Origin of the sequence: uncultured Methylovirgula sp. (genome assembly GCF_947646745.1) — a bacterium.
GTDB lineage: Bacteria > Pseudomonadota > Alphaproteobacteria > Rhizobiales > Beijerinckiaceae > Methylovirgula.
The window spans coordinates 1-56,841 of the sequence record NZ_CANSHK010000010.1 but is presented as its reverse complement, the minus strand read 5'-3'; the positions used below and the strand labels follow the sequence as shown (position 1 = coordinate 56,841).

50 protein-coding genes and 1 pseudogene (1 of these 51 only partly in view) are annotated in these 56,841 nt (G+C 63.2%); 19 read left to right on the top strand and 32 right to left on the bottom strand.

The genetic code is table 11. The annotated features are described in order from the left end of the window. Nucleotides 1–1,870: the 3' portion of a DNA mismatch repair protein MutS gene (mutS, locus tag Q0025_RS04570; protein ID WP_297296471.1), read on the top strand. It extends 821 nt beyond the left edge of the window; the window shows 1,870 of its 2,691 coding nt (coding positions 822–2,691); its start codon lies off the left edge, out of view; the stop codon is at nt 1,868–1,870. A 4-nt stretch (nt 1,871–1,874) separates the two neighbouring features. Here mutS and hrcA read toward each other — a convergent pair whose 3' ends face one another. Next, nucleotides 1,875–2,975, bottom strand: coding sequence for a heat-inducible transcriptional repressor HrcA (hrcA, locus tag Q0025_RS04565; RefSeq protein ID WP_297296469.1), 1,101 nt, complete (start codon nt 2,973–2,975; stop codon nt 1,875–1,877). Nucleotides 2,976–3,130: 155 nt separating this feature from the next. Here hrcA and Q0025_RS04560 point away from each other — a divergent pair, with 155 nt between their 5' ends. Beyond that, complete coding sequence (locus Q0025_RS04560) at nt 3,131–5,458, top strand: tetratricopeptide repeat protein (RefSeq protein WP_297296468.1); 2,328 nt, start codon at nt 3,131–3,133, stop codon at nt 5,456–5,458. A 3-nt stretch (nt 5,459–5,461) separates the two neighbouring features. On the opposite strand, the gene Q0025_RS04555 is transcribed toward Q0025_RS04560, so the two are convergent. Next, entirely contained in the window at nt 5,462–7,615 is a 2,154-nt protein-coding gene (locus tag Q0025_RS04555) for a hybrid sensor histidine kinase/response regulator (protein ID WP_297296466.1), read from the bottom strand. A 220-nt stretch (nt 7,616–7,835) separates the two neighbouring features. Continuing rightward, nucleotides 7,836–8,819, bottom strand: a complete 984-nt coding sequence (locus Q0025_RS04550) for a beta-ketoacyl-ACP synthase III (RefSeq protein ID WP_297296464.1) — start codon at nt 8,817–8,819, stop codon at nt 7,836–7,838. A gap of 139 nt (nt 8,820–8,958) precedes the next feature. Between Q0025_RS04550 and Q0025_RS04545 the strand changes: the two genes are divergently transcribed. Together Q0025_RS04545 and Q0025_RS04540 are read left to right on the top strand one after the other, a co-directional pair. Next, on the top strand, nt 8,959–9,144 hold the full coding sequence (locus Q0025_RS04545; RefSeq protein WP_297296462.1) for a hypothetical protein: 186 nt from the start codon (nt 8,959–8,961) through the stop codon (nt 9,142–9,144). Nucleotides 9,145–9,255: 111 nt separating this feature from the next. Continuing rightward, nucleotides 9,256–9,948, top strand: a complete 693-nt coding sequence (locus tag Q0025_RS04540; RefSeq protein WP_297296460.1) for an RluA family pseudouridine synthase — start codon at nt 9,256–9,258, stop codon at nt 9,946–9,948. Between the two features lie 5 nt (nt 9,949–9,953). Here Q0025_RS04540 and Q0025_RS04535 read toward each other — a convergent pair whose 3' ends face one another. From Q0025_RS04535 to Q0025_RS04525, 3 genes are read right to left on the bottom strand one after another with little or no spacing between them, the layout of a single operon-like run. After that, nucleotides 9,954–13,052, bottom strand: coding sequence for a multidrug efflux RND transporter permease subunit (locus Q0025_RS04535; RefSeq protein WP_297296458.1), 3,099 nt, complete (start codon nt 13,050–13,052; stop codon nt 9,954–9,956). Between the two features lie 15 nt (nt 13,053–13,067). Then, nucleotides 13,068–14,267 (bottom strand): efflux RND transporter periplasmic adaptor subunit, encoded by a 1,200-nt coding sequence (locus Q0025_RS04530; protein WP_297296456.1) that lies wholly within the window; start codon nt 14,265–14,267, stop codon nt 13,068–13,070. After that, the gene (locus Q0025_RS04525; RefSeq protein ID WP_297296502.1) at nt 14,264–14,980 is read right to left on the bottom strand and encodes a TetR/AcrR family transcriptional regulator; all 717 of its coding nucleotides are present in this window, start codon (nt 14,978–14,980) and stop codon (nt 14,264–14,266) included. The genes Q0025_RS04530 and Q0025_RS04525 overlap by 4 nt, the downstream gene beginning before the upstream one ends. 201 nt (nt 14,981–15,181) lie before the next feature. Here Q0025_RS04525 and lepA point away from each other — a divergent pair, with 201 nt between their 5' ends. After that, on the top strand, nt 15,182–16,981 hold the full coding sequence (gene lepA / locus Q0025_RS04520) for a translation elongation factor 4 (protein ID WP_297296454.1): 1,800 nt from the start codon (nt 15,182–15,184) through the stop codon (nt 16,979–16,981). A gap of 3 nt (nt 16,982–16,984) precedes the next feature. Here the strand turns inward: lepA and Q0025_RS04515 are convergent, their stop codons facing one another. Then, the gene (locus Q0025_RS04515; protein ID WP_297296453.1) at nt 16,985–17,674 is read right to left on the bottom strand and encodes a potassium channel family protein; all 690 of its coding nucleotides are present in this window, start codon (nt 17,672–17,674) and stop codon (nt 16,985–16,987) included. Nucleotides 17,675–17,818: 144 nt separating this feature from the next. Between Q0025_RS04515 and Q0025_RS04510 the strand changes: the two genes are divergently transcribed. Next, nucleotides 17,819–18,046: a hypothetical protein gene (locus Q0025_RS04510; protein ID WP_297296451.1), complete on the top strand. Its 228-nt coding sequence runs from the start codon at nt 17,819–17,821 to the stop codon at nt 18,044–18,046. A gap of 42 nt (nt 18,047–18,088) precedes the next feature. Here the strand turns inward: Q0025_RS04510 and msrB are convergent, their stop codons facing one another. Further along, entirely contained in the window at nt 18,089–18,490 is a 402-nt protein-coding gene (gene msrB / locus Q0025_RS04505) for a peptide-methionine (R)-S-oxide reductase MsrB (RefSeq protein WP_297296449.1), read from the bottom strand. Nucleotides 18,491–18,717: 227 nt separating this feature from the next. Here msrB and Q0025_RS04500 point away from each other — a divergent pair, with 227 nt between their 5' ends. Continuing rightward, a complete protein-coding gene (locus Q0025_RS04500) occupies nt 18,718–19,974 on the top strand; it encodes a diguanylate cyclase (RefSeq protein WP_297296447.1) in 1,257 nt (418 codons plus the stop codon). A 14-nt stretch (nt 19,975–19,988) separates the two neighbouring features. Here the strand turns inward: Q0025_RS04500 and Q0025_RS04495 are convergent, their stop codons facing one another. The 5 genes from Q0025_RS04495 to Q0025_RS04475 all read right to left on the bottom strand — a co-directional run bounded on the left by Q0025_RS04495 (nt 19,989) and on the right by Q0025_RS04475 (nt 22,758). Then, a complete protein-coding gene (locus Q0025_RS04495; RefSeq protein ID WP_297296445.1) occupies nt 19,989–20,498 on the bottom strand; it encodes a DUF1543 domain-containing protein in 510 nt (169 codons plus the stop codon). Between the two features lie 31 nt (nt 20,499–20,529). Beyond that, nucleotides 20,530–20,817, bottom strand: a complete 288-nt coding sequence (locus Q0025_RS04490) for a hypothetical protein (protein ID WP_297296443.1) — start codon at nt 20,815–20,817, stop codon at nt 20,530–20,532. A gap of 134 nt (nt 20,818–20,951) precedes the next feature. Continuing rightward, a complete protein-coding gene (locus Q0025_RS04485) occupies nt 20,952–21,257 on the bottom strand; it encodes a hypothetical protein (RefSeq protein WP_297296441.1) in 306 nt (101 codons plus the stop codon). Nucleotides 21,258–21,524: 267 nt separating this feature from the next. After that, a complete protein-coding gene (locus tag Q0025_RS04480; protein WP_297296439.1) occupies nt 21,525–21,830 on the bottom strand; it encodes a cysteine rich repeat-containing protein in 306 nt (101 codons plus the stop codon). Between the two features lie 4 nt (nt 21,831–21,834). Next, on the bottom strand, nt 21,835–22,758 hold the full coding sequence (locus Q0025_RS04475) for a sterol desaturase family protein (protein ID WP_297296437.1): 924 nt from the start codon (nt 22,756–22,758) through the stop codon (nt 21,835–21,837). Nucleotides 22,759–22,936: 178 nt separating this feature from the next. Here Q0025_RS04475 and Q0025_RS04470 point away from each other — a divergent pair, with 178 nt between their 5' ends. The 4 genes from Q0025_RS04470 (at nt 22,937) to Q0025_RS04455 (ending at nt 25,783) form a co-directional block, all read left to right on the top strand. Continuing rightward, nucleotides 22,937–23,656, top strand: a complete 720-nt coding sequence (locus tag Q0025_RS04470) for a response regulator (protein WP_297296435.1) — start codon at nt 22,937–22,939, stop codon at nt 23,654–23,656. Then, the gene (locus Q0025_RS04465) at nt 23,656–24,996 is read left to right on the top strand and encodes an ATP-binding protein (RefSeq protein ID WP_297296434.1); all 1,341 of its coding nucleotides are present in this window, start codon (nt 23,656–23,658) and stop codon (nt 24,994–24,996) included. Before Q0025_RS04470 ends, Q0025_RS04465 begins: the two co-directional genes overlap by 1 nt. Nucleotides 24,997–25,132: 136 nt before the next feature. Beyond that, the gene (locus Q0025_RS04460; RefSeq protein WP_297296432.1) at nt 25,133–25,579 is read left to right on the top strand and encodes a hypothetical protein; all 447 of its coding nucleotides are present in this window, start codon (nt 25,133–25,135) and stop codon (nt 25,577–25,579) included. A 12-nt stretch (nt 25,580–25,591) separates the two neighbouring features. Further along, nucleotides 25,592–25,783 (top strand): helix-turn-helix transcriptional regulator, encoded by a 192-nt coding sequence (locus tag Q0025_RS04455; RefSeq protein WP_297296430.1) that lies wholly within the window; start codon nt 25,592–25,594, stop codon nt 25,781–25,783. 60 nt (nt 25,784–25,843) lie between these two features. Here the strand turns inward: Q0025_RS04455 and Q0025_RS04450 are convergent, their stop codons facing one another. Together Q0025_RS04450 and Q0025_RS04445 are read right to left on the bottom strand one after the other, a co-directional pair. Then, complete coding sequence (locus Q0025_RS04450; RefSeq protein ID WP_297296429.1) at nt 25,844–26,809, bottom strand: SCO family protein; 966 nt, start codon at nt 26,807–26,809, stop codon at nt 25,844–25,846. A 32-nt stretch (nt 26,810–26,841) separates the two neighbouring features. Further along, complete coding sequence (locus tag Q0025_RS04445) at nt 26,842–27,504, bottom strand: cytochrome c oxidase assembly protein (RefSeq protein ID WP_297296427.1); 663 nt, start codon at nt 27,502–27,504, stop codon at nt 26,842–26,844. Between the two features lie 860 nt (nt 27,505–28,364). Between Q0025_RS04445 and Q0025_RS04440 the strand changes: the two are divergent. Then, nucleotides 28,365–28,691 (top strand): annotated as a pseudogene (locus Q0025_RS04440) (DMT family transporter); the annotation flags it as partial. A 521-nt stretch (nt 28,692–29,212) separates the two neighbouring features. Here Q0025_RS04440 and gyrB read toward each other — a convergent pair. From gyrB to htpG, 5 genes are all read right to left on the bottom strand, one after another. Beyond that, on the bottom strand, nt 29,213–31,699 hold the full coding sequence (gene gyrB, locus Q0025_RS04435; protein WP_297296425.1) for a DNA topoisomerase (ATP-hydrolyzing) subunit B: 2,487 nt from the start codon (nt 31,697–31,699) through the stop codon (nt 29,213–29,215). Nucleotides 31,700–31,969: 270 nt separating this feature from the next. Then, nucleotides 31,970–34,588: an ATP-dependent chaperone ClpB gene (gene clpB, locus Q0025_RS04430; protein ID WP_297296423.1), complete on the bottom strand. Its 2,619-nt coding sequence runs from the start codon at nt 34,586–34,588 to the stop codon at nt 31,970–31,972. Nucleotides 34,589–34,837: 249 nt separating this feature from the next. Further along, nucleotides 34,838–35,764 (bottom strand): DUF4167 domain-containing protein, encoded by a 927-nt coding sequence (locus Q0025_RS04425; protein ID WP_297296421.1) that lies wholly within the window; start codon nt 35,762–35,764, stop codon nt 34,838–34,840. 439 nt (nt 35,765–36,203) lie between these two features. Beyond that, entirely contained in the window at nt 36,204–37,085 is an 882-nt protein-coding gene (gene prmC, locus Q0025_RS04420) for a peptide chain release factor N(5)-glutamine methyltransferase (RefSeq protein WP_297296419.1), read from the bottom strand. A gap of 13 nt (nt 37,086–37,098) precedes the next feature. Then, nucleotides 37,099–39,024, bottom strand: coding sequence for a molecular chaperone HtpG (gene htpG / locus Q0025_RS04415; protein ID WP_297296417.1), 1,926 nt, complete (start codon nt 39,022–39,024; stop codon nt 37,099–37,101). A 538-nt stretch (nt 39,025–39,562) separates the two neighbouring features. Here htpG and Q0025_RS04410 point away from each other — a divergent pair. Beyond that, nucleotides 39,563–39,964 carry a DUF2794 domain-containing protein gene (locus Q0025_RS04410; RefSeq protein WP_297296415.1) on the top strand — a complete coding sequence of 134 codons (402 nt, stop codon included), beginning with the start codon at nt 39,563–39,565 and terminating at the stop codon, nt 39,962–39,964. 50 nt (nt 39,965–40,014) lie between these two features. Here Q0025_RS04410 and Q0025_RS04405 read toward each other — a convergent pair whose 3' ends face one another. From Q0025_RS04405 to Q0025_RS04390, 4 genes are all read right to left on the bottom strand, one after another. Continuing rightward, the gene (locus Q0025_RS04405) at nt 40,015–40,797 is read right to left on the bottom strand and encodes a Bax inhibitor-1/YccA family protein (protein ID WP_297296414.1); all 783 of its coding nucleotides are present in this window, start codon (nt 40,795–40,797) and stop codon (nt 40,015–40,017) included. A gap of 135 nt (nt 40,798–40,932) precedes the next feature. Continuing rightward, nucleotides 40,933–43,473, bottom strand: a complete 2,541-nt coding sequence (locus Q0025_RS04400; protein ID WP_297296412.1) for an FtsX-like permease family protein — start codon at nt 43,471–43,473, stop codon at nt 40,933–40,935. A gap of 36 nt (nt 43,474–43,509) precedes the next feature. After that, nucleotides 43,510–44,136 carry a hypothetical protein gene (locus Q0025_RS04395; RefSeq protein WP_297296410.1) on the bottom strand — a complete coding sequence of 209 codons (627 nt, stop codon included), beginning with the start codon at nt 44,134–44,136 and terminating at the stop codon, nt 43,510–43,512. A gap of 254 nt (nt 44,137–44,390) precedes the next feature. Further along, a complete protein-coding gene (locus Q0025_RS04390) occupies nt 44,391–45,104 on the bottom strand; it encodes an ABC transporter ATP-binding protein (protein WP_297296408.1) in 714 nt (237 codons plus the stop codon). 19 nt (nt 45,105–45,123) lie between these two features. Between Q0025_RS04390 and Q0025_RS04385 the strand changes: the two genes are divergently transcribed. The 3 genes from Q0025_RS04385 (at nt 45,124) to Q0025_RS04375 (ending at nt 46,749) form a co-directional block, all read left to right on the top strand. Beyond that, nucleotides 45,124–45,762 carry an arylesterase gene (locus Q0025_RS04385; protein WP_297296406.1) on the top strand — a complete coding sequence of 213 codons (639 nt, stop codon included), beginning with the start codon at nt 45,124–45,126 and terminating at the stop codon, nt 45,760–45,762. A 162-nt stretch (nt 45,763–45,924) separates the two neighbouring features. Further along, nucleotides 45,925–46,455, top strand: coding sequence for an RNA 2',3'-cyclic phosphodiesterase (gene thpR, locus Q0025_RS04380; RefSeq protein WP_297296404.1), 531 nt, complete (start codon nt 45,925–45,927; stop codon nt 46,453–46,455). A gap of 48 nt (nt 46,456–46,503) precedes the next feature. Continuing rightward, nucleotides 46,504–46,749, top strand: a complete 246-nt coding sequence (locus Q0025_RS04375) for a hypothetical protein (protein ID WP_297296402.1) — start codon at nt 46,504–46,506, stop codon at nt 46,747–46,749. A gap of 90 nt (nt 46,750–46,839) precedes the next feature. On the opposite strand, the gene Q0025_RS04370 is transcribed toward Q0025_RS04375, so the two are convergent. Beyond that, entirely contained in the window at nt 46,840–47,598 is a 759-nt protein-coding gene (locus Q0025_RS04370; protein WP_366939397.1) for an SDR family oxidoreductase, read from the bottom strand. Nucleotides 47,599–47,923: 325 nt separating this feature from the next. On the opposite strand from Q0025_RS04370, the gene Q0025_RS04365 reads away from it, so the two are divergent. Continuing rightward, nucleotides 47,924–48,592, top strand: coding sequence for an outer membrane protein (locus tag Q0025_RS04365; RefSeq protein ID WP_297296399.1), 669 nt, complete (start codon nt 47,924–47,926; stop codon nt 48,590–48,592). Between the two features lie 62 nt (nt 48,593–48,654). Here the strand turns inward: Q0025_RS04365 and Q0025_RS04360 are convergent, their stop codons facing one another. The 4 genes from Q0025_RS04360 to Q0025_RS04345 all read right to left on the bottom strand — a co-directional run bounded on the left by Q0025_RS04360 (nt 48,655) and on the right by Q0025_RS04345 (nt 51,113). Next, a complete protein-coding gene (locus tag Q0025_RS04360; protein WP_297296397.1) occupies nt 48,655–48,867 on the bottom strand; it encodes a cold-shock protein in 213 nt (70 codons plus the stop codon). 104 nt (nt 48,868–48,971) lie between these two features. Next, nucleotides 48,972–49,832, bottom strand: a complete 861-nt coding sequence (rlmJ, locus tag Q0025_RS04355; RefSeq protein ID WP_297296396.1) for a 23S rRNA (adenine(2030)-N(6))-methyltransferase RlmJ — start codon at nt 49,830–49,832, stop codon at nt 48,972–48,974. Between the two features lie 4 nt (nt 49,833–49,836). Beyond that, nucleotides 49,837–50,661, bottom strand: a complete 825-nt coding sequence (locus Q0025_RS04350; RefSeq protein WP_297296394.1) for a ribonuclease T2 — start codon at nt 50,659–50,661, stop codon at nt 49,837–49,839. After that, nucleotides 50,640–51,113, bottom strand: a complete 474-nt coding sequence (locus tag Q0025_RS04345; protein ID WP_297296392.1) for a hypothetical protein — start codon at nt 51,111–51,113, stop codon at nt 50,640–50,642. The genes Q0025_RS04350 and Q0025_RS04345 overlap by 22 nt, the downstream gene beginning before the upstream one ends. 287 nt (nt 51,114–51,400) lie before the next feature. Here Q0025_RS04345 and Q0025_RS04340 point away from each other — a divergent pair, with 287 nt between their 5' ends. Beyond that, complete coding sequence (locus Q0025_RS04340; protein WP_297296390.1) at nt 51,401–52,843, top strand: exopolysaccharide biosynthesis polyprenyl glycosylphosphotransferase; 1,443 nt, start codon at nt 51,401–51,403, stop codon at nt 52,841–52,843. Here Q0025_RS04340 and Q0025_RS04335 read toward each other — a convergent pair. Genes Q0025_RS04335 through ftsE form a run of 3 tightly spaced genes read right to left on the bottom strand, consistent with a single transcriptional unit; the run spans nt 52,825 to nt 56,116 of the window. After that, on the bottom strand, nt 52,825–54,432 hold the full coding sequence (locus Q0025_RS04335; RefSeq protein ID WP_297296500.1) for a peptide chain release factor 3: 1,608 nt from the start codon (nt 54,430–54,432) through the stop codon (nt 52,825–52,827). The two genes, Q0025_RS04340 and Q0025_RS04335, sit on opposite strands and share 19 nt — an antisense overlap. Nucleotides 54,433–54,466: 34 nt before the next feature. Next, on the bottom strand, nt 54,467–55,432 hold the full coding sequence (locus Q0025_RS04330; RefSeq protein WP_297296388.1) for an ABC transporter permease: 966 nt from the start codon (nt 55,430–55,432) through the stop codon (nt 54,467–54,469). A 21-nt stretch (nt 55,433–55,453) separates the two neighbouring features. Continuing rightward, nucleotides 55,454–56,116 carry a cell division ATP-binding protein FtsE gene (gene ftsE, locus Q0025_RS04325; protein ID WP_297296386.1) on the bottom strand — a complete coding sequence of 221 codons (663 nt, stop codon included), beginning with the start codon at nt 56,114–56,116 and terminating at the stop codon, nt 55,454–55,456. A gap of 135 nt (nt 56,117–56,251) precedes the next feature. On the opposite strand from ftsE, the gene Q0025_RS04320 reads away from it, so the two are divergent. Beyond that, nucleotides 56,252–56,841: zinc-ribbon domain-containing protein (locus Q0025_RS04320; protein ID WP_297296384.1), on the top strand; the 590-nt coding region annotated here is incomplete at its 3' end.

The window sequence follows — 56,841 nt, the reverse complement described above, 5'->3', positions numbered from 1 at the left end:
CCCGCCGATGCGGATGCGCTTTGACGCACATATGGAGATCGATGCCGCGACGCGCGCCAATCTCGAACTGACGCGCACGCTCTCGGGACATCGCGACGGCGCCCTGCTTGCCAGCATTGACCGCACCGTCACACCAGGCGGCGGCCGGCTCCTCGCCGAGCGCCTGGCCGGGCCGCTGACCGAAGAAGCGGCCATCGAGCGCCGGCTCGATGGCGTCGCCTTCCTTCGCGACGGCCGCGCTTTGCGCGAGGATTTGCGCCTCTGCCTGAAGGCAGCGCCCGATCTCGCCCGGCCGTTATCGCGGCTTGCGCTGCAAAGAGGCGGCCCGCGCGATGTGGCGGCGATCCGTGACGCTTTACGCGCCGCCGAAGCCATAGCCGCACGGCTCGCCGCAGAGCCAGCTTTGCCCGACGATCTCAGAGGGGCGGCCGAAGGCGCCGCGCGAGCCGATCCGGCCATCGCCGCGCGGCTTGCCGATGCGCTCGGCGACGACCTTCCGCTCAAGGCGCGCGACGGCAATTTTATTCGCCGGACCTATGACGCGGAGCTCGATGAGTTGCGCACATTGCGCGACGAGAGCCGGCAGGTCATCGCCGCTTTGCAGGCGCGCTACGCGAATTTGGCCGAGACCAAGCAACTCAGGCTCAAACACAATAATTTTCTCGGCTTTTTCATCGAAGTGCCGCAGGCGCACGGCGAAAGGCTGCTGAAGCCGCCGTTCAACGCGACCTTCGTGCATCGCCAGACGATGACCGACGCGATGCGCTTTTCGACCGCCGAACTCGCCGAACTCGAAGCCAAAATGTCGTCGGCCGCCGATCAGGCCTTAGCGCGCGAACTTGGCATTCTGGACACGCTCATCGCCCGGATTCTCGCCGCCGAGGCGCAGATCAAAGCCGTCGCCGAGGCGCTCGCGGCGCTCGATGTCGCCGCCGCACTGGCTGACCTCGCCGAGGCGCGCGGCTGGACGCGGCCCGAGATCGACAACTCGCTGAATTTCGTCATCACGGCAGGCCGCCATCCGGTGGTCGAAGCCGCGCTCGCGCGCGACGGCAAGCCCTTCGTCGCCAACGACTGCAATCTCTCCGGCAAGGACAGCGGGGCGGGCCTCATCGCCGTCGTCACGGGTCCGAACATGGCCGGCAAATCGACCTATCTCCGGCAGAACGCCCTGATCGCGGTGCTGGCGCAGATGGGCTCGTTCGTCCCGGCCGCGCATTGCAAGATCGGCATTGTGGACCGGCTGTTTTCGCGCGTCGGGGCGGCCGACGATCTCGCCCGCGGCCGCTCGACCTTCATGGTCGAAATGGTCGAGACCGCGGCGATCCTCAACCAGGCGACGGAGCGTTCGCTTGTCATCCTCGATGAGATCGGCCGCGGCACGGCGACGTTCGACGGTCTCGCCATTGCCTGGGCGGTGGTCGAGCAATTGCACGCCAAGAACCGGTCGCGCGCCCTGTTCGCGACGCATTTCCACGAGCTGACGCAACTCGCCAAACATCTTTCGCGGATCGTCAATCTGACGATGCGCGTCGCCGATTGGAAAGGCGATGTCGTGTTCCTGCACGAGATCATTCCCGGTGCGGCGGATCGCTCCTACGGCATCCAAGTGGCAAAGCTCGCCGGCCTGCCGCCGGCTGTCGTCAAGCGCGCCCGGGCGCTGCTTGCCGAATTCGAAGCCGGCGACCGCCGCAAACCGGTGAAGCAGATCGCCGATCTGCCGCTCTTTGCCGCTGCGCCGCCGGCGTCCCCGTCACCGGAACCCAGCGAAGTCGAAGCGGCGCTCGATGCTGTCGATATAGACGGCCTTTCACCACGCGAGGCGCACACCGTGCTCTATCAGTTGAAGGCGTTGCTGAAGAAGGATTGATCCATCAAGGCCCGCGCATCAGGCGGCCGATGATCTTCGATGTATAATCGACCATCGGCACGATGCGCGCATAATTGAGCCGCGTCGGCCCGATGACGCCGAGCACGCCGACGACGCGTTGCTGATCGTCGCGGAACGGCGCCGCGATCATCGACGAGCCGGACAGCGAAAACAGTTTGTTCTCCGAGCCGATGAAAATGCGCACGCCTTCGCCGCCTTCGGCGCGATTCAAAAGATCGATCACATCCTTCTGGGTTTCAAGATCGGCAAAGAGCAGGCGAATTCGCTCGAGGTCTTCGAGCGCGGTGAGATTTTCGAGCAGATTGGCCTGGCCGCGGACAATGAGCTGTTGTCCCTGCGTGCTGGTCTCGACCCAGCTCGCATAGCCCGCGGCAATGAGGCGGGCCGTCAATTCGCCGAGTTCGGCCTCCGCCGCCACAAGGGCCGCCTCGATCTCGGCCTTCGCCTCCGCCAACGTGCGTCCGGCAATCCGGACGTTGAGATAATTGCTGGCCTCGACCAGCGCCGAGGCCGGCAGATCGCGCGGTGTCTGCACGACACGGTTTTCGATCGAACCATCGGCGGCGACGAGCACGGCGAGCGCCCGATCCGGATCGAGGCGGACGAATTCGATATGTTTGAGCCGCGCATTCTCCTTGGTCGTGGCGACCACGCCGGCGCTGCGCGTCAGGCCCGACAGCATGCTCATCGCGTCGCTGAGCACCGCTTCGAGCGCATGCTCCTTGGACGAGGCGCGCACTTGCGCTTCGATCTGCGCCCGCTCCTCGCGGCCGAGGTCGCCGATCTCGAGCATCGCATCGACGAAAAAGCGTAAGCCCCGCTCGGTCGGCAGCCGGCCGGCGCTGATGTGCGGGGCATAGATGAGGCCGAGCTCCTCAAGATCCTGCATGACATTGCGGACCGAGGCCGGCGACAGCGACATCGGCAGAAGCCTCGAGAGCTGGCGCGAGCCGACCGGGTCTCCGAAGGTCAGATAGGATTCGACAATATGGCGAAAAATCTCGCGCGAGCGCTCGTTGAGCTGGCCAAACCCGCCGCCGTCGGCGGCAAGGCTGTTGCGCGAAGGATCAAACCGTTCGGTCATCGTGCCTCTCGTGCGCCCGCGCCGGTCCTCGAAGTCGCCATCCCCCTAAAATGGCCGCACGGCGGCGCCGATGCAAGCCGCACCGAGGCCGCGTCAGCCCCAGGAAAGATTGTTAAGATTCACTGCACCCGCTTCACCAGGGAAGGTATCTCATCGTGGAGGCATGGGCCGAAGCGGACACCGAGACGCGTGCGGGCGACGACCGCCATGCCATGGCGTCGTTACAGGCGGCGGTGACCGAAGCCCTTGCCTGCTTTGCCGCCGGCGCGACCGCCAAAGCCTGCGCCCATCTCGACGAAGTCCAGCATCTGGCGGCAACCCGCGATGCCGCAAGCTACGTTTTCGGCCTGTTCTATTTCAACACGGGCGACCCGACGGCGGCGCTCGAATGGTTCGATCGGTCGCTGCGGCTCAACCCGGATCATCTCGATGCCCGCAAAGGCCGCGCGGTCGCGTTGCAAAGGCTCGGGCGCGCAAACGAAGCACTGGCGATCTTCGAGACGGTCGCACGCGACAATCCCGCCGACGCCGAAGCCGCGCATATGAGCGGCGTCGTTCTTCAGGATCTCGGCAAGACGGAAGCCGCGCTTGCCGCTTACGATCGGGCTTTGCGTATCAGGCCGGATTATTGCGAGGCGCTGTGCAACCGCGGCGCCCTGCTCGAAAAAGCGGGACGCCTCGAAGAGGCGCTGCAATGCTTCGACGCCTTGATCGCACTACGGCCCGAAGATGCCGTCAATCTCTTCAACCGCGGCTGCGTGCTGCAGAAATTGAACCGCTTCGAGGCGGCGCTCGCCGATCACGAGGCGGCGGCGCGCTATGACGCCGCGCATCCCGAGAACGAGGTCAATCGCGGCAACGTTCTGCAAAAACTCGGCCGACGCGCCGACGCCCTGGCCTGCTACGACAGTGCGATCCGGCTGCGCCCGCATTATCCACAAGCTTATTACAACCGCGGCATTGCCCGGCAACGGCTCGGCCATTTCGCGGAGGCGCTGGCCGATTTCGACGCGGCGCTGGCGCAAAAGCCGAATTATCCCGAAGCCCTGTGCAATCGCGGCAATGTGCTGAGCGAACTCGGGCGTTTGAACGAAGCGCTGACCTCTTATGACCGCGCGCTGGCGCTGCGGCCAGATTTCCGCCAGGCGCAAATCAATCGCGCCAATGTTCTGTTCGCTCTGGGGCGGCCGGAATTTGCCGGCGCCGCCGCCGCCGAGGTTCTGGCGCAAGAACCGAACCACGCGCAGGCGCTCTGCATTGCCGGCGCGGCAAACCATCGGCTCGGCGAACTCGAGGCAGCTTTGGCCTTTCTCGACCGTGCGGTCGCGGCGCGGCCGGATTATGCCGAAGCCTGGCTCAATCGCGGCAATGTGTTGCAAGAACAAGACCGCCTTGATGAGGCGCTGGCGAGCTACGATCGGGCGCTCGCGTTGCGCCCGGCCTATCCCGAAGTCCTGTCCAGTCGCGGCGTCGCGCTCAAGGAACTCGGCCAGCTTGATGAAGCCCTGGACGCTTTCGATGCCGCCCTGCGGCTCAAGCCGAGTTATGCCGATGCGCGCAACAACCGCGCCGGCGCCTTGCTATTGAAGGGCGATTTGACTGAAGGATTTGCCGCCTTCGAAAGCCGCTGGGAGCGGAGCAATGCGCCGGCGAAGACGCTGATCTCGCCGCTGCCGCATTGGCGCGGCGAGCCGCTTGCAGGGCGGCGCATTCTCGTCTGGGACGAACAAGGCCTCGGCGACCTCATCCAATTTTGCCGCTATCTGCCTTTGCTTAAAGATCTCGGCGCCGACGTCACTTTGCTCGGCCGCAGGTCGATGTTCCGCCTGCTCTCGACTTTGTCGAAGCCGCCGCATTTCGTCGAGGCCACGCCGCCGCAAGAGAGTTTCGATTATCAAAGCGCCTTGATGAGCCTGCCCTTCGCCTGTGGCACGTCGCTCGCGACGGTTCCGGCGCATGTGCCCTATCTCCATGCCGAGCCGGCGCGCGTCGCCGCCTGGTCGCAGCGTCTCGGACGTGACGGGCTTCGCATCGGCATTTGCTGGCATGGCAATCTCAAGATCAATTTGAAGCGCAACATGCCGCTGGCTTGTTTTGCGGTGGTGGCGGCTATACCGGGCGTCCGGCTCATCAGTCTGATGAAGGACGCCATACCGGATTCTGCCCTCGGCTTCGCCGTCGAATCGTTCGGCACCGATTTCGATGCGGGGGCCGATGCCTTTCTGGATACTGCGGCGGTGATGGCAAATTGCAATCTGATCGTCACCTCGGACACGTCGATCGCGCATCTTGCCGGCGCGCTTGGTCGACCGGTCTTTCTTGCGCTTCGCCATGCGCCGGATTGGCGCTGGCTTGCCGCCGGGACGCAATCACCCTGGTATCCGACGATGCGGCTGTTTCGTCAGGAGCGGCGCGGCGATTGGACGCCGGTCTTCGCTGCGATCGCAGAGGCCGTTCGAGCCCTGCCGGCCTCTGCGGCCTGATTTTTAAGAGAACGCGTAGCGCCGCGTCGGCGAGAGCACGATGCTGATCTTCTCTGCAAGTTCGGCGCGGGTAAACGGCTTCGGCAGGACCTGGATGCCGTAAACGAAACGACAGCGCTCGATCATCGAGTCCTGGGCATAGCCGGTCGTCAGCAGGACTTTCAGCTTCGGCCGCAACTTGAGTGCCTCCTCGGCAAGTTCGGCGCCGGTGACGCCCGGCAGGCCGACATCGCTGAAAAGCAGGACAAGATCGACGCCGCTATGCAAAATCGCCAGCGCTTCGCTGGCGTTTTTGGCCTCGCGCACGTCGAAACCGAGGTCGCGCAAAATCTCCGCCGAATAAACGCGGACCTCGGCATCGTCCTCGACCACGAGCACAGTCCCGGCCGGCCCCTGCAGCGCGGCCTCGCTCACGGGCGCAACATCGATCGCTTGCTCTTCGCTTTGCGCGCGCGGCAGATAAAGCTTCACCGTCGTGCCTTGCGCCGGTGTGCTTTCGATACGGACATGGCCGCCGATCTGTTTGACGAACCCATAGACCTGGCTCAGCCCAAGGCCGGTGCCCTGGCCCACCGGCTTGGTCGAAAAGAAAGGCTCGAAAACGCGATCGAGGACGTCCTTTTCGATCCCCTTGCCGGTGTCGGCAATCGACAGCAGCACATAATCGCCGGGCGCAATCTCCGGATCTTCCACCTGCGCTTCGACGAACTGACAATTGCTGGCGGCAATCGTCAACCGGCCCCGCCCTTCCATCGCATCGCGGGCATTGATCGCGATGTTGAGGATCGCGTTGTCGAGCTGGTTGAGATCGGCGAATGCGGGCCAAAGCCCCGGCGCGATCGACGTGATAATCTCGATGTTCTCGCCGAGCGTGCGGCGCAGCAGATCGGACATCGAGCCAAGGACAGTCTCGATTTTCGCACCGCGCGGCTCGAGCGGTTGGCGGCGCGAGAAGACAAGCAGCCTTTGCGTCAGCACTGCGCCGCGCCGCGCCGCGTCGAAGGCATTCGTTGCCCAGCGATGCAGACGCGCCTCGCCTTTCTCGGTGTGGCGCTTCAGCATCTCCAGATTGCCGAGCACGGCCGTCAGCAGATTGTTGAAGTCATGCGCGATGCCGCCGGTCAGTTGGCCGATCGATTCGAGCTTCTGGGCTTGACGCAATTGCGCCTCGGCCCGCTCACGCTCGGCGATCGCCTTGCTGCGCTCCCGGTCGGCGGCCATCAGTGCATCGTAGGTATTGAAATGCCGGATGAGCAGCCAGAGCACGCAGGCCAAGGAAACGGCAAACAGTATGGTGCCGAGCGTGATGAGAAACCGGGCCTGCCGCCATTCCGCGAGGACGTGATCCTTCAACCGCGAAATATTGACGACGAGCGGGAATTCGTCGACGGCCATCGTCGCGACGATCCGCTCCGGTCCGTCGATCGCCTTTTGGGCATCGTAAGTCACCGGCGTGCCGGGCTGTAGAATGCCGTCAAACGACTTGATCCGGTAAATCTGTCCGACATTGCCGGGACCCGGATAACGCGCAAGCAAGGTGCCGTCGCTGCGCCACAGGCTGACAGCGCCATAGTCGCCGATTTGCAAAGTCTTGTAGAGCTTCTCGAAATAGGCGAGATCGATGGCCGCCGCGACGACGCCGATGAAATGGCCCGAGGCGTCATCGACCCGGCGGGCGAGATAGATCGACCAGCTTTTCGTGTCGGCATTGTAGAGCGGCTGGCTGAGATAGGAGCCGCTGATCGGCGTGTCACGCAAGATGACGAAATAATCGCGATCGGAAAAATCCTGGTTCGGCGCGGGATAGGTCCGCGTCGTGCAAATAAGCTTTCCGTCCTGGCCGATCAGACTCACCTCGTGAATTTGCGGGATGCCGACGACGCGCGATTTCAGCAGCAGATACATTTCGACGCTGGCGCGTTTGCGGACGATGTCCTGCGGTTTCGTGATGCCGCCCAGCGTCAGATCGTCTTGCAGGCTCGACAGGACGAGATCGACGCTCTGCATCGTGCGCTGCGTTTCCTGCGACAGCAGGAGATCGAGCGCCATGAGTTCGCGACGGGCATCGGAGACGTCGCGCAGGCGAAATTCGCGCACCGACAAAGCCGCACTCAGCGTCGCCAACGCGACGAGCAATAGGCCAAACCCGACGATCATTGGTTTTGGCTGGAGCAGCGGACGGCGCGAGCCATCCTGACGCGGGCGACCAGAAGGCAAAGGCTTTTCCCGTTTTGCGGTTGTCCTGAGCCGGATTCGGCGAGGCGCACAGGCGCAATCGGCAGTTCAGGTTAACAGCCCCGCCCGGGAGAAGGAACCCATCTTGCAGCCGCTTCCCCGACAAGGGAAAACAGCCTGATTTTTCAAATATTTGCCGGTCTTACCAGCGGACCAGCGCGCTGCCCCAGGCCATCCCGGCGCCGATCGCCATCATGGCGATGAGATCGCCGGGCCGCAAACGCCCGGCGCGATTCGCTTCATCGAGAGAAATCGGCAGCGAGGCGCTCGATGTGTTGCCGTATCGATCGATATTCAGCCAGCATTTTTCGCGCGGAATGCCGAGCCGATCGACGACCGATTCGACGATCCGCACATTGGCCTGGTGCGAAACGACATGATCGATCGCGCCGGGCTTAAGCCCGTTCGCGGCCAGAGCTTCGAGGATCGCCTCGGGCAGGACGCGGATGGCATATTTATAGACTTCGCGGCCGTTCATCGAAATCTTGTTCAACCGCTTGGCCAAAACTTCCTCGGATTGCGGATATTTGCTGCCGCCGCCGGGGATGGCGAGAATGCCTGCGGCCGCGCCATCGGAATGAAGATGCGTCGAGATCAGGCCGCGCGCCGGATCGGGCGTCGGCCCCATGACGACCGCGCCCGCCGCGTCGCCGAACAGCACGCAACTGCTCCGGTCCTGCCAATCGAGCAGGCGGCTCAGAAGCTCCGCGCCGATGACAAGCACGCGTCGCGCCCGGCCGCTGCGAATGAACTGATCCGCGATCGCCATGCCATAAAGCGAGCCGGCACAGGCGGCCGACAGATCGAAGGCGAAGGCGCGCGAGGCGCCCAGCTTGGCCTGTACGAAGACGGCGCAGGAGGGCATCGGCATATCGGGCGAAATCGTGCCGACGATGATCATATCGAGATCGATCGGATCGGTCCCGGCCATTTCCAGCGCCTTGCGCGCGGCAGCAACCGCCATATCGGACGTCACTTCGCCGTCGGCGGCGATGCGGCGCTCCTTGATGCCGGTCCGCTCGGTGATCCAGGCATCGGATGTATGAACGATTCTTTCAAGATCGTGATTGGTGAGGATGCGCGACGGCGCATAAGACCCCGTCCCCAATATATGGGAATGCGTCACTGTGCTGACCCTTCAACGCCGCCAAGGCGGCTCTCAGCAACGCATAGGCCGAAAAGGGAAGGATCGCAAATCGCGACTAATTTTGCTTGGTTTGTGCGTCCCCCGCTCCGGAATCGCGCAATTGATAGGATCGACGCAGATGATCGATAACATCCCGCGCGCCGCGGAGCGCCGTATTGTCGACACGCGGGCGGAAACCTGCCAGCATCCAATTCGTGCCGCCGCAGGACGCGTCGCGCGGCTGAATAAGGATGTCGTCGATCTTCTCGAAGCCGGCTTTCCGGCGCAAAGCGCGCAGGCAAATTTCTCGCAGCTCGGCCTGTGAACGTAGCTCACGCGGCATAAGCAACCTCACTGACATGAAAATCCAGCGCACAACATTTGCGCGCGCTCGATAACGCCAAAACTTGCTATATGTTCCGCCCCGAGAACCGGCATGAACGCAACGACACCCGACGATTTGCAGGCGCGGATCCTTTATCGCGACGGCCTTATACTTGTGCTCGACAAGCCGGCAGGCATTGCCGTGCATCGCGGGCCGAAAGGCGGTGCGTCGCTCGAAGCGGGCTTTTCGGCATTGCGTTTCGGCCTGCCGCGCGACCCGGCGCTGGCCCACCGGCTCGATCGCGACACGGCCGGTTGCCTGGTGCTTGGGCGCCATCACAAGGCGCTGGAAAAGCTTGGGCTTCTCTTCAAACAGGGCAAAATCGGCAAGACCTATTGGGCGGTGGTCGAAGGTGCTCCGCAGGCCGATGAAGGCATCGTCGATCTGCCGCTCGGACGGCTCGATGCGACACGCGGATGGTGGATGAAGGTCGATCCGCAAGGCCTGCCTGCCGAGACGCATTGGCGGGTCCTCGTGCGCGGCGACGGGCGGTCGCTGCTAGCACTGACACCGCGCACCGGCCGCACGCACCAATTGCGCGTCCATTGCGCGGCGAGCGGCTTTCCCATTCTCGGCGATCCGATCTACGGTACGGGCGATCGCGACGCGCGCCTGCATCTGCTCGCGCGGCGGATCGAAATTCCGCTCTATAAAAACAAACCGCCAGTCGAAGCCGAAGCGCCGGTGCCGGAGCACATGCAGGCCGAGGTCGCCGCCCTGCTCGGCGGCCTCGGTGCTGAGTGACGCCATCACTCCGCTGGCGCGGCGCTGTGGCCGAGATCGAGCGCCGCGATCTCCTTGCGGCGGGTCGAATTGGCTTCTGCGCGATGATCCTTCGCCAGCACCGTATAGACGGCCGGCAGAACGAAGAGCGTGAACAGCGTGCCGATCGACATGCCGGAAACGACGACGAGACCGATCGAGAAACGGCTCGCCGCGCCGGCCCCCGTCGCGGTTACGAGCGGGATGAGGCCGGTTACCATCGCTGCCGTCGTCATGAGGATCGGCCGCAGGCGGACGCGCGCGGCTTTCTTGATCGCCTCCATGCGATCGAGATTCTCATGGACCTGCAACTCGCGGGCAAATTCCACCATCAGAATGCCGTGCTTGCTGATGAGGCCGATGAGCGTGACAAGCCCGACCTGCGTGTAAATGTTGATCGTCGCGACGCCGAAGAAGAGCGGCACGAGCGCACCGCTGATCGCCATTGGCACGCTGACCATGATGACGAGCGGATCGCGCAGGCTCTCGAACTGCGCCGCAAGCACCAGGAAGATGATGATCAGCGCGAAGAAGAAGGTGACGGCGAGTTGGTTGCCTTCCTGCACGAATTGCCGCGAATCGGCGAGATAATCATGGCTGAATCCGGTCGGTAGATTCTGCGCCTGCTTTTCGAGGAAACCGACCGCCGTACCCATGGTCACGCCGGGCATTGCGACGGCCTGGAAGGTCGCTGAATTCAGCTGGTTGTAATGGGTCAGCGCATTCGGGTCCGTATCGGTCGTGATCGAGACGACCGTCGAGAGCGGAATCTGCTGGCCGGTCAGCGACGGCACATAATAGGTCGATAACAGCTTCGGCGTCAGCCGGAACGTGCGCGGTACCTCCGGGATCACTTCGTAGGACCGCCCCTGGAGATTGAACCAGTTGACGTAATTGCCACCCAGCATCAAAGCCAGCGTATTGCCGATCTGTTCCATGGTGAGGCCGAGATCGCTCGCTTTGCTGCGGTCGATCTTGATGCGCACCACCGGCTGATTGAATTGCAAATCGCTGTCGGAGACGATGAAGAGGCCGCTCTTGCGCGCCGCCGCCTTGATCTTCTCCATCTCGGTATAGATGTTGGCGAAACTGCTGGTCGAATTGATGACCATCTGAATCGGCAGGCCGCCGGGCCCGCCCGGCAGCGCCGGCAGATTGAAGGCAAAGGCGTTGACGCCCGGGATCTGCGAGATTTTCGCCTGGACCAGGGGCTTGAGATCCATCGCCGTGCGCTTGCGCTCGTTCCAAGGCTTCAGCAACATGCCGGAAATGCCCTGGTTCGGCGATGGCGTGCCGTTCAGAACGAAGCGCAGATCCGTCTCGGGAAACGAGGCAAAGGCCTTGTCGAGTTGCGCGCCGTAATAATCGGCGTAATCGATATTGCCATATTGCGGCGTCTTGGTCAGCGCGAAGACGATGCCTTGATCTTCCTCCGGCGCCAGCTCCGAATTCGAGTGCATATAGAGGAAGCCGACGAGGCCGAGGATCGTTATGGCGAAGAGCCCGGTCGCGGCGCGATAATGGAGCGAGCGGTCGAGGCGGCGCCCATACCAGCCCGTCACTGCGCTGAACGTCTTGTCGACGATCTGCGCGAAGCGGCCCGGCTGGCCGCCTCTCTTGAGCAGCACCGAGCACATCATCGGCGACAGCGTCAGTGCGATGAGGCCCGAGACGACGACAGAGCCGGCGAGCGTGAAGGCGAATTCGCGGAATAGAATACCGGTCAGGCCGCCGAGAAAGCCGATCGGCGCATAGACGGCGGCGAGCGTGATCGTCATGGCGATGACCGGCCCGACGATTTCGCGGGCGCCGATCAGCGCCGCCTGCACCGGCGTCTTGCCCTCTTCGACGTGACGGTAGATGTTTTCCACCACAACGATCGCGTCGTCGACGACGAGGCCGATCGCGAGCACCATGGCGAGCAGCGTCAAAAGATTGAGGCTGAAGCCCATGATCAGCATCATCGCGCAAGCGCCGACGAGCGACAGCGGGATGGTCACGACCGGGATCAGCACCGAGCGGAACGAGCCGAGGAACAGGAAGATGACGACGACGACGATCAGCACCGCCTCGATCAGCGTATGTTCGACCTCGTCGATCGACGACTGAATGAATTTCGTCGAATCGTAGGCGACCTTCATCTGCAGCGATGGCGGCAGATTGCGTTCGATGGCCGGGAACAGCGCTCGCACGCCCTTGACGATCGACAGCGGATTGCCTTCCGGCGTCGCCTGCACGCCGATGAAGATCGCATGTTCGCCGTTGAAGGCGACGCTCGAATCCTGGCTTTGCGCGCCGAGATCGACCTTGGCGATGTCCTCGATGCGGACGAGGCCGCCGTCCTTCGCCTTGACGATCATCCGCTTGAACTGATCGATGTCGGTCAGATCGGCATTCGTCGTGACGTTCGAGACGGTGTAATAGCCCTTGGCCTGGCCGGCCGCGGCCTGAAAATTATTCGCCTGGATCGCGGCGATGACGTCGGCGGCGGAGACGCCGCGCCCGGCCATGCGGACGGGATCGAGCCAGAGCCGCATCGCAAAGGTCTGGCCGCCGAGAATATCGGCGGAGGCGACGCCGTCGACGGTCGACATCAGCGGCTGGACGACGCGGGTGAGATAATCCGAGATCGCCGAGCCCGAAAGCTCGTTGCTCGAAAAGCCGATGTACATGACCGCGGTCGTCTGGCCGGTCGATTTGACGATGATCGGATCGTTGGCGGCCTTCGGAATTTCGTACTTGACCTGATTGACCTTGGCCATGACGTCGGTCAACGCCTGGTTCGGATCGGCGTTGAGCTTCATATAGACGGAGATCGTGCTCGTCCCCTGCACCGATTGCGAGGTCATGTAATCGATGCCCTCGGCCGAGGCGACCGCCTGCTCGATCGGCGTCGTGATGAAGCCCTGCATCAATTCGGGCGAGGCGCCCGGATAGGTCGTCGTCACGGTGATCACCGTGTTCGACAATTTCGGATATTGGCGCACCGGAAGGTGCAGCGCGGCATTGAGGCCGATCAGCAGGATGAGCAGACTGACGACGAGCGACAGGATCGGCCGCTTGATGAAAATGTCGGTGAAGGCCATCGCAGAATCCGCCGCTCAATAGGGGCTGGTTGCGGCCGGAATGGCCGGCGGCGGATCGTGCGAAACCGCGACCTCCATGCCCGATTGCAACTTGATTTGGCCGACGGCGACGACCTGGTCGCCCGGCTTGATGTCTTTGCCTTCGATGACGACGCGGCCGTCGATGCGCTGACCCGTCCGCACGAAGGTGCGCACCGCCGTCGTCGTCTCCTTGCCGTCGCTGCCCGTCGTTTTCTTGATGAGGAAGACTGAATCGCCGTAGAGCGAATAATCCGCGGCCGTCTCCGGCACGGTCATGACCGGCGGTTTCGGCGGCAGCAGGACGGTCGCGGTCGCGAACATGCCCGGCTTCAAAGCATGATCGGCATTGTCGAAGGTCGCCTGCACCGAGACGTTGCGGGTGTCGGTGGCGATCTGCGGCTCGATCGTGGTGATCTTGCCGGTGAAGACGCGGCCCGGATAGGGATCGACGCTGATGTTGACGGTTTCGCCGAGCTTGACTTGCGAACTGTCCTTCTCCGTCAAGGTGAAATTCACCCAGACGACCGAGAGATCGGTGAGCGTGACGATCTGATTGCCGGCGTTGAGAAACTGGCCGACCTCGATGTGGCGCAAGCCAAGCTCGCCGTCGAAAGGCGCGCGGATCAGCTTTTGCGAGATGATCGCTTGGGTCTTGGCGATATTGGCCATCGCCTGGTCATAGGTTGCCTGCGTATCGTCGACCGTCGCCTGCGGGCCGAACTGGCGCAGTGCCAGCGCCTTGGCGCGATCGAGCGACAGTTTCGCGCCGCGCGCCTGCGCCTCGAAGCTCGCGAGGTCGCCCTGCTCGGGGGCGTCGAACAATTGCACCAGCGGCTGGCCCTTGACGACATGCGCACCCGGCTCGAACATGATCTTCACCACGCGGCCGGAGACATCGGTCGTGACATTCACCTGATGGACTGCGACGACATCGCCGATCCCGGTCAAGAGATTGGGCAGAACCTCGGTTTTGACCGGCGCGACGCTGACCACCGCGGGCGGCATTTTCATATGCGCGAAGAATTGCGCGATCATATGGTTGCGGAACTCGTTGAAGCCCCAGAACGCACCGACGAGCAGCGCCAGCAGCAGCGCCACGATCGAGAACCAAAGCTTGGTGCGCACCGGCCGATCGGTCTTGGGCTTACGATAGGCCGTCCTGGTTGCGACTTCGGTTTCGGCTGAGAGCGTCATCTGGCAAATTCCAAAACAGAGGATTCGAAACTTTCAAAGGGGATGTCGAGCGCGGCATGCGCCGCAATCGCGGCATCGGTGAGGCCGACACCGCGCAGGATGTAGCTGCAGACCTCGCGCTCGAGACGCACCGATGGCGGGTAATCGAGCGACGGCAACGACGGCAGTTGTGTCGCCGCCAAGGTGCAAACCGTGTGATGGGCAAACCAGAAGAGATCGCGCGGGCTCGCGAGCCCGGGCCGCGCATCGCCGACCTCGATCGCGTGCTTCAAGGAATCGATGAAGATCGGCGCGATGACCTGCTCGACTTTATCGAACAGCACTTTGGCGAATTCACCGTCCTCAATGAAGCTTCCGAGCGTCAGCCGCAGCTTCTGATTGCCTTCGGCCACGGACCCGTCCGCGGCGGTCATGAAATAATGCGTCATGCCGCGGACGATCAGCGCCAGCGTCCGCGTCGATGGCGGCTCGGCCCGCAGCCGCTCGAGGCCCGGATCGGCGGAGCAGATGTCGGCGAGGATCGCCGCGTAAATGGCGGACTTGTTCGGAAAATGCTTAAACAGCAGCGCTTCGGAAATGCCCGCCGCGTCGGCAATCCGGCGGGTCGTCGTGCCGGCAAAGCCATGCCGGGCGAAGAGCGGCAGCGCGCATTCGAGAATCTGCTGGCGACGATGGTCGCGCGAAAGTCGGATGGGTTGCCGGAGGGGTTGCATGGTGCGTAAGTGACCACTCACTTACCAGCCTGTCAAGCTGGGCTGTTGATTTTTCTCCGGCGGGGCCTGCCCGGCCGCCGCCCGCGGCGGCGAAAACCCAAACCAGCCAAAGAGATGGCTCCGGCTCTCGGATCAATAACGGCGGTGCATAGTGCGACGCACATCTTTCTTTCATAAGGGGCGCCTGCTATCCCGCCGCGCATGACCAAGCTTGAAAATATCCGCAATTTCTCGATCGTCGCACATATCGACCATGGCAAATCCACCCTTGCCGATCGCCTGATTCAGACGACGGGCGGGCTTTCGGCCCGCGAGATGGTGGATCAAGTGCTCGATTCGATGGACATCGAGCGCGAGCGCGGGATCACCATCAAAGCGCAGACCGTCCGGCTCGAATATAAAGCCAAGGACGGCGAGACCTATGTCCTCAACCTGATGGACACCCCCGGCCATGTCGACTTCGCCTATGAGGTCTCGCGTTCGCTGGCCGCCTGCGAAGGCTCGCTGCTCGTCGTCGATGCGAGCCAAGGCGTCGAAGCCCAGACGCTGGCCAATGTCTATCACGCGCTCGACGCCGGCCACGAGATCGTGCCGGTGCTCAACAAGATCGATCTGCCGGCGGCCGAGCCCGAGCGCATCAAGCAGCAGATCGAGGATGTGATCGGGCTTGATGCCTCCGATGCGGTTCTCATCTCGGCCAAGACCGGCCTTGGCATCGAAGACGTTCTGGAAGCCATCGTCCATCGCCTGCCGGCCCCGAAGGGCGATCGAAGCGCGCCCTTGAAGGCGCTGCTCGTCGATTCCTGGTATGACGCCTATCTTGGCGTCGTCGTCCTGGTGCGCATCTTCGACGGGGTGATGAAGAAGCACCAGAAGATCACCATGATGGGCACCAACGCGCATTATGTGATCGACCGTATCGGCGTCTTCCGGCCCAAGATGCAGGATGTCGAGGAACTCGGCCCCGGCGAAATTGGCTTCATCACCGCGCAGATCAAACAGGTCGCCGATACCCGCGTCGGCGACACGATCACCGACGAGCGCCATCCGGTGGCCGAGGCCCTGCCCGGCTTCAAGCCGGCGCAGCCGGTGGTTTTCTGTGGCCTCTTCCCGGTCGACGCCGCCGATTTCGACGATCTGCGCGCGGCGATGGGCAAGCTGCGCCTCAACGATGCGAGCTTTTCCTACGAGATGGAGACCTCGGCGGCGCTCGGCTTCGGCTTCCGCTGCGGCTTCCTCGGCCTACTGCATCTCGAAATCATCCAGGAGCGGCTGGAGCGCGAATTCAATCTCGATTTGATCGCGACCGCGCCCTCCGTCGTCTATCAGATCGTGCTGCGCTCCGGCGAGACGATTTCGCTGCACAACCCCGCCGACATGCCCGACCCGACGCGGATCGAGCGGATCGAGGAGCCGTGGATTCGCGCGACGATCCTGACGCCGGACGATTACCTCGGCGCAGTGCTGAAACTCTGCCAGGAGCGGCGCGGCGTGCAGGTCGATCTGAATTATGTCGGCGCGCGCGCCATGGCGGTCTATGACCTGCCGCTCAACGAAGTCGTCTTCGATTTCTACGACCGGCTGAAATCGCTGTCGAAAGGCTATGCCAGCTTCGACTATAATATCACCGATTATCGCGAAGGCGATCTCGTCAAAATGTCGATCCTGGTCAATGCCGAGCCGGTCGATGCGCTCTCCATGCTTGTGCATCGCGACCGCGCCGAACTACGCGGCCGCGTCATGGTCGAGAAGCTGAAGGAGCTGATCCCGCCGCATATGTTCCAGATTCCGATTCAGGCGGCGATCGGCGGCAAGATCATCGCCCGCGAGACGGTGCGCGCCTTGCGCAAAGACGTGACGGCCAAATGCTATGGCGGCGACGCCACGCGCAAGCGCAAGCTCCTCGAAAAGCAGAAGGCCGGCAAGAAGAAGATGCGCCAATTCGGCAAGGTGGAAATCCCGCAGGAAGCGTTCATCGCCGCGCTGAAAATGGATTCGTGAGGCTCATCCGTTGTTGCGGTGGGCGAGTTCCAGCGTCACGAGGCGCGCAAGCAAGGTCGCCGGATAGAGTTGGCCGATGATCGCCTCGATATTGGCGAGCGCACGGGCAATCGGATGCACGGGCGCGATGTCGCCATAGCCGACCGACGTCAGCGTGACGAAGCTGAAATAAATGACGTTCGAGCCGACGGACGGATCATCGTTCAGCGGCGGCAAGCCGGAAAATGCGCCGTGATGGGCCGTCAGCGCGACCAAGCCGTAGAGGGCCGCGAAGATCAGCCCGACGTCGAGATAAAGCAGGATCGACCCGACGATCCGGTGAAACGTGATCCGTCCCGGCGCAAAGACCGCGCGGGCAACGACGACGAACAGTGTCATGCCGGCAACCAGCCAGCCCGACGCCTCGAGATAGACATCGACGATCGACGGATGGTGCGCCCGCAGCGAGCTCGTGACGATCGAAAGAACGAGCGCGATCCCGGTCCCTGCCAGGGCCAACGGGCTGCCGGACACGAAGAAGACGGCGGCAACGAGCACACAGGCAAAGAGGATGCCGAAGAAATGCGCGGCAGTGACGCCGCTGGCTTCCAAGGGGCCGGTGACAAACAGAAGCAACATCATCATGACCGTCAAAGCGGTCAGGAGCGGGTCGCCAAGCCGCTCTTGCAGACGGCGAAAGCTTTCTCTGCTCATGGGGGTCCGCGCTAGAAACATCCGAGCCGATTTTAATCGACTGCCGAGCATCCGCCAGCCCAGCGCAAGACGGCAAAATCGCGCCGTGACAAACGCCTCGGGCGCGCTAAACTAGCCTATCGGATGCGCTGCGGATCGAGGCCCATGTATATCATCGCCCGCAACATCAAAGGCCCCGCCAAGAGCCGCAATCTGCGCTGCGAGGCGCTGATGGTCGATAAGGCAAGCTTTACGCCCTGGCCGCCATCGACCGAGGACGGCTGGCGCCGGGCCTATAAATTCCGCGACAAGCTGATGGCCGAGGTCGTCCGGCTCGAACTCGACCCGATGGGCGAGAAGCTGAAAGTCATCGAGGCGGTCTATATCCCCTGACCGGCGTCATGGCCGGGGGAGCCCCGGCCATGACGCGTGGCCTTATTCCGGCTTAAAATTCATCGCGACGCCATTGATGCAATAGCGCTGATGCGTCGGCGGCGGGCCGTCGGGGAAGACGTGGCCCAGATGGCTGCCGCAGCGGCTGCAATGCACCTCGACCCGGCGCATGCCATAACTATTGTCTTCCGAGGTCTCGACCGCGCCGGGTACCGGATCGTTGAAGCTCGGCCAGCCCGTGCCGCTTTCGAATTTTGTGTTCGAGACGAACAGCGTCTGGCCGCAGCCGGCGCAGGCAAAGCTGCCGGCGCGCTTCTCATAATTCAGCGCACAGGACCCCGGCCGCTCGGTGCCATGCCCGCGCATGATCTGATATTGCTCGGGCGTCAGCAGCTTGCGCCATTCGGCGTCGGTATGGGTCACGGGGAATTGCTTGGCATCCATGGTTCTCACTCCCTTGCGCGGCTTGCGGGCTTCACGCTTCCGGCATTATTACGCCGATTGCGCGGATTTTGTTACCGTTGCGCACGGCCCGCCTTGGCAGAAAAGTTATGGGTCGCGCGCGACGGTTGCAAAGACGCGATCGATGCGGAGACGGTCGATGCGGAGACCGCGCGCTGAAATCTTCGCCCTCGTCCTCGGATTGGCCTTATAGGATGCGCTTCGCAGGCATGGTGGGGAACGCCGAAGATATTTCGCCGTCAATGCAGATCGACCTCGACGCCATTGACGAAGCCATCGGTTCGAGAAGCTGGCTGTTGCGCTTCCCCGACGCACTCGAGGCGACGTTCGAGCGCGACACGGGCCGCCAAAGGTGCCGCGAGCTTATCGTTCGCGCCTATATCGGGATCGTCATCTACGATCTTTTTGCAATCGCCGATTGGTGGGCGACGCCAAGCCTGTTCTGGACCGCGCTCTGGGTGCGCGTCGCTTTCTTCACGCCCGTTGCGCTCACTCTGGTCGCGGTGCTTTACACGACGCCGCGCGCCGTCATCCGCGAAAGCATCATCTGCCTTGGCGGCGGCGCCGTCGCCGTCGGAACGGTCATCTATCTGATGGCCGTCAGCGGGCCGGCCCTGCAAGGCACGCTGCATGAATCGATGACCCTCCTCGTCCTCTTCATGACCGTGGTGCAGCGGACGCGGTTCTTCTATCTCGTACCGACCTGCCTCGGCTTCCTCGCGGCGCATATTTGGGCCGTCGCGCATTTCTACCACTACACCCCGGGGCAACAGGTCGCGATCAATATGGTCTTCGGCGCCACGGTGATCTTCGCGCTCGTCGCCTCCTATACGATGGAGCGCGATCTGCGGCTGCACTATCTGTTCTCGCTTCGCGGCCGTGCGCAAAATCGCGAACTCGACAGGATGAGCCGCCGCGATGCGCTGACCGGGCTTGGCAACCGCCGCTCGCTCGAGGAGACGCTTGCCGCCTGCGAGCAGGCGATCGCCGCCGCCGGCGAGCTCGCGATCGTGCTGCTCGACATCGACCATTTCAAACTGTTCAACGACAATTCCGGGCATCAGGCAGGCGATCTCTGCCTCAAGCGCGTCGCCGGCATCCTTCAAGCCGAGTTGCGCGGCCAAGCCGACCATGCCTTCCGTTTCGGCGGCGAAGAATTCATCATCGTGCTGCAGAAGACACCGCTGACAAAGGCGGTCCGGATCGCCGAGCGGATGCGCCAAGCGATCGAACATGCCGCCATCCCCCATCCGGCGCTTGGCGCGGACGCGGTGGTGACGGCAAGCTTCGGCGCCGCGTGTTCGCAGCCCGGCCATGTGCTCAATATCGCCGAAATCATCGCCAGCGCCGATGCGGCGCTCTATGCGGCCAAGCGCAACGGCCGCAACCAAGTCTGGCCGCGCCCTCTCTCCGCCAACAGCGCGGAGATCATCCCGATGGCCGACAGGACGTCACAGAAAGGGTGAACGGTGCCGTCTGTTCAGCCGATCGGAACGTAATTGCAGGTAAACAGGAACGCCCGCGCATCGGCCGCCTTTGTGAGCTCGAGCGAATAGCCTGTTGCCGCCACGGAAGCCGTGACGTCGATGGCTTTCTCGACCTCGAAAATCTTGTCCTTATGCGGCAGGAACCAGCCCTCGATTTGCGCCAGCGCTTTGGCTTTCGCGGCACTGGCATCGGCGGCGACCAGCAGCAGGTTCTTGTGAAGCTCGCCGAATTCGGCGCGATCATAACCGCCAAGATTCACGAAGAACAATTTTTCGTCCGTTGTCGTGCCCGGCATCCCCGCGACGATCGCAATGTCGTATCCGTCGGCCTGCTCGACGGCGCCCCAGGCATCGAGGTGCAGACTTTCCGGATCCCCCCACCATTGCCGGCGCAGGTCCGCATAGCAATCTTCGGGCGCCTCTCCCACCGAGAAGCGGACATCGTGCAATTCGACGTTCGACGTGCCGCAGTTGCCGCCGACATAGAACATGTAGAGCTTCATGAAGTGAAGATTCTGAAATACAAAATGCGCGTCAATAGCACGTTCGAACACGCGCCTCGACGAAGCCATAGCCGTCCCATGCCTGCGTCGGCTCGATCCAACAGCGCGTCCCATAGGGGCCACGACCCGCATAGCCGAAATAACCCGATGTGTAAGGCGCGGGCGGCGCCGGCGGCCCGGCATCCTGCGTCCGCGTCGCGGCGGCGATGCCCGCAGTCGTACCGATGATGACTCCGCCCGGAAAAACGAAACTGTCGGCGCGGCTGGCAGAGGCCGCGCCGACCGAGGCCAGGACCGCAAGCGCAACGGTAAACTTCATCGAAATCCTCGCGAAAACATCGTTTACCCGAGGAGTTTAGCGAAGTTCGCCGGCGATTGCGCCCATAAATATCGTTTTAGTGAGGCGGCTCCGATCAAAGCGGAGCCGCACGGACCAACCGAACCGCCACGCGATCAGGGAACGTAATAATAGGCGCGCGGCGCATAGACGACCGGCGGTGCGGCATAGACCGGGTGCGCGCGCACCGCGGCGGCGCCGACGGCTGTCCCAACCGCCAATCCTGCGACCGCACCGGCGGCGGCGCCGGCCCCGTAGCAACATCCGTGGTAGCCGCCATAATAATGGTAGCCCCAAGCGTGATAGCCGCCGTGATAATATCCGCTGTGATAGACCCAGCCACCCGCCTCGGCCGGCGAGGACATCGTGACGGCGCCGAATCCGGCGGCCAGCGTGGAAACCAAGATCAGCTTGCGTATCATTGCAGTGCTCCGTGTGTTGTTCGATAGCTCTTGCCGGCGCGACTTCGGCGTTTAGCGAGAGACCTCGATAGCCATCGCGATGGCTATGGCGCGAGCTTGCCGGTGCGGTTTCATCCGCGCTTGACGCCGGCACAACGTTTTGTGTCTTTTGGTCAAAGCTTTGTAACGACGTGTCAGGCGTCGATCGTCCGTCGGCTCGGATTCGGCCGATCGACGCGACGCGTGGCGGCCGCAATCCGCAGCAATTGCAGCCGCTTTCTCAAGGCGCTAAATGCCGGTCGTTTGATCATCCGACCGAGGCGGGTAGGGATTATCCTGCCCGTCGTCGCCAGTCTTCGGTGCAGCGCCCGCGCCCGGTTCAAGAGCCTGCCGGCACTCTGCTGACAATTGATCCGCGTGGCTCTTGAGACAAGCCTTGATACGCCCGCCGCCAGGCTGCACGCCGGCACAGAATTGTTGGTAATCGCCGCGACAGGCTTGCCGTATGCTCTGCGCACTTGCACCGGTCAAAAGAGCCTCGGCGGCGAGGATCGCAGCGCCGACAACGACGGTTTTCGCTTTCATCAGAGTCATGGGTTCATTCTCCTGGGTAGATGAGGGTGACTGCGGCATTTTCGATCACGGCGCGCACGGCGCCTTTTGCGCTTGGCGCTTTCGAAACTTGCGGCGCCGCGACCAAGCAGTGCAGCTTGGCCGAGAGGGAGGGCGCCGCCGCGATATCGCGTGCGATCGCCACCCACTCGCCAAAAACGATGCCGAGAGGATTGCGCGCGCGGGCGCCGCCGGCGAGCCCATAGCGCAGCACTTCGTCCATCGGCGCTTCGGCGAAGCTACCAAACAGGCGATCGAATATGATGAGAATGCCGCCGAAATTTTTGTTCAAGCACGGCCCGTTCGATGCGTGATGAACGCGGTGATGCGCCGGCGTATTCAGGACCCATTCGAGCGGCCCGAGGCTGCGCACGAGTTCGGTGTGAATGAAAAATTGATAGAACAGGTTCAAGCCCAGCATGCCGATGACGGCAAACGGGTGGAACCCGATCAAAACCAGCGGCAGAAAAAACAGAAAACTGCCCGAGATATTTGCCGTCCAGCTGAGTCGCACGGCGGCGGTCAGGTTCATCTTCGTCGGCGAATGGTGAACGGCATGGCTCGCCCACATCCAACGGATCCGATGCGCGAGCCGATGCTGCCAGTAATAGGCGAATTCCGTCGCGAAGAACAAAGCAACGAGCGCCGGCGCCGAGGTTGACGAAAATTGAAGGAGGCGATGCTCATAGGCGAAGGCGTATGGCAATGCGACGATGCCGGCCTCGAACGCATGAACAAAGTGGCGACCGATGGCGATCGACAGCGACGACGCGCTTTCGGCAAGATCGTGCGTGTCCGCGCGATGCGCGAGACGGCTCAGAAAATATTCCAGCCCCATGAAGCCGAGAGCGGCGAAAATCACGATCGACTGCGCGGTGTGGTGACCATAGAGGCCGCGAAGACCCTGCACGGTGTTTCCTCCTCGATTAGGATCGCCCGTGACGATGCGCGCCGTCGGTCAGCGGCGTATGTCCTCGCAGCATCGATTTGTTGTATCTGGTCAACCGCGCGTAACAGCTTGTAAAATTGGCTCTTGGGCCCTTGCTTTCGGCAGCCGTGCCGCGCAGACACAGTGCATGGCAGATTTCATGGATCGACATGGCGCCACGATCTTGATCGTCGAAGACGACGCCGATATCCGCCGGCTCGTCCGCGACCTGCTGCGCGGCGAAGGATTTAGCTTCGAGGAAGCCGATGGCGCAGCGGCAATGGATGCCGTTTTGAGCCGCGTGCGGCCCGATTTGATCGTTCTCGATCTCATGCTGCCGGGCGAAGACGGGCTCTCGATCTGCCGCAGGCTTCGCTTGCGCGACACGATTCCGATTTTGATGCTGACCGCAAAGAGCGATGAGATCGATCGCGTCGTCGGTCTCGAATTGGGCGCCGACGACTATCTCGTCAAGCCTTTTGGCCCGCGCGAATTGTTGGCGCGCATCCGCGCCGTCCTGCGCCGGGTGAACGACAGAACGCACGGGTCGCCGGCAGCGCGGCGTTTTGCCTTCGATCGTTTCGTGATTGATTTGGACGCGCGCCAGATTGCCGACGAGGCCGGCGCGCCCGTCACGTTGACGACTGCCGAATTCGATCTTCTCGCCTGCTTCGTGCAGAGGCCGCGGCGCGTTCTCACGCGCGATCAAATCCTCGACTGGATGCGCGGACGCTCGGCCGATCCCTACGATCGCACGGTCGACATGCTCGTTTCGCGGGTTCGCAAGAAACTCGACACGGCGAGCCCCGGCTCGAATCTGATCAACACCGTCCGCAACGGCGGTTATTTGTTCACCGCCTCCGTCGCCTTGGTGGCCTGATGATCCGATTAAGCCTTGCGACGCGCTTCACTCTCATCGTCCTCGTGGCGCTGCTGATAGCCTGGCTCTTGGCGCTCGCCATTTATTACCGCTCGCATGAATGGGACTTGGGCACCATCCGGCCGGCGCCCGCACAACTCGCCGCGCTCGCGAGCTTGATCGAGCAAACGCCAAACGGGCAGCGCCAGCTCATCCTCGATGCGATCGGCAAGACAAGCAATCTTTCCGCGCATCTTGGAGCCGATGCCAAGATCGCCGATGCCAACGCCCTTGCGGCCAGGGCGGCGCTGCGGGCGCGTTATGCAGCGGCCTTGGCGCCGCGTCCGTTCAGCATGACCGTGGCGCGGCAGCGGCATTTCTTTTGGCCGGCAATCCTCGGTGCAAAACTCTTCGAATTTCGGATTGCCTTGAAGACCGGCGATCTCCTGGTCGTCGATGCGGCCGAGACGCTGCCGACAACGCGGTTTGGATTGCCCGTCGGGTTTGGCGCCGGCCTGCTCGGCACGCTTGTCGCGCTGATCGCGCTCGTTCTGTTGAATCGGGAAATGCGACCATTGTCGCGCTTTGCCGCGGCCGTCGATCGGATCGACCCGACAAGCACGCCGGCGCCCTTGCCGCCGCTCAAAACCCGTGCGCCGGAGATCGAGGCCGTCGTCCTCGCTTTCAATCGGCTTCAGCAACGGCTGAAAACGCTGCTCAACGCGCGGATGGCGCTGATCGGCGGGATCTCGCATGACGTGCGGACCTTCGCCACGCGTCTGCGCCTGCGAGTTGATCAAATTCCGGACGAATCCGAGCGCGCCAAAGCGATTGGCGACATTTCCGACATGATCCGTCTCTTGGACGATGCCGTCCTTGCGAGCCGGGCCGGCGCCGGGGAATTGAGCGAGGAACTCATCGAACTCGACAAGCTCGTCAGCCGTGAGATCGAGGACCGGCAGGACGCCGGAAGTTTCATCACGCTTCACATCGATTTCGGGGCGCGCGGGACGAGCGTTCTCGGCGACCGGCTTGCGCTTCGCCGTGTCGTCGGCAATCTCCTCGACAATGCCCTGCACTATGGGCATGTCGCGCATGTCGTTTTGAAAAGCGAGCGCACGGCGCTCATCTTGAGCGTCGAGGATGAGGGGCCCGGCATTCCGCCGGATCAGCGCGAGGCCCTGCTCGAGCCGTTCGTGCGCCTCGAAACCTCGCGGAGCCGCAGCACAGGCGGCGCGGGTCTTGGCCTCGCCATCGTCCGCAATCTCGTCGAAGCCCATCGCGGCACGATCGCGATCGAAGACGGCGCTGCGGCCGGCGCCCGGCTTGTCGTCAAGCTGCCTTTGTTCGTTCCGAACTGATTCCGCCGCGTGCGCCGCTGATTGCCGCGCTCGCCTTGCGCATCGAAGCTCAGCGGTCAGCGTCAAAGCATGACAAGCAGGCTTGACACGCGTCATCGCTTATGACAAGTTTGCTTGACACCTCGGAGTTTCTGCCATGCCCAGCCGCCGGCAAGTCGCCATCTTCGGATCCATTGCGGTCGCCGTTTTCGGCGCAGTCTTGATCTGGTTCGGCGCGGCCGCCCTCATCTTGGCCGTCTACGGTCATGATCGGCAGAGCGCGGCGCCTTGGCTGGCGCTGGCCAAGTTCGCCAGCCTCGCCTGGGCGGCGGCGGTCGGTTGGATGATCACCTGGCGCCGGCTCGACGAAAGGGAAAAGGACGCGCGAAAGCTTGCCTGGTTCATCGGCTCCACGACAGCCATCCTGCTGACCGCGCCGATCATGCTGTTGTGGCTCGAGAACGGCGGCACGGTCCTCGCCCGGCTTGTCGGTCACCGCGGTACGCCCGGCGTCTACTTTGCACTGGGATGGGTGGGCCTCGTCTTCGCCCAGTTGCTCTCCACCTTGGTGGCCAGGGCCGGCTGGTGGGCGGCAAAGTGCTAGAGGCGCCGGTCCATGAAGAATCGACTCAAAGAGCTGCGGGCCGAACGCGGCTGGAGCCAGGCGGAACTCGCCGAGCGTCTCGACGTCTCGCGCCAGAGCGTGAATGCCATCGAGACCGGCAAATACGACCCGAGCCTGCCGCTTGCGTTCAAGATCGCGCGCCTCTTCGGCCGGCCGATCGAGGCGATCTTCGAGGACCAATGAAAGGCGGCCGGCTATCGCAACACATAAGCCCGGCGGCGCTGTCAGCGCGTCTCCTAAGAGTCAGCTCGCTGCTCGCACGAGGCGTTGAAGCTTGGCGAGTGAGGTGCGGTCGTCTTCCTCGGTGCTAAGAGTGCCGACGAAGCCGCCTTTCGCGTTCATCAGATAAACGGTCGCGGTGTGGTCCATCGAGTAATTGCCGCCCTCTCCGGCCACGCGGGCATAGTAGACGTGATAGGCCTTGGCGATCGTTGCGATCTGCGCGTCAGTACCAGTGAGGCCGCGGATGCGTGGATCGAAGGAAGAAAGGTATGTCGCAAGCTCGGCAGCCGTATCGCGCGCCGGGTCGATGGTAACGAAGACGACGTTCAGCCTATTCGCGTCCGGCCCCAATTCTTTCATCAACCGCGTTAACTCCGCCAGCGTCGTGGGGCAGACGTCCGGGCAATTTGTGTAGCCGAAAAACAGCGCGCTCGGCTTGCCCAGGAGGTCGTTCTGCGTGACTTTGCGCCCCTTCGTATCGATGAGTTCAAACGGGCCGCCAATGGCGAGCGTCGACGGTGACAGAATCGTGGCGGCCGCGCTGGCGTTCGGCGCGGCGCTCGCCGCCTTGATGAATGAGATTAACGCAGCGATATCCCCCTTGGGGAGGCCGCCGAAAATCATCCGCGTTCCGGGCACGACCGCCTGCGGATCCGCGATGAAGCGGGCGAGGGTTGCGTCGTTCCAAGTGAGGCCGCTGCTGCGCAAGGCCTGGCTATAGGGATAGCCCGGGTAGGAGCCTGCCTTTCGGCCGATGATCCCGGTCAGCGGCGGCCCGGCCATAGGGCGAGCGCCGGCGCCAATCTCGTGACAGTGGGCGCAGGGCGTGAAGATTGCGGCGAAGGTCTCGGGTGGCGGCATGGTCGGCGGGGCGATCGGGGCGTCCGTTTTGGGTCTATAGGTCCCAGACAGGTCGTTCCCCGCAAACCGCACGACACCAATCGCCGCCGCAGCGGCCACGGTCGCAACGAGGGCAATCCAATTCATCGGCCGCATGCGAGAACCCGTGCTGAGATGCGCTAGCGCCGCGGCGCGTCATTGTCGAAGGCCTGCTTGCCGTTCTGGTGAATGGCAGCGTCCTCCAGTTTCGATCCCGTCGCAAGATCGCGCGCCTGCCTTATGGCCTCGGGCGTCAGATCGTTTTTCGGATAGAATGTGTAAGAGAGAGTGAGTTCGTCGAACAGCCTCGCGGTTGGATCCGTCGCATAGGCCTTATCGATGAAGAACAGCACCGGCATTACAGCCGTTTCCCCCGGTCCGAGCTTCTCGTTGGTGAAGCAGAAACACTGAATTTTGTAGAAAAACGGTCCCGCCTGATATGGGGTGACGTTGTAGACGGCGCGGCCGACCAAGGTCTTGTTCGAACGGTTATGGGCGACGAAAGTGACTCGGGTCGCAACACCGAGCTTCACCTTCACTGAGCCCTGGCTCGGGCGGAAATCCCAGTCAAGACCGTTGCCGACGTTGGCGTCGAATTGGACCGTGATTTCCCTTGAATCGGTCGCGGCGCCGCTGGGCGCCGGGGCCACAGTCGCTCGCTGCGTCGTTCCGGCAAGGCCAGTGGCAGCGCAAAACATGCGATAGAGAGTCGGCGAGTAGGAAACCAGAACGGTCATCGCCGCGATGACCACAAAGAGTGGCGCGATAGTTCCAAAATACCACGAGGACCGCCACTTCGGCATCCGAAGACTCATTCTCTACTTGTAGTCTTGCCGATTCCGGCCTCGCAAGTGACGCATCGCCGCACACCGGCCGGGAGACGCTTCGGCGCCCTTAAACTCAGCTGCTTTTGGTGAGCCCGATACACCGCTCGCGGAGATTTGAATGACTGCTTACGCGCGTGGACAGACCAGCAAAGGCTGAGAAACAAAGTCATGAAAAACTATAACTTTGCGAGACGCGCTCCAGACGGAGGCGATGGAAGTGGCCGCACCGCTGCCCAATAAGCCGCAGGAACCGCGAGCGAACGAGGAGGGGCAAGCTGCAACGAGCAAGGCGCGAGGCACCGCTCATAGGCGAGATTTTCCGCGTGATCCTGCTGCCGTCTTAAGTCTGTGCCGCGCCTTTAATACCCAGCTCGGGAAGATCCAAGCGAAGTGACAATACAGGGTCCAGCCTATCAGGCCATATCGGGATCAATGGCAAGATTGATGAAATGGCCGAATGGCTCACAGGCGAAGCAGGATATTTCAGCCGAGCTATGCGAGCAGCACGGCGCGTCCCGAAGTGCTCGAAAAATGGGAGCGATGGGCGAGGATAGAGAAAGGCGAGGAGCCGTGGCCGAAAGATGGAAGACCGTTGCTCTAATCGGATTCATCGAGAAGGGCGGCGACGCAGACAGGTTCCTCTTCGGAACAAGACCTCCGTTTTGCGCATTTAATCGCACATTCCACAAAGCAATTTGGAGCATGCCATGCGCGAAGCGAGCGCCGTTTGGATCTACGTTATCATCGTTGTGTCTCGCGCATTGCAGGCTTGGGGTCCGCCTATGAACGGAGCACTTCGTGGCGCTCTGATCAATCCTTGACTAGCGAGTGTCGTTTCATTTCTGCCGATCATCGCCTTTCTGTTTTGCATTTTGGTCTGCCAGCCTTATCCATTCCCAAACGCTGAAGGACTTAAGGACATGCCTTGGTGGGCGCCGCTCGGTGGGGTAGTTGGCGCATTCGCGGTCGTCGCAGGACTTATGTTTGTTGATAGGGTCGGAGCGGGTGCCTTTGCCGGTCTAACCATTACCGCAAACATTGTAATGTCGCTGACTATCGATGCACTGGGCCTATTTAGAATGCCAGTGCATACTTTGAATACGCCGCGCCTTATCGGCGCGGCTTTGATGATCGGGGGCATAACCCTAATTACGCGGTGGTAAATCTATTTCTTAATTGCAGACTCAATACGGTCAAGTTGCGCCTTTAAATCTGCGATCTGTTGCGAGACATGGGCAAGCCCCTCGTAGGTCGCCTCGTGCGGTGGACGATGAGGTTTCGGCGGTGGCTCGTGTTTTTTCTCAGGCTCTCTCGGCGGTTGCCACGTGGACATTCTTTGAGTTCTCCTTTCACTGCGTGGGGGTGCCTATAACCTCACCGGATCGGCCAGAGTTCCTGCTGACGGCGACCATGAGTGATAAAAAAGCGCGCCGAGTTAGGGCGCGCTGAAAAACGGCTCTCCAGTTTGTGACGCGTGGAGAGCCGAAGGTGTGCAACCTCCACGCCAGCGGATGCGAGGCGTGAAGCGGCGAGTAGATTTTAAATCTAAGTGCTGATTTAGTTGGCGCGCCCAAGGGGAATCGAACCCCTGTTTTTGCCGTGAAAGAGCAAAAAAGCGCCTGGAAAGTTCTCAACTTTTGCTGGACGTTTCTCATCTTTAGCGAGACTGTCCAGCGCGCCAACCTCACACGTCGAGATTGGCGACGTTCAGCGCGTTCTCCTGGATGAATTCGCGGCGCGGCTCGACAACGTCACCCATCAGCTTGACGAAAATGTCGTCGGCCTCGTCGCCTTCCTTGATCTTCACCTGCAGCAGCGAGCGGACGTTGCGGTCGAGCGTCGTCTCCCACAATTGCTCGGCATTCATTTCGCCGAGGCCCTTGTAGCGCTGGATGTGCGAAATGCCCTTCTGCCCTGCTGCCATGACAAGTTCGACAAGCTGCGACGGGCCGCCGACGAGTTTCTCCTCGCCGCGGCGGATGAATTTCCCGGGCAGGCCATAGATGTCGTGCAGCGCTTGCGCATGGTCGTTGAGCCGGCGTGCCTCGCCCGAGGCGAGCAGCGCCGGGTCGAGCACCGAGACCTGGCGGACGCCGCGCAATTCGCGCGCGAACTGATAGCCGCCGTCCGCGACCGTGCCGGACCAGCCGCGCTCCATCTCGTCGGCAAAGCGGTCGAGCCGCTCGGCGATCTCTTGCGCATGCGCAATCGCCGTTGCATCATCGTCCGCGTGGATCGGCTGCAAGGCGCAAGCGATCGCCGCCTGTTCGACAATGCTGCGGTCGTAGCGCGAATGCAGGCCGGCCAGCACCTGCCTGATGACCCGCGCTTCTTCGACGACGGCGCGCAAATCCTGGCCAGCGCGCTCTTCGCCGCTCGCCAGCCGCAGCACGGCGCCGTCGAGGCCGCTGTCGATGAGATAATCTTCTCGCGCCCGCTCATCCTTCAGATATTGCTCGGAATTGCCGCGCTTGACCTTATAGAGCGGCGGCTGGGCGATGAAGACATGGCCGCGCTCAATCAATTCGCGCATCTGGCGGAAGAAGAAAGTCAGCAGCAGCGTGCGGATATGCGAACCGTCGACATCCGCATCGGTCATGATGATGATCTTGTGGTAGCGCAGCTTGTCGGGATTGAAATCCTCGCGACCGATGCCGGTGCCGAGCGCCGTGATCAGCGTGCCGATCTCCTGCGAGGACAGCATCTTGTCGAAACGCGCCCGCTCGACGTTGAGGATTTTGCCGCGCAGCGGCAGCACCGCCTGGAACTCGCGATCACGGCCCTGCTTGGCGGAGCCGCCCGCCGAATCGCCCTCGACGAGAAACAGTTCCGATTTCGACGGATCGCGTTCCTGACAATCGGCGAGCTTGCCCGGCAGATTGGCGACATCGAGCGCGCCTTTGCGGCGCGTGAGTTCGCGCGCCTTGCGCGCCGCTTCGCGCGCCTGCGCTGCCTCGACCACCTTGCCGACGATGGTCTTGGCCTCTTGCGGATGTTCCTCGAACCAGATGCCGAGCATCTCATTGACGAGGCCTTCGACCGCCGGGCGCACCTCGGAGGAGACGAGCTTATCCTTCGTCTGCGACGAGAATTTCGGATCGGGCACCTTGACCGACAGAACGCAAGTCAGGCCCTCGCGGCAATCATCGCCGGTGAGATCGACCTTTTCGCGTTTGGTGAGGCCGGAGCTCTCGGCATAGCCCGTCACCTGACGCGTCAGCGCCGCGCGCAGGCCGGCGAGATGAGTACCGCCGTCGCGCTGCGGAATGTTGTTGGTGAAAGCCAGCACATTCTCGTGGTAGGAATCGTTCCACCACAAGGCGACTTCGGCAGTGATGCGATCGCGCTCGCCCCTGATCAGAATCGGCGCGCCGATCAGCGGCGTCTTGGTACGGTCGAGATAGCGCACGAAGGCTTCGAGCCCGCCTTCGTAGAAGAGCTCTTCCTGCTTGATTTCGGCCGAGCGCAAATCGGTCAATTCGATGCGCACGCCGGAATTGAGAAACGCCAATTCGCGCAGCCGGTGCTCGATCGTTGCAAAATCGAACTCGATCATGCTGAAGGTTTTCGGCGACGGCAGAAAGGTCACCTCCGTGCCGCGCTTGGCCCGGCCGTCAATGACCGGCGCCGGACCGACGATCGCGAGCGGGGCCACCGTCTCGCCGTCGGCAAACTCGACGAGATGTTCCTGCCCGTCGCGCCAGATGCGCAGCTTAAGGAACACCGAAAGCGCATTGACGACGGATACGCCGACGCCATGCAGGCCGCCTGACACCTTGTAGGAATTCTGGTCGAACTTTCCGCCGGCATGGAGCTGGGTCATGATGACCTCGGCGGCGGAAACGCCCTCCTCCGGATGGATGTCGGTCGGAATGCCGCGGCCGTCGTCCGTCACGGTGACGGAGCCGTCGGCGTTGAGCGTCACGCTGATCTTGGCGGCATAGCCCGCCAGCGCCTCGTCGATGGCATTATCGACGACCTCATAGACCATGTGATGAAGACCCGAACCGTCGTCGGTGTCGCCGATATACATGCCCGGCCGCTTGCGCACGGCATCGAGCCCGCGCAGGATTTTGATCGAATCGGCACCATAGCCGTCGCGCTCCGCAGCGGGCGAATCATGCGCATTTTCGGGCACAGGATTCGGGCTCGCCGACGCAGATTGAGACATGTGTTCGGGCACTTTCTGACTTTAAAAATTGGCAGGGGAATCGGGTTTCAAACCCACTTCAAATATATAGTCCAAAATGGCGCCAAATGCATGTCCCGAAATGCCGTTTTCCCGTTTTTGGAGGACTTATTTCGGCCCCCCGCGACGCTCTGGCGCGGGCGCTGATTGTCAGCCCGGAAGAGCGTTGAAAAAGATCGCCTGAAGGCCGTGCGCCGGGGCCGTTTCGGACCCCGGCGCGACGCCATTGGCGGTAAATTTTCGAAACGCCGTTCAGGCGACCTTGGCCTTGCCTTTGCCGCCCGAGTCCGGCGGCGTCGCCGCACCGATAACGAGGCCTTGCGGGCCGCCGCCGATCTTCACCACGGCAGCGTCGTGGATCTCGCCGGCGAGGATTTTTTCCGCCAAGGGATCCTGCAAGGCCTTCTGGATCACCCGCTTCAGCGGCCGCGCGCCATAGGCCGAATCATAGCCCTTTTCGGCCAGCCATTCGCGCGCCGTTTCGGCCATTTCGAGGACGATCTTGCGGTCCTCGAGGAGACGCGAGAGCCGGTTGATCTGAATATCGACGATCGCCGCCATGTCCTGCCGGCGTAGCCGGTGGAACATGATGATCTCGTCGATGCGGTTTAGGAACTCCGGGCGGAAATGCGCGCGGACGATCTGCATCACCTCGTCGCGGACCGCAGCCGTATCCTGCCCCTCGGGCTGCATGACAAGAAGCTCGGCGCCGAGGTTCGAAGTCATGATGATCAGCACGTTGCGGAAATCGACCGTGCGGCCCTGCCCGTCGGTCAGGCGACCATCGTCAAGGACCTGCAGCAGGACGTTGAACACGTCCGGATGCGCCTTTTCGATCTCGTCGAACAGCACGACCTGATAAGGGCGCCGGCGCACCGCCTCGGTCAACGCGCCGCCTTCCTCATAGCCGACATAGCCGGGCGGCGCGCCGATCAGCCGGGCGACCGAGTGCTTTTCCATATATTCCGACATGTCGATGCGGATCAGCGCCGTCTCGTCGTCGAACAGGAACTCTGCCAGTGCCTTGGTCAATTCGGTCTTGCCGACGCCGGTCGGCCCGAGGAACATGAACGAGCCGATCGGCCGGTTCGGGTCCTGCAAGCCTGCCCGGGCGCGGCGCACGGCGGTGGCGACCGCGGCGACCGCCTCGGCCTGGCCGACGACGCGCTTGGCAAGGTCGTCTTCCATGCGCAGCAGCTTGCCGCGCTCGCCTTCGAGCATTTTGTCGACCGGGATGCCGGTCCAGCGCGAGACGACCTGGGCGACGTGATCGGCGCTAACCGCCTCATCGACCAGGGCCGCGCCGCTCTTCGATTCAACCTCGGCAAGCTTCTTCTCAAGCTCGGGGATGAGACTGTAGGTCAGTTCGCCGGCGCGCTGATATTCGCCGCGGCGCTGTGCCTGCAACAGCTCCGTGCGCGCCGCCTCGAGCTGCTCCTTGAGTTTCTGTGCCGAGCCGAGCTTGTCCTTCTCGGCCCGCCAGCGCGCGGTCAGAGCGGCGGATTTTTCCTCCGCCTCGGCCAGTTCGTGCTCGAGCTTTTGCAGCCGCTCTCTGGAGGCCGCGTCGGTTTCCTTTTTCAGCGCCTCTTGCTCGATCTTCAACTGCACGACGCGCCGGTCGATCTCGTCCAATTCCTCGGGCTTGGAATCGACCTGCATCCGCAGCCGCGACGCCGCCTCATCGACGAGGTCGATCGCCTTGTCCGGCAGAAACCGGTCGGCGATATAGCGGTTCGACAACGTCGCCGCTGCGACGATGGCGGAATCGGTGATCCGCACGCCGTGATGCAGCTCGTACTTTTCCTTCAGGCCGCGCAGGATCGAGATCGTATCCTCGACCGTCGGCTCGCTGACGAAGACGGGCTGGAAGCGCCGCGCCAAGGCCGCGTCCTTCTCGACGTGCTTGCGGTATTCGTCGAGCGTGGTGGCGCCGATACAGTGCAATTCGCCGCGCGCCAACGCCGGCTTCAGCAGGTTTGAGGCATCCATCGCCCCGTCCGCCTTGCCGGCGCCGACGAGCGTGTGCATCTCGTCGATGAAGAGGATGATGCCGCCTTGTGCCGTGGTGACTTCGTTGAGAATGGCCTTCAGGCGCTCCTCGAACTCGCCGCGATATTTGGCACCGGCGATCAAGGCGCCGAGGTCGAGCGCGAGCAGGCTCTTGTCGCGCAGGCTTTCCGGCACGTCGCCATTGACGATGCGCAAGGCGAGACCTTCGACGATCGCCGTCTTGCCGACGCCCGGCTCGCCGATGAGCACGGGATTGTTCTTCGTCCGCCGCGACAGAACCTGGATCGTGCGGCGGATTTCCTCGTCGCGGCCGATGACCGGATCGAGCTTGCCCGCGCGCGCCGCCTCGGTGAGGTCGCGGGCATATTTCTTCAAAGCGTCATAAGCGTTTTCAGCCGTCGGATTGTCGGCCGTGCGGCCCTTGCGCAAGTCCTCGATGGCGGCATTGAGCACCTGAGGGGTGACGCCGGCTCGCTGCAGGATTTTGGCCGCCTCGCTGCCCTTTTCGAGCGCCAAGGCAAGGAGCAGCCGCTCGACGGTGACGTAGGAATCGCCCGCCTTCTGCGCGATCTGCTCGGCATTGTCGAAGAGCCGCGCCGTGGCCGGGGCGACATAGAGCTGGCCGGCGCCCGCCCCCTGCACTTTCGGCAGCTTGCCAAGTGCCAGTTCGGTCTGCGTCAACGCCTCACGGGCATTGCCGCCGCCCTTGGTGATGAGGCCGCTTGCCAGGCCTTCCGGATCGTCGAGAAGGACTTTCAGCAGATGTTCGGGGGTGAATTGCTGATGGTTCTCGCGGACCGCCAGCGATTGCGCGCTTTGCACGAAGCCGCGCGCGCGTTCGGTATATTTTTCGAAATTCATTCTTTCCAGACCTCCCAATGGCAAGGCCGTCCATGCGTTCTAAAGCATTTTCGAGCGAAGTGGATACCGGTTCGCGTGAAGAAAATGCGTCAGGATAGACATGACGATTCCGCCTCGGCACGTCCGACAGCGGAGCTTATGAGGAGATTTAGGAAAGCGAGGCGGAATTGGTAGATGGACCGCGCCGCCATTGCGCCGATTGGCGCATCCTTAACGATGCGCCATCGCGCCGCGCGGTCCTGCGATTTGTTATTCTTCGTAAGGCGCCTTGGTTTCGCCTTCGCCGAACTCCGGCTTGCGGCGGCGGCGGCGCGGACGCATCGCGAATCCCTCGGCCCCGCTCTCCGGCCGGGGCAGAACCTCCGTACCGACCGCTTCCGCCTCGGCCGGCAAATCCGGCTCCGGCTGAACCCGAACCGGCACCGGCGCCGTGATAAAGGCCGGCAAGCCCGAGCCATTCGATTCGTCGTTCACATTGCGCGATTCGTGCCGCTCGTAGCGCCCGCCATTGTCGTAACGGGGGCCATTGTCGCCACGCAGCGGCGGCCGGCCGCGGCCCTGCTCGCGACCAGCTTGCCCGTTACGCTCGCCATAGGCGCCGCGCTCCTGGCTGCGCTCCTGGCCGTTGCGGTCCTGCGTGCGGTCTTGATTGCGATCTTGGAAGTTGCGATCCTGGAAATTGCGATTGTTGCGCTCGCCGCGCGGCTCGTATGGCGGCCGCTCCTGATAATTGCCTTGGCCGTTATAGTTCGGCTGGCCGTTCGGCACCGGCTGGCCGGCATAAGGCTGCGCCTGGTTCGGCGCAACGCGCTCGGAGGGCGATGCGAACCGGTCGGACATGCCGGCGAAATCGTCTTCCTCCTCGATCTCATCGGCCTCGGCCTCGCCACCCTGGCGGTTATAGCCGCCGAACTGGGCCTGCTGCGCCTGCTGGGCGGCAGCGATGATGCGGAAATAATGCTCGGCGTGCTGCAGGTAGCTCTCGGCCATCACCGGATCGCCGCTGGACTGCGCATCGCGGGCGAGCTGCAGATATTTTTCGCCAATGTGATGGGCGGTCCCTCTGATCTTCACGTCCGGACCGTTGGACTCATAAGAACGCGACAGCGGATTGGGCCCCTTGCGATTGTTATTGTTCCGGCCCCGCATGCGCTTGTTATTCTGGTTTGGTCTCATCGATCTTCCTTGGATGTTTCCTAAACCCATCCCTCCCGACGCTCGAGGCGGCCCCGAGTCGGCACGACAAATCGTTCGCCCTAAGGCAAGAGGATAGGCTGGCTTCCGTTCTCCAGCTGCTAACGCAAAGCCTCCGGTATTAAAGACCGAAGGAGACTGGTCCCGCAGCTTCCGGGACCTCAGACGTTGGGGACAACCGCCACAATCGCGCCGAGCACTATCAGGCTCGTGAGACGCGGAAATCATTCCTTCCGAGCTTCGGAACGGATGATCTCGACGCTACCTCAATAAACATTCGCGAAAGGCGATCTTTGCGCAGGAACGTAATCGCTTTCCTCCGCGTCGCCAAGAACTTTCGCAAAATTTTTCCGCAGCCTGAGCCTATGTTGCGGATATGCAACGCATTCGCCCTACGGCCAAGCTTCGCATCTCGGCGCCGCTAAGCTTCGCGGCGCGCTAGGAAAACCCGCGCGTGGCCGCCGAGATCGCGCATCACCTCGCCGCGTCCCAAGCCCCCCGTCGCCGCGAACAAGGCCACAACCGATTCGGCTTGGCCGGCGCCGACTTCGAAGGCGACAACCCCGCCAGGGCGCAGAAGTTGCGCCGCCGCCGGCGCCAAAATCCGATAGGCGTCGAGGCCGTCGGCACCGCCATCGAGCGCGCCCGGCGGATCATGCTCGCGCACCTCCGCAGCAAGGCCCTCGATCTCGCCGCTCGCAATATAGGGCGGGTTGGATACGATGGCATCGAAAAGCCCCGTGAGGGGCTTCGTCCAGTCGCCGCAGACGACCGCGCTGCGGCTCGCAAATTCCAGCGCCGCAAGATTGTCGCGTGCGACGCGGCAGGCGGCTTCCGAACGATCGACGCCAAGGCCGAAAGCCGTCGGCAATTGCGACAGGAGCGCGCCGAGGATCGCCCCCGAGCCGACGCCGAGATCGAGCAAAAGGAGCGGCTCGTGGCTACGCGCCGCCAAGGCCGCGAGCGTCGCATCGACCAAGATTTCGGTATCCGGCCGCGGGTCGAGCACGGCCGGGCTGAGCGTAAAATCGAGGCCGTAAAATTCGCGACGGCCCAAGATGCGGGCGATCGGCTCGCCGGCGATCCGTCGCCGCGCCAAAGCGGTGAGAACCGCACCATTGCCGATCGCCCGCGCCGGATCGCGCACCAGATCGAGATGGCCGATCCCGAGCGCGGCACATAACAAAAGCCGCGCATCGAGCGCCGGCGTGGCGATGCCGGCCGCGGCGAAAGCCCGCGTCAGTTCATGCTGCGCCTCAGTGCGGGAGAGCGCCGGCGCCAGCGCGGCGATTTTTGCGATCATGCGCTTCGAGCGATCATGCCTTGGCGGCCGGCTCCGTCACGGCCTTGGTGAGCACGCGCGTCAGCCGCGTCGCGAAATCCGCCGCATTCGCCGGCTTCTCGCCGTCGAGCAGCCGCGCCTCGTCGAAAACGAGCCAGATGATATCGGCGAGCGCCGCTTTGTCGGCATGGCCGACCTTTTCGGCAAGCGCCGCGATCAGCGGATGCGCGGGGTTGATCTCCAGCACCGGTTTTGCGACATCCTTCAACTGTCCATGCTCGGCCAGGATGCGTTCGAGCCGCCGGTCGAACCCGTGTTCCGGCGCGATCAGGCAAGCGGGACTTTCCGACAAGCGATCCGAGGCGCGCACGTCCGAGGCCACGCCCTCGAGTTCCTGCTTCATCAGCGCAAAGAGCGACGCGAGCGCGGCGGACGGCGGCTCGGCTGCCTTGTCCTCGCCTTCGAGCAGCGGAATGGACTTGATGTCCGCCGCTCCTTGCGAGACCGACTTGAACGGCTTGCCATCGTAACCGGCCGCGGTCGAGACCCAGAAGGCATCGACAGGGTCGGACAAAAGAAGCACTTCGATGCCGCGCGCGCGAAAACCTTCGAGCTGCGGGCTGGCGGCGAGCGCCTTGGCATTGTCGCCGTTGAGATAATAGATCGCCGTCTGGTTCGGCCGCAGCGCCGCGACATAAGCGGCGAGCGTGCGCTTGCCCTCGGGATCCGCGGTCGAGGCGAAGCGCGCGAGCTTGAACAGCGCATCGCGCCGCTCCGGGTCTTCATAAAGACCTTCCTTCAAGACGGCGCCGAAATTCTCCCAGACCTTCGCATAGGCTTCGGGATCGTTTTCTTCGAGCTTGGTCAGCTCCTGCATCACGCGGTTGGCGACGGCCTTTTTGATCGCGGCGAAGACCGGGCTTTGCTGGATCAATTCGCGCGACATGTTGAGCGGCAGGTCGGCCGAATCGACGACAAGCCGGACGAAGCGGAGCCAGCCCGGCAGCAGATCGGCATCCGCCGCGATCAGCACATGGCGGACATAGAGCTTGCCACGGCCCTTGCGCGCCGTATCGAAAAGATCGAAGGGCCGCGAGCCGGGCACGAAGGCGAGGACGGTATATTCGTGCCGGCCCTCGGCGCGCCAATGCAGCGTCAGCGCCGGGGCATCGAATTGGCCGGCGAGGTCGCGGTAGAATTCCGTATATTCCTCTTCCGTCACCGCGCTTTTCGGCTTCGTCCAAAGCGCGGAGCCTTCGGTCAAGCGGCGCGGCTCTTGGCCGGGTGCTTCGATCAGCGCGATCGGCACGGTGATTGCGCTCGAATGCTCGCGCAAAATATGCTCAGCCTTGTGCGGCTCGAGGTAGCCCGCCGCGTCTTCCTTCAGATGCAGAATCACGCGGGTGCCCCGCGCCGGCGCCGCGTCGATGGCCAGCGGCGCGATCGAGAACGTCCCCTTGCCGTCCGAGCTCCAGAGAAAGGCCTCGTTCGACCCGGCTTTGCGGGTTTCGACATCGATTCGGTCTGCGACCATGAAGGCGGAATAAAAGCCGATACCGAACTGGCCGATGAGATCCTTGCCGGCCGCGGCATCCTCCTTCGCCTCCGCATTCAGCCTGTCGAGAAAGGCGCGGGTGCCGGAGCGGGCAATCGTGCCGAGCGACTGCGTCAGATCCGCCTCCGACATGCCGATGCCGTTGTCGGCGACGATCAGCGTTTTTGCATCCTTGTCGAGCGTGACCGTGATCAGGAAATGACTATCGTCCGCGGTCAGCGCCGGATCGGCCAGCGCCTCGTAGCGCAGCTTCTCGCAGGCATCGGCGCCGTTCGAGACGAGCTCACGCAGGAAAATGTCGCGCTCGGAATAGACCGAGTGGACCATCAGATCGAGCAGCCGCGAGACATCGGCCTGAAACGCATGAGCCTGAAACGCTGGGGATGGGCTTTCCGCGGCCGCCATTTGTGAACGCCTCCAAGGTTCGGATTCGCAAGTTCAGATTTGAGCGGGTTTTCGCGCGCTTGATATCGCTTGTGTGCGATTCGAATTCAAGGCGAAGCTCGCGGCCGGCGGGCAAACGGCAGGGCAACCAAACAGGCGGGCAAAAAAGAGCCGGCTGAAGCACCGCTTCGAGCCGGCTCTATAACGTCGCCGCATCTCATGCGAGGCGGGCCCTGCCGCGATCCCATCGGGGGGCTGGGGGGCTGACGAGTCCGGTGGAACCGTGTCCGGGCCCTTGGCGACGTCGGGTGAGTATCCCGGCGCATGGCGGCACGCGCTAGGCTGTAAAAGGGCGAAACTGTGATTCCCCGGGTTGTCAACAGCGCTACGCTTGATGAAGAAATATGTTTGCTTTCAATGCATTGTATTTGACAACGCAAGCCTGGCCATGAGCTTTTGCAAGAAAAATTGAGCACTGACTTGGCGGTTGCGCGCCCGCCTGAACGGGGCGCTTGCCGGCCTTCACGCTTTCCGCAATCATGGGCTCGGAGGGCCATGGATGAGCATGGAGTCGACGGACGAGAATTTTTTGGCGGCACGCGTCGTGCCGCTGCCCCGAAACGAAGCGATTGCCGCCCCCCGCCCCGCCTCCGCCGCGCCGGCGCAAATCAGTTTTGACCGGCAGGAATTGCGCGACATCCTCGATCTTTACGGCCGCAAGGTCGCGGCCGGCGAATGGCGCGATTATGCGATCTCCTTCACCAGCCACAAGGCGGTCTTTTCGATCTATCGGCGCACCGCCGAATTCCCGCTCTACAGGATCGAGAAAAATCCCAAGGCGGCACGCAAGCAGGGCGCCTACAGCGTCATCACCGCGACCGGCCTGATCTTGAAGCGAGGCCATGATCTTAAGCGTGTTATCAGCGTGCTTGAAAAGAAGCTGAACCTCGTCTCCGGATAACAAAAGCCCCGCCGAAGCGGGGCTTTCATTTCGTCGACACTGGCCGAGCGTTAGTCGTTGCGCGAGCCGGTGAGCTGCAGCATCGCGGTGAAGATGTTGATGAAGTCGAGATAGAGGCGCAGCGCGCCGTTGACCGACTTCTTCTCCGCCGTCTCGTAATCGTCGGAGGCGTAATACATCTCCTTGATCGCCTGGGTGTCCCAAGCGGTGAGTCCGGCGAAGATGATCACCGTTAAGATGCTCAGCGCGAACTGCAGGCCGGTGCTGTGCAGGAAGATATTCACGACACTCGCGATGATGAGACCGAAAAGACCCATCATCATGAACGAGCCCATCGCCGAGAGCGAGCGCGGCGTCGTATAGCCGTAAAGGCTGAGCGCGCCGAACGAGGCCGCGGTGATGAAGAACGCGCGGGCGATCGAATTGCCGGTGTAGATCAGCACCAGCGTCGACAGCGAGAGGCCCATCGTCGCCGAGAAGACGAAGAACAGCGCGCGCGCCGTCGAGGCCGTGACGCGGTTAAGCTGGAACGAGAAGAAGAATACCAGCGCCAGCGGCGCGAACACCACGAGCCATTTCAGCGGGCTGAAATAAAGCGCCTGGCCGAAGGAGGTGAGATAGATATGACCGAAGCGCGCAACCGCGAGTGCCGGATCGTGCGTCACGGCGAGCATGTTCGCGCCATAGGCAAAGAGTCCGGTGATGGCGAGGCCGATCACCATATTGTTGTAGACACCGAGCATATAGGAGCGAAGGCCCTGGTCGATCTGGGCACGGCCGGCCTGGGGTACTGCCTGCCCCCAGCGGGCGGTGTTGCGGTCGAAGTCGGACATTGTTTCCTCGTAAGTTAGGAGGCTTGATCACCTCCGGCCGCCGCGGCTTTCGCCAAGGCGGGAACATCGCCGATAATATGGCCCAGCGCCCAAAGCCGTACAAGGCCATCGCCACGCTTCAGGACGCTGCGGAACCTATAAATTTCGTAAGAATCGGGCGGGCTTTTGCCCAAGATTCCGCCACGTTCCGGCGACGCCGAGGACAACGGCGGCAACGAGCGTCAGCAAGGCGGCGGCGAGAGCCTGGGGCCAAAGCCAGATGAAATCGAGCTTCATGACCAGCCGGACGATGGCGAGGGCGGCGGCGCTGCCGGCGACGACACCGAAAAGAGCCGCCGCAGCGCCGATGAGACCAAATTCGCAAATGAGCGCGGCGAGAAGCCGCCGCCGTGTCGCGCCGAGCACTTTCAGCACGACGACATCATAGAGGCGCGCGCGCTGACCCGCAGCCAGCGCGCCGGCGAGAACCAAAGTCGCGGCGACAAGCGCGACCGCCGCCGTGCCCCGCACGCCGGCTGACAATTCATCGACCACCTGGCGCACCGCTTCGAGCGAATCCTTGACACGGAGACTGACGATATCGGGATAGGCCCTTGCCACGTCGCGCACGAGCCGCCGTTCCATCGCATCCGTCGGCGGCGTCGCAAAGGTGAGCGTCGCGAGATTCGAATAAGGCGCGCCGCTGAACGTGACCGGCGTGAAAACGAGGACAAAATTGATCCCCAGATTGGTCCAGTCGACCTTGCGCAGATTGACGAGGCGGGCGGTTATTTCGCGGCCGAGGACGTTGACGGTGATGGAGTCGCCGAGCTTGAGGCCAAGCCCCGCGGCGACGTCTGCCGCCATCGAAACTTCCGCCGGTCCGGTATAATCGCGCGGCCACCAGGCGCCGGCGACGAGTCGCGAGCCGGCCGGCAAAACGGGCGAGAAGGTAATGCCGCGGTCGCCCTGCAATGCCCAGGCCGCATCATTCCCGACCTTGGCGGTTTCGGCGGGCGTTGCGTTGAGGCGGATGATCCGGCCGCGCAACATCGGCACGAGATCGAGCTTTCCGCCCGGCGCATGTGCGAGGGCAAAATCGCGGAACGCCGGCGTCTGCGTTTTTTCGATGCCGAGAAAGAAGAAGTCCGGCGTGACGCCGCCGCGGTCGCGAAAGAGCCGATGCAGATTGCCGTCGATCAGCGCCAGCGCCACGGCGAGGGTCAATCCCAAACCGAGCGACAGGACGACGACCGGCGTCAGCGCGCCGGGACGATAAAGATTGGCGACGGCCAGCCGTATTTCCATCGTCCGGGGGCGGAGCTTTTTCGCCGCCCGCATCATCAGCACCGCCGCGCCGCGCAGTAGAATGAGGGCGCCGAGCGCCGCTCCGAGGAAGATCAGCGCGAGTTTCCGGTCCGGGGCGAAGGCCACGATCGATCCGGCCAATCCCGCTGCCGCCAGGCCGAACATGACAAGATAGGGACGTCTCAATCGTCGGCGTTGCGGCGCGACTTCGTCGCGAAACAGAGCCGAGACCGGCACGTCATGGGCGCGGCCGAGCGGCAACAGCGCGAAGCTGAGCACGGTCAATGTACCGTAGACGAAACCCGCGCCGATCTCCTGCGGAAAGATTTTCGGCGCAAACGGAAACGGCAGCGATGCAGCAAAGCCCGCATCGAGCGCAAACGGCAGCAGGGCGCCGAGTGCGATCCCCGCCGCCATGCCGAGCGCCGCCATCGCCATCACCTCGGTCAACATCAGGCCGAAGACAAAGAAACCGGACGCGCCCAGCGCCTTCAATGTCGCGATCGTCGGCGTCTTGCGTTCGACGAAGCTTGCGACCGCATTGGCGACGCCGACGCCGCCGATGAGCAAGGCGCTTAATCCGACAAGGATCAGAAACTGGCTGAAGCGGTTCAAGTCGCGCGAAAATTCCGGCGAGACATTTTTCCATGTGCGAATCTCGAAGCCAGCCGACGGCAGCGCTTTGCGGACCGCGGCGCGGGCGGCCTCGGGCGTCTCGCCGGCGCGCAGCGACAGCCGATAAAGCCAGCGCACCAATGCGCCCGGCTGCAAAAGCCGCGTCGCCCGCAAGGCCGTCTCCGACATGATGACGCGCGGTCCGAAACCGATCCCGGCGGCGAGCTTGTCGGGCTCGCTCGTCAGCACCGCGCGGAAGGCGAAGGTCGCAGATCCGACCTCGAAACGATCGCCCGGCTTGAGATCGAGCCGCGCCGCAAGTGTCGAATCCGCCGCGACGCCATAGGCGCCGTCGCGCAAACCAAGCACCGCCTGCAGCCTTTGCGGCGGGTTGAGACCAACGGTGCCGGCAGTCGGATAAGCGGCGTCGACGGCCTTGATTTCGATGAGTGCGGCCGTGCCGTCGGAGCGCCGGGCCATGGCCCGCATCAGCGCGACGCGGCTGAGACGGCCGTGTGCCGCCAAGACGCGCAGCTCCTCGGCGGTCGCCTCGCGCTGAATGAGATCGAACGACAGGTCGCCGCCGAGAATCATGCGGCCTTTTTCAATCAACCCCTGCGACAGCGAACGCGTGATCGAACCGATTCCGACAATGGTCATCAGTCCCAGCGTCAAGCAGGCGAGCAGTGTGAAAAAGCCGTTGAGTCCGCCGCGAAAATCCCGCAGCGCCAAGCGGACGGCAAGCGGCCAGAGAGATGCGATACGGGCGCGCATTCTTGCCCCTTGCCACGGCTTTGTGGCGAAGTGGGGTCAGGCGAACGTCAGGTTCTCGTGCAGCGCTTCAAGCGCCTCGTCCAATTCGACGGTGAACCCGCTCTCGAAACTGCGCACCACCATGCCGGCGCGGGCATCGGGCCAGCCGAGCAGGATACGCGTCCCGGCGCGTTGGATTTGCGCCGTACGCAGGGTCGCGACTTTGTGCGAGAGCAAGGCGATCTTGGCCTGATAGAGCGTCGCATCATCGAAGAGGCGATAGAGGCAAGCTGGATTGCGCAAGGTGATGCGCGCCGTGAGCCGTTCGAGATTGCTTCGCTCGTTATCGGTCATTGCGCCGGCGGCGCGAAGCTCGGCGAGCTTGCGCACCAGCATTTCGTGATAGACGATGTCCGGCGCCATCCAAAAGCCGGTCTCGCTGGCCTGACGCACGACGCCGCGAACGAAGCCGAAATAGTCGATCTCCAGACCCACTTTGGTATTCAAGAGCGATTCACGGCTGGCCTCGGCAGGTTCCTTGTAGGCCAGTTCGATCTGATCGGCCTCGACGCGCTTCGTCTCGCAATTGAGCTTGATGCCGTTCGACAGCAGACATTTCGCGTCGAAGGGACGCAGCGTCCCGCGCACGCTGGCGGCGGCGGAATGACGATCGCGGTCGTGCAATGGGCGCGCAACTGGGCTCGACGTTCCGCCAGGCGGCGGATTTGTTTTCGCCGCGACATCGTCCGACCGGCGCTCACGCGACTCGGCGGCCGGATTTGCGAGGGTCCAGATGCTAAACCGGTGCGTGGGTTTAGTCTGCGATTCCATTGGATACTCAAGCACGAACGAGGACAGGATATCCGCCTATCTTTGCGGCTAAGTGTAATTTTTCAGTTAGCTTAATACATCTTCTGCCTGGTTCGATTTACCTTTCGCTAACCATGCGCCCGCGCGGCGCCGGGTTCGGGCGCTGCCAGATCGGGGACGATGCGGCCGGATCGCAGACGCAGGATACGGTCGCAGCGCGATGCAAGGCCCGCGTCATGGGTGACGAGAACCAGAGTCGCGCCGCGCGCCCGCTGCAAGCCGAAGAGAAGATCCATCACCGTCGCGCCGTTCGCCTCGTCGAGATTGCCGGTCGGCTCGTCGGCGATGAGAATTGCCGGATGGGGCGCGAGCGCCCGGGCGAGCGCCACACGCTGTTGTTCGCCGCCGGAAAGCTCCGCCGGATAATGCGCGAGCCGATCGGCAAGGCCGACGGCCGCCAATTCCGCCCGTGCGCGGGCATAGGCCTGCGCCTCGCCGGCGAGCTCCAAGGGAATCGCGACATTCTCCAGCGCCGTCATCGTCGGGATCAGATGAAACGATTGGAAGACAATGCCGATCCGCGCGCCGCGAAATTGCGCCAGAGCATCTTCGCTCAGCCGATTTAAGACCATGCCATCGATCGTGATCGTGCCGGAATCCGGCCGCTCGAGCCCGGCCATCGCCATCAGCAGCGTCGATTTGCCGGAGCCCGACGGGCCGGTGAGGCCCACGGCCTCGCCGCGCGCAATGGCCAAAGAGAGGCTTTTCAGGATATGGACACGCGCCGCGCCGCGGCCGAGACTCAAGTCGACAGTGTCAAAGATGATCGCCGCATCGTCCATTATCGCGTCCAGATTACGCTTGGCTCTCCCGCTCGCACTTGCGCTTTTAATTCCGGCGGTTTTCGGGCTCGGCGCGACATCCGCCGACGGCGCCAGGCCGATTAAGATCGTCGCCTTGGGCGACAGTTTGACCGCCGGCTATCTCTTGCCGGCCGATGCCGCCTTTCCGGCGGCGCTCGAAACCGCGCTGCGCCGAGCCGGCTTTCGCGTCAGCATCGTCAATGCCGGCGTCTCGGGCGACACCGCCGAAGATGGCCTTGCCCGGCTCGATTGGTCGGTCCCGGATGATGCCGACGGCGTGATTCTCGAACTCGGCGCCAACGACATGCTGCGCGGCTTGGATCCGGCGCGCACGCGCCAGACGCTTGACGCGATCCTCGCGCGCCTCGCTGCTCGGCACATCAAAGTGATGATCGCCGGCATGCGCGCTTCGCCGAGCCTCGGCGCCGATTATGGCCGCGCCTTCGATGCCATCTATCCGGCGCTGGCGGCGAAATATCAAGCACCGCTCTATCCTTTCTTTCTGCAAGGCGTCGCCGGCAACAAAAGCCTCGAACTGGCGGACGGCCTGCATCCGAACCGCGCCGGCGTCGCGACGATCGTCGCGCAGATTCTGCCGCTCGCTGAACGTTTCGTGCGTTCGGTTGCGTCGCGATAATTTTGCCCGCCGGTCTTTCTCTCAAGGCGAAATCAGTTCAGAATGAAGCGGTAAAATCGATTCGGTGTATTGACCTCTGGCGGCAATGGACCAAATGATTTTACGTGATGGCCGTGGCCGGTCTCGCTCGCCGCGAGAGGGCCGTGACTTGAGGAGGGACCCATGCCCCGTTTATTCACGGGCCTCGAGATTCCCTCTGATCTCGCCAGCGATCTCGGCATGCTGCGCGGCGGCATTTCCGGCGCCCGCTGGATCGACACCGACTTCTATCATCTGACTTTGCGCTTCATCGGCGACATCGATCATGCGACAGCGCGCGATGTTTGCGGCACGCTCGAGAAAATCCGCCGGCCGGCCTTTACGGTGACGCTCGAGGGTCTCGATTCCTTCGGCGGCGGCAAGCCGCGCGCCATTGTCGCCAAGGCGAAGCCCGCGGCGCCGCTCGTCGAATTGCAGGCCGAGCAGGAGCGGCTGATGCGGCGCATCGGCATTCCGCCCGAGCCACGCAAATTCACGCCGCATATCACGCTGGCGCGGCTGCGCGATGCTTCAAGCACGGCAGTCGCCGCTTATTTGACGACGCGCGGCTTCTTTTCCCGCCGTTTCGAGGCGACGCGATTTGTCCTGTTTTCTTCGCGGGCGGCGACCGGCGGCGGTCCTTATCTCGTCGAGGCGGCCTATCCGCTCGGCTAGGCTGGTGAAAGCCGGTTGGCGTCTTATCTAAGTGGCGGGAGCCGCGGCATGAATGCGGGACGCAAAACACCCTCCGAAATCGCCCGCCGGCTGGGAACGCGGGCCAAGCGCCCATCGACCGGCGCCTGGCGGCGCGAAACCTTTACGCTGCCGCGCGGCGAAGCCCGCGACAAAGCCCGCGAATGGTTCGCCGCCTATCCAAAAGCCGCCTATATGACCGAGATCGAATTCTGGCGCGAACTCGACGATGGCCAGATCGAATTCACCATCCGCCGCCTGCCGAGCGCCGACTAAAGCGACGTCATTGCGAGCCAAAGGCGAAGCAATCCAGAAAATTCAGATGGATTGCTTCGTCGCGACCGCTCCTCGCAATGACGAGAATCCCTAGATCTCCGGAATGTCCGGCGTCTGCCAGGCGAGATGCTGGCCTGCATCGACGGCAATCATCTGGCCCGTCACATTGCGCGCCTCGACAAGATAGAGCACGGCGTCGGCGATCTCCGCCGGCGCGACGGCGCGTTGGAGCAGAACGCCCGCGACCTCCTTCTCGAACCCGGCATTGCCTTGCGGCGTATTGGGCAGCACCGGGCCGGGCCCGACCGCGTTGACGCGGATGCGGCGCGGCGCCAAAGCCTGCGCCAGCGTCTGCGTCGCCCACCAGAGCCCCGCTTTGGTGATGCTATAGGAGAAGAATTGCGGGGTCGGGCGCCAGACCCGCTGGTCGACGAGATTGACGATCCCCGCCTCCTGCCCCTCCGGCACCTGCTGCGCGAAGTGCTGCGCCAGCAGCATCGGCGCACGTAAGTTCACCGCCATGAGCTTGTCGAAGAGGGCGACATCGACCGCCTCGGCCGTGTCGCGTTCGAAGATCGAGGCATTGTTGACGAGCACCGACAAGGGGCCGAGCGCGGCATGAGCTGCGGCGATGATCCGCTCGGGCTCAGCGGGATCGGCGAGCTCGGCCGCGATCACCACGGCTTTGCAGCCCTGCGTCCGCAAATGCGCCGCCGCGGCTTCTGCCTCCGGCCGCGTCGCCTCACTGCTGTGGATGGCAAGATCATAGCCGGCGCCCGCCAACCGCTCGGCGATCGCGAGCCCAATTCGGCGGGCGGCGCCCGTTACCAGAGCGGCCTTGCGCGGCATCATTCTCTCCCATTCCGTCGGCGGCTCTCTTTAGGCAATTTTCGCCCGCTGGGAAAATAACGGGTGCGACACGCGCAAGAATTCCACTTGGGCAAGACCTTCCATGGAAGCATTTGTTAACCAAACTATATATGGAATTAAATTGAGTATTAAATATTGAATCTAGCCAAACTTATTGCATCAGAACAAAGTATTTCATGGTTTATATCTATAGTTAACAATTTATAACTAAAACATTTTTGTATTTTACGAATCCTTTATTTAAGTCTTAGGTAACCAGCCCAGCCTAATCCTCGCCTCGAGAGTTTTGTCTACGAGGTGAGGAATGAAACGCGTCCTTTTGGCAGCCGTCTTTGCGGCGGCGGGTTTTCCGGTTTTGGCGGCCGACCTGCCGCCCTATTCGCCGGCGCCTTATTATCAGCCGGCGCCGATCTTCACGTGGACCGGCGCCTATGTGGGCGCCAACGCCGGCTTCGGCTTCGGCCGCTTCACCAATGGCGGGGACCCGTTTTTCGGCAATACGGACGGCGGCCTCTTCGGCATCCAGGCAGGCTATAATTATCAGTCCGGCCCGCTTGTCGCCGGCATCGAAGGCGACATCGATTTCGGCGGTGTCAGCGGCTCGAACAGCCCGTGGGGCAGCATCCACGGCAATGGCAACATCAATGCCGAGGGCTCGATCCGCGCCCGTTTCGGCTATGCCTTCAACCATGCGCTGGTCTATATCACCGGCGGCTATACCGGGGCGAACCTCAAGGGCTCGGTCACCGACTTCGCGATCTCGCCGAGCATCTATGCCAACGAATCGACCTTCTTGAACGGCTGGGTGATCGGCACCGGCATCGAATACGCCGTGACCCGGAACATTTCCGTCAAGGCCGAATATCTCTACAGCAATTACGGCGGCGGCAATCTGTTCAACGGCACGCCCATTTACATGCACCCCGGCCTCAGCCTTTCGACGCTGCGTGCCGGCGTCAACTATCACTTCTGATTGCTGGCGCAGGGACCGGCGCGTACCGAGCGGCACGCGCCGTCCCGATTCGCCGCCTTCGGCTAAACGAGGTGCAGATCGACGGCTTTCGGGCCTTTGCCCTTCTTGTCCGGCTCGGTCTCGAAGCTGACCCGCTGGCCTTCATTCAGGCTCGACAGACCGGCACGCTCCACCGCCGTGATGTGGAGGAAAATATCGGGGCCGCCGCTATCCGGGGTGATAAAGCCAAAGCCTTTGTTGGCATTGAAAAATTTGACGGTTCCCTGCTGCGGCATATGTCTCTCCCTGACTTTCCGACGCCGGCATTATTCGGCCGGCGCTTATTCTCAGGGCACCGCAAAAGCCTTGTTTACGTGCAGCCCGCAAGCCCGCCTTTCGGTCAGTGCCTGACGAGCCATGCGACTTCCGCGTCACCCTGGCCCATGATCGCCATGGTTTTGGCAAGATACGGCAAAATCTGTTGCGCTTCTACGGCAAGTGTGTGGGGCGGATTGAGAATTATCAGGCCGCTCGCCGCCAGCGGCGCATCCGGTTGCACTGCAGCGACGGCGAGACGAAGATCGAGCGCATTCTTGACCCCGAGGTCGGGCAGCGCCCTGACCAGCCCGGCGCGAAACCCCGCGACGGCGGCGTCCTTGACCGGAAACCAAATCAGGTACGTTCCGGTCGGCCATTTTGGCACCGCGAGGGTAAGGGCGGCTTTGAGATCGTCGAATTCCGTCTTCGATTCGAACGGCGGATCGATGACGACGAGGCCGCGCCGCTCGCGCGGCGGGACAAAGGCGTTGAGCGCCCGGTAGCCGTCGATTTCGACAAGCTTCACCCGCCGGTCGCGGGCAAATTCACGGTGGCCCCGCAGCGCCGCGATAACCTGCGGATGCGCGTCGCAGAAGACCATCCGGTCCTGCGGCCGCGTGAGCTTCAGGGCGAGCGCCGGCGAGCCCGCATAAAGCGGCGGCGTGCCGCGGCAGAGCGGCGCGACCGCGGCGAGATAGGGCGCGAGCAGGGCCGCGATCTGCGGCGGCGGCGCGGCCTCGAGAAGCCGGCCGATGCCGCCCCGCCATTCGGCGGTTTTTTCCGCCCGCGCGTCGGAGAGATCGTAGAAACCTTCCCCGGCGTGCGTATCGATGACGCGGAACGCCGCGTCTTTCTGGCCGAGGTAGACGAGGATGCGCGCCAGGATCGCGTGTTTGAAGACGTCGGCGAAATTGCCGGCATGAAAAGCGTGGCGGTAGTTCATCGCCTCACCGCATCGGGGCGACGGCGATGTCCTGCATGTGGCACGTGTGGCGCGCAACATCCGGGCAAGGCACGAAGGTCCGCACGTCCTTCGACAGGCAGATGCGGACTTCCGACAATTCGCCGTTGACGCATTCGACCGCCATCATGCCCGGCCGCAACCGCGGATTGGCGGCGATGAAGGCGCGCTCGATATCGAGCGCCGTCGTGTCCTGCTCGCTCTGCGCGTTCTGGAACATCGACGGGATGGCGACGAGATCATGCGCACGGCGCACGTCGGCGAAATAGGCGGCAGGGCTCTTGCCGGAACAGGTGCCGTGCTTGCGCCATTCGTAGCGGGCCAGCCCGATATCGGGGTAGAGACCGCGTGTCGATTCGAGCACGAGCCAGGACGGCGACGTGACGCCGCCGCAGTCGGACGGATAGCCTTGCGCGTCCTGCGGCCACAGGCCATGCACCACAAAGCCGAGATTGGCGCCGCTATGGCATTGGTCGGGGGCTTTCTCGGCGCCGCCGAGGTCGCAGAAGCCGGGCGACCAGGAGAGCGAGAAGACATAAAAGTCGAAATCACCCGGACTGCCGACATCGCCTGAAGGTATGGAACCGCCCGCGCCTGGGGACCAATCGCCGCTGCCTCGATTGACCGACCCCGGATTATTGCCCGCCGCTGGCGACGGCAGCGGCTTCTTGTCAGCGCAATTGTCGAGAATGCAGCCGGAATATTGCGCGGCGCCGGCGAGCGGCCAAAGCACCGCGGCGCCGAGAGCGACAGCCGCAAACCGGCGGATCAGAATCGTCGTGCCGGCAATCACGGCCGCGCGTCGCGGCAATATCCGCCATAGGCGTCGTTGCGGTCGAGTCCGCCGACGCACCATTCGACGTCGTAGCTGAAGCCGATGAAGCCCGCGTCCTCGACGATTGAATAGGTCACGGGGCGGACCGACTGATTGTTGAGATAGACCTGCGCTTCGCAATAGCGCCGCGGAATGTAATCGAGACCTTGCGAGCGGAAGCCGGTTTCGCGAACGTCGCCGAGATTCACGATTTCGAGGCCAGATTTCCAGAATTCGGTCTCGCGATCATGAAACAGGGAGCGGATGCGCGCAAAGACGCCGGGATCCGCGCAGCTCGGCAGAACGCCGGCATAGGAATCGTAGCGCCGCTCAGCCGGAACGATCGGCCGCGCGGCGGCAACGAAGGGCGCCGCACAGAAAGGCGCCGCGGCAAGCGCAGCCGTCAGTCCAAACAGCGCGCGGCGCGCCAGGGCGGAAATTTGGGCCATCTCGATCTCCGGAATGAAGCGGCGAGACGATGCTTCGCGGCGCCGCGAGCGTCAAGCCGATGGCGCCGTCCTCTCCGGTCACGTTGCGCGGAAGCCACGCTGAACAAAGCGTGAGCGTTGCCATGACGCAAGGCCCCAGGCATCGGCGGGTAGGCCCGCGGACTCCGGCACAACCGTTGCGGCTATGGCCAGGCATAAGCCGCCTTGGCCCGCAAAGCGTCACACGCCGGGTCATGGGCGGGTCTTTTCGAGACGCCGCTGTGCCAAACGTCAGGACGGCTTTAAATATGTTTCGCGGCAAGACAGAGCCGGGGCCCCGCGCCGCCGAAGCGAACTGGGCCAACGCCCTGCCGCGCGGCAGCACCGTTCTGTTGCGTGGCGGCTTTGCGTTCTTTGCCGCGATGGCCGACTTCGCCGCCATCACGGGCTGCGCCTATCTCGCGCATGTCTCGCTCAATGGCGTGCCGATGGCCCTGCCACCCGGCACCTATGCCCGACTTGGACTGCTGACCGCGACCTTCTTTACCTCAGTCACGGCGATCCGCGGCGATTACGAGGTGATGAAATATCTCACCTTCGACCATCTGCTGCGGCGCGCGATCATCCCCTGGGCGATCGCCCTGCTCTGCACCCTCGTGCTGCTCGTATCGCGCCGACCGCTGTCGAACGCCGACCCGCTGGCCCTGTTCATCCTGTTCGTCGGCGGCTTCCTCGCCGTCAATGCTGTCCGGATGCTGATCACCATCCATACCCGCGCCCGCGCCCGCCACGGCCAGATCGCGGTGCATCGCATCTTTCTGCTCGGCTACGAAAAGGAGATCGAAACCTTCACCAAGCGCTTCGAACCCTGGGCCTTCGGCGTCCATATCGTCGCCGCAGCGGTGCTGCGCGGTCCGGAGAATCTTGACGAGGACCTTGCCCTGGCGCGCGCTTCGGCGCGGATGCTCGGCCCCGACGACGTCTTCATCCTTGTCCCTTGGAACGAGAAGACCACCATCGACGCCGCGATCGAGGCCTTCCTGCACGTGCCGACCTCGATCCACCTCGGCCCGGAACGCGTGCTCGACCGCTTCAGCGACGCCCGCATCGCCAAGATCGGCCCGGTATCGAGCCTGCACATCGTCCGCGACCCCCTGAGCCAGCCGGAACGCCTTGCCAAGCGGAGCTTCGACATCGTCTTTTCGGCGCTCGGTCTGATTCTGCTTTCGCCTTTGTTCCTCATGATCGCGCTGGCGATCAAGCTCGAAAGCCCGGGCCCGGTGATCTTCAAGCAGCGGCGCTATGGCTTCAACCAGCAGCCCTTTCGCATCTACAAATTCCGCTCGATGACGACGCTGGAAGACAATGCCAGTCTGACGCTGGTGAAGAAAGGCGACGCGCGAGTGACCCGTGTCGGCGCATTCATCCGCGCCCGCAACATCGACGAACTGCCGCAGCTCTTCAACGTCCTGCGCGGTGACATGTCGCTCGTCGGCCCGCGGCCGCATGCGCTCGTCATCGACCAGATGTTCGAGCGCCGCATCGCGCTCTATGCCCGCCGCCATAATATGAAGCCGGGCATCACCGGCTGGGCGCAAATCAACGGCTATCGCGGCGGCATGAGCGAAGAGCGGATGCGCGCCCGCGTCGAGCACGACCTTTATTACATCGACAATTGGTCGATGTGGCTCGACATCGAAATTCTCTGGCTGACCTTGACCAGCAAGCGCGGCTACACCAACGCCTTCTGACGCCCCTTGCCGGTCTCGGCCTTCTGATAATCCTTGATGTCGGCGAAGGCGATCTGCGGCCATTTCTCCTGCTCATAGCGCAGGTCCCAGGCGGAAGCCGCAAGATAGACCGGCGCGCCGTCGAGATCGACCGCCATCGAGGCCGGATAGGCGCGCATGAATTTCTCGAGCTCGGCCGGATTCTCGGCGCTGACCCAGCGGGCGAGCTCGAAGCGCGACGTTTCAAGGGTCACCGGCAGACCATATTCGGCGGCGAGCCGCTCGACCAGAACGTCGAGCTGCAAGGCGCCGACGACGCCGACCATGGCATTCGAACCGTCGTTGGGCAGGAAAAGCTGCACGACGCCCTCCTCTGCCATCTGCTGGAGCGCCTCGCGCAATTTCTTCGCCCGCATGGCATCGGAGATTTTGACCCGGCGCAGGATCTCCGGCGCGAAGCTCGGCACGCCGCGGAAAATCAGCTCTTCGCCCTCGGTCAGCGTATCGCCGATCCGCAACGTGCCGTGGTTCGGAATGCCGACGACGTCGCCGGCATAGGCTTCATCGGCAAGCTGGCGGTCCTGGGCGAAGAAAAATTGCGGCGCATTGAGCGCGAGGCTCTTGCCGGTGCGCACCAGCTTTGCCTTCATGCCGCGCGTCAGCTTGCCCGAGCAGACGCGCATGAAGGCGATACGGTCGCGATGATTCGGGTCCATATTCGCCTGAATCTTGAAGACGAAGCCGCTCATCTTCGGCTCGCGCGGATCGACATGGCGGCTCGCGGCCTCAAGGCCGCGCGGCGGCGGCGCGAATTCGGCAAGCGCATCGATGAGATCGGCGACACCGAAGGTGCGCAAGGCGCTGCCGAACAGAACCGGCGTCAGGTGGCCTTCGAGAAAGGCCTGCTTGTCGAAGGGCTTGAGCGCCGCCCGCGCCAGCTCGAGCTGGTCGCGAATGGCGGTCGCCTCCAATGGCGGCAGGATCGCGGTCAGCGCCGGATCGTCCGGGCCGGTGACTTTGAGCGCCGGCTGATCGGCCGCCTCGAAGCGGCGCACGACATCCTGGCGCAGATCATAGACGCCGGCGAAATCGCGGCCGGATCCAAGCGGCCAAGTGATCGGCGCGACATCGAGCGCCAGCGTCTTCTCGATCTCGTCGAGCAGGTCGAACGGGTCGCGGCTTTCGCGGTCGAGCTTGTTGATGAAGGTCAGGATCGGAATGTCGCGCAGCCGGCAAACCTCGAAGAGCTTGCGCGTGCGCGCCTCGATGCCCTTGGCCGCGTCGATGACCATGATCGCCGAATCGACGGCGGTCAGCGTCCGGTACGTGTCCTCGGAAAAGTCCTCGTGGCCGGGCGTATCGAGCAGGTTGAAGACGCAGCCGCCATATTCGAAGGTCATCACCGAAGTGACGACCGAGATCCCGCGCTCGCGCTCGATCCCCATCCAGTCGGACCGGGTCTGGCGGCGGTTGGCCTTGGCGCGCACCTCGCCGGCGAGCGCGATGGCGCCGCCGAAGAGCAGCAGCTTTTCGGTGAGCGTGGTCTTGCCGGCGTCCGGGTGCGAGATGATCGCGAAGGTGCGCCGGCGCGAGACGGGATCGGGGGTCATTGGGTTCATGGCGCGAGGAGCCGCAGGACGCGGCTCATGTCAAGCGCCGCAGATGCCGGAAGACGATGATGCGGGAGACAAGCCCGGTGGTGATCGCCACCGCCGCGGCGATCATCGCGATGACGCCATAGCCATTGGCGGAAAGCGAAAAGCTGCCGAACATGGCCTCGATCTGGTCGCCGCCGGCGGTCGCCCGCATCAGCGCCGATATGGAGCTTGAGAGCAGAAAAACCAAGAGCGCCGCGCCGCCGCCGATCAAGCCGCCGCGCAGGCCGAGGCGGAAGAAGTGCCGCTGGAACTGGCGTGAAATATAGCCGTCACCGGCGCCGACGAGATGCAGCACCTCGATGATCTCGCGATTGCCGGCCATGGCACCGCGGGTCGCAAAACCCACCGCCAGTACCATCGCCAGCATCACCAGCGCGAAAACGACGAAGGCGATGACCACCACCGTGCCCGCCATCACCGAAAGACGCTGCAGCCAGAGCCGGTGATCGTCGATCATTGCATTCGGCACTTTGTCCATGACTGCTTTGCGCAAAGCCGCGACATCGAGCGCCGCTTTGGGGTCGAGCTTGACGACGATCAGCCGTGGCACCGGCAGTTCGGAAAGGTCGAGCCCCGTGCCGAGCCAGGGCGTGAGCAAGGCCTCGGACTGCGCCTTGCTATAGGCATAGACATCGGCGATGCCGGGCGCAGCGCGGGCGGCGGCGACGGCGGCCGTGACATCCGCATCGAGATCGCGGCCGGTCTCGGGGCGCACCTGGATCGTCATTTCGCGCGCGACCTGGCCGCGCCAGTCGTCGGCGGAATGGGCGATGAGCATGGCCGCGCCCGCCGTCAGCGCGGCGAGAAAGGTCATGATCGCGACGACGGTGACAAGCGCACGGCCGGCAATCGAGGCGGCCGGGACCAGCGGCACGTCCTTGCGCATGCCGGCAGCGGCGTCATCGTCGAAATGCTCGAAATCGCGCCGCTCGTCGGACTGGAGATAGATCATGCCGCGCTCGCTCACAGGCGCTCACTCATAGATGTGCAGCCGGCCGTCGCCGAGGACGAGTCGGCGCGCCGTCTCGAACTGGTCCATCAGCGCCAGATCATGCGTCGCGATGACGACGGCCGTCCCCGACTTGTGCAACTCGGCGAAGAGCCGCAACAACCGGCGCGCCAGCGTCGGATCGACATTGCCGGTCGGCTCGTCGGCGAGCAGCAGTTCCGGCCTGACGATGAGTGCGCGGGCGATGGCGGCACGCTGTTTCTCGCCGCCCGAAAGCACCGGCGGCAGGACATGCATGTGATCGCCGAGCCCGACCCAGCGCAGAAGTTCGACGACTTCGGCGCGATAGGCGGATTCGTCGCGGCCCTGTACGCGCAGCGGCAGCGCGACATTCTCGTAGGTCGTCAGGTGATCGAGCAGACGGAAATCCTGGAACACCACGCCGACGCGACGGCGCACGTCGGTGATCTGGTCCTTGCTGAGTTGCCCCGAGTCACGGTTGAACAAAGAAATCAGGCCCCGTGTCGGCTTGAGCGACAACAGGATGAGCCGCATCAGCGTCGTCTTGCCGGCGCCTGACGGCCCGGTCAGAAACTGAAACGAACGCGGCTCGATCTCGAAGCTGATGTCCTTCAAGATCTCATGACCCATCCCGTAACGCAGGCCGACATTCTCGAATCGGACCAAGATCAACTCCCGCGCCGGCCCAACTATGCCGGCGAATCACGGCCTTAACCGCAGGTTAACCATACCAGCCGAGGATTGCTTGCAGCAGACGGGAAATGAATCGTCCCGCGCTTCATCAACGGGTTTGAGCCGAACGTGCTGATCGACTGCCCCGGCTGCGGTGCCGCCTATCATATCACCAAGGCGGCCCTTCAGCCGAACGGCCGGCGCGTTGCCTGCCCGCGCTGCGAAAGCGTCTGGCTCGCCATGCCGGCCATCCAATCCGCTTACGCCCTTCCGACAGATATGCGCATGCCGCCGGACGACCCGCCGCAGCCCCCAAGGCATGCAGGCTATGCCCGGACCATCGCGGCGGCGCCCCGGCCGCCGGCGCCGCGGCCGCGCCTGCCAGGCTTCGTCCGACAGCTCTGCACGGGCATCGCCCTGCTCGGGCTCGCCATGAGCCTGATTGCGTCGCGCAGCGCAGTGGCGCGGGTCTGGCCGGGGGCCGGGCGGCTCTATGCCGCGATGGGCATGCCGGTTGCGTCCGAGCCGCTTGCGATCCGCGACCTCCATACCGTGATGACGCGTTTCAACGGCGTCGCCTTTCTCGGCGTCGAAGGCATGATCGTCAACCGGCGCGCCGACGAGGCACGGGTGCCGCCGGTGCGGCTCGCGATCCGCGATGCCGCCGGCCACGAGCTTTATAGCTGGACGGTCACGGCCGAGCGCCGTGCGCTGGCGAG

Excerpts from the sequence above, each read along its gene's own strand:
- Q0025_RS04555 (WP_297296466.1), bottom strand. The coding sequence starts at position 7,615 with ATGATCGTCGGGTTTGGCCTATTGCTCGTCGCGTTGGCGACGCTGAGT.
- Q0025_RS04470 (WP_297296435.1), top strand. The coding sequence starts at position 22,937 with ATGGATCGACATGGCGCCACGATCTTGATCGTCGAAGACGACGCCGAT.
- Q0025_RS04535 (WP_297296458.1), bottom strand. The coding sequence starts at position 13,052 with ATGGCCTTCACCGACATTTTCATCAAGCGGCCGATCCTGTCGCTCGTC.
- thpR (WP_297296404.1), top strand. The coding sequence starts at position 45,925 with ATGCCCCGTTTATTCACGGGCCTCGAGATTCCCTCTGATCTCGCCAGC.
- lepA (WP_297296454.1), top strand. The coding sequence starts at position 15,182 with ATGACCAAGCTTGAAAATATCCGCAATTTCTCGATCGTCGCACATATC.
- Q0025_RS04490 (WP_297296443.1), bottom strand. The coding sequence starts at position 20,817 with ATGAAGTTTACCGTTGCGCTTGCGGTCCTGGCCTCGGTCGGCGCGGCC.
- gyrB (WP_297296425.1), bottom strand. The coding sequence starts at position 31,699 with ATGTCTCAATCTGCGTCGGCGAGCCCGAATCCTGTGCCCGAAAATGCG.
- Q0025_RS04370 (WP_366939397.1), bottom strand. The coding sequence starts at position 47,598 with ATGCCGCGCAAGGCCGCTCTGGTAACGGGCGCCGCCCGCCGAATTGGG.
- Q0025_RS04540 (WP_297296460.1), top strand. The coding sequence starts at position 9,256 with ATGAACGCAACGACACCCGACGATTTGCAGGCGCGGATCCTTTATCGC.
- Q0025_RS04425 (WP_297296421.1), bottom strand. The coding sequence starts at position 35,764 with ATGAGACCAAACCAGAATAACAAGCGCATGCGGGGCCGGAACAATAAC.
- Q0025_RS04405 (WP_297296414.1), bottom strand. The coding sequence starts at position 40,797 with ATGTCCGACTTCGACCGCAACACCGCCCGCTGGGGGCAGGCAGTACCC.
- Q0025_RS04530 (WP_297296456.1), bottom strand. The coding sequence starts at position 14,267 with ATGACGCTCTCAGCCGAAACCGAAGTCGCAACCAGGACGGCCTATCGT.
- Q0025_RS04330 (WP_297296388.1), bottom strand. The coding sequence starts at position 55,432 with ATGATCTATCTCCAGTCCGACGAGCGGCGCGATTTCGAGCATTTCGAC.
- Q0025_RS04365 (WP_297296399.1), top strand. The coding sequence starts at position 47,924 with ATGAAACGCGTCCTTTTGGCAGCCGTCTTTGCGGCGGCGGGTTTTCCG.
- Q0025_RS04340 (WP_297296390.1), top strand. The coding sequence starts at position 51,401 with ATGTTTCGCGGCAAGACAGAGCCGGGGCCCCGCGCCGCCGAAGCGAAC.
- Q0025_RS04345 (WP_297296392.1), bottom strand. The coding sequence starts at position 51,113 with ATGGCCCAAATTTCCGCCCTGGCGCGCCGCGCGCTGTTTGGACTGACG.
- msrB (WP_297296449.1), bottom strand. The coding sequence starts at position 18,490 with ATGGATGCCAAGCAATTCCCCGTGACCCATACCGACGCCGAATGGCGC.
- Q0025_RS04445 (WP_297296427.1), bottom strand. The coding sequence starts at position 27,504 with ATGCCGAAGTGGCGGTCCTCGTGGTATTTTGGAACTATCGCGCCACTC.
- Q0025_RS04515 (WP_297296453.1), bottom strand. The coding sequence starts at position 17,674 with ATGAGCAGAGAAAGCTTTCGCCGTCTGCAAGAGCGGCTTGGCGACCCG.
- clpB (WP_297296423.1), bottom strand. The coding sequence starts at position 34,588 with ATGAATTTCGAAAAATATACCGAACGCGCGCGCGGCTTCGTGCAAAGC.
- Q0025_RS04400 (WP_297296412.1), bottom strand. The coding sequence starts at position 43,473 with ATGCGCGCCCGTATCGCATCTCTCTGGCCGCTTGCCGTCCGCTTGGCG.
- Q0025_RS04485 (WP_297296441.1), bottom strand. The coding sequence starts at position 21,257 with ATGATACGCAAGCTGATCTTGGTTTCCACGCTGGCCGCCGGATTCGGC.
- Q0025_RS04335 (WP_297296500.1), bottom strand. The coding sequence starts at position 54,432 with ATGACCCCCGATCCCGTCTCGCGCCGGCGCACCTTCGCGATCATCTCG.
- Q0025_RS04360 (WP_297296397.1), bottom strand. The coding sequence starts at position 48,867 with ATGCCGCAGCAGGGAACCGTCAAATTTTTCAATGCCAACAAAGGCTTT.
- Q0025_RS04495 (WP_297296445.1), bottom strand. The coding sequence starts at position 20,498 with ATGAAGCTCTACATGTTCTATGTCGGCGGCAACTGCGGCACGTCGAAC.
- Q0025_RS04510 (WP_297296451.1), top strand. The coding sequence starts at position 17,819 with ATGTATATCATCGCCCGCAACATCAAAGGCCCCGCCAAGAGCCGCAAT.
- Q0025_RS04455 (WP_297296430.1), top strand. The coding sequence starts at position 25,592 with ATGAAGAATCGACTCAAAGAGCTGCGGGCCGAACGCGGCTGGAGCCAG.
- Q0025_RS04500 (WP_297296447.1), top strand. The coding sequence starts at position 18,718 with ATGGTGGGGAACGCCGAAGATATTTCGCCGTCAATGCAGATCGACCTC.
- htpG (WP_297296417.1), bottom strand. The coding sequence starts at position 39,024 with ATGGCGGCCGCGGAAAGCCCATCCCCAGCGTTTCAGGCTCATGCGTTT.
- Q0025_RS04450 (WP_297296429.1), bottom strand. The coding sequence starts at position 26,809 with ATGAATTGGATTGCCCTCGTTGCGACCGTGGCCGCTGCGGCGGCGATT.
- Q0025_RS04545 (WP_297296462.1), top strand. The coding sequence starts at position 8,959 with ATGATCGATAACATCCCGCGCGCCGCGGAGCGCCGTATTGTCGACACG.
- Q0025_RS04390 (WP_297296408.1), bottom strand. The coding sequence starts at position 45,104 with ATGGACGATGCGGCGATCATCTTTGACACTGTCGACTTGAGTCTCGGC.
- Q0025_RS04460 (WP_297296432.1), top strand. The coding sequence starts at position 25,133 with ATGCCCAGCCGCCGGCAAGTCGCCATCTTCGGATCCATTGCGGTCGCC.
- Q0025_RS04525 (WP_297296502.1), bottom strand. The coding sequence starts at position 14,980 with ATGCAACCCCTCCGGCAACCCATCCGACTTTCGCGCGACCATCGTCGC.
- Q0025_RS04375 (WP_297296402.1), top strand. The coding sequence starts at position 46,504 with ATGAATGCGGGACGCAAAACACCCTCCGAAATCGCCCGCCGGCTGGGA.
- Q0025_RS04410 (WP_297296415.1), top strand. The coding sequence starts at position 39,563 with ATGAGCATGGAGTCGACGGACGAGAATTTTTTGGCGGCACGCGTCGTG.
- rlmJ (WP_297296396.1), bottom strand. The coding sequence starts at position 49,832 with ATGAACTACCGCCACGCTTTTCATGCCGGCAATTTCGCCGACGTCTTC.
- Q0025_RS04465 (WP_297296434.1), top strand. The coding sequence starts at position 23,656 with ATGATCCGATTAAGCCTTGCGACGCGCTTCACTCTCATCGTCCTCGTG.
- prmC (WP_297296419.1), bottom strand. The coding sequence starts at position 37,085 with ATGATCGCAAAAATCGCCGCGCTGGCGCCGGCGCTCTCCCGCACTGAG.
- hrcA (WP_297296469.1), bottom strand. The coding sequence starts at position 2,975 with ATGACCGAACGGTTTGATCCTTCGCGCAACAGCCTTGCCGCCGACGGC.
- Q0025_RS04480 (WP_297296439.1), bottom strand. The coding sequence starts at position 21,830 with ATGACTCTGATGAAAGCGAAAACCGTCGTTGTCGGCGCTGCGATCCTC.